The following is a 57152-nucleotide window of genomic DNA, read 5'->3' on the forward strand; positions in this document are numbered from 1 at the left end:
AGTTTTGGATGGAAATCCTCGGGCTCAGTGGGTCAGTTCTGGATGGAAATCAACAGGCTGGGTGGTGGCTCCTTGCCCAAGTACTGCCACCGGTACCTCCCGCATGCCGATATCACCGTGGTGGAGATCAACCCCCACGTGATCGAGTTGCGCGACGCCTTCGCCGTGCCCGCGGACGATCACCGGTTTCGCGTCGTGTGTGACGACGGGGCAAGGTTCGTGGCCACCCTCGATCGCCGCTATGACGTCATCATGGTCGACGGCTTTACTTACGACGGGCAGCCTGAGCAGCTGTGCACGCAGGCCTTCTACGATTCGTGCCGAATGGCGCTCACTGACGCCGGTGTCATGGTTGTCAATCTGCAGGGGGAGACACCCGAGTGCGACCTTCTACGGGACCGAATTGCCAGCACGTTCGGAGGGGCTGCACTCGCGGTCCCGGCGGATGGCGGAAGCAACCTGATCGTGCTGGCCGGAGCGGCTCCCGGATTTCGAGAGGTCACAGCGGATCTTGATGGTCGCTTGGACGGCTTGGCCGCCGTTCACCGGCAGACGCTGCGATTGACCTTGGGGCGCATCGAGCGAGCGATGCGATTTCTCTGCTGAGTCGCGGAGCCTGACTGTCTTCCGAATGTCGCGAGCCATTGTTCGGAGCTGAGCCCAACGGCGGTTTGTCAGCTTGGATCGCCAGGGCTACCACCGATCGCGGTCGTTGCATTCGAGATTGGGAGCTTTTGATCACGGACCGTAAGGAATTCGCTGATCAATGACCGTTCTGGCTGGCGCCAGCGAGTGGCACGAACCAGAACTGCAGACGCGATGCGTAGCGGCACATTGGCCGCGACGCCGAGGCTCGTATGAGCGTACTCCGATTGGGTTGAGTCGGGGCCTTGGCCTACAAGGACGGCGCATGTTGACGCCGGGAAGTCCAGGCGTGCCTCCGACGCGGGCATTCAAAACCGTGGCGCATCCTGAGCCCCACGTGATACGGATCAGGGCGCAATCATGTCAAACCAGCGGTACTCCAGCTACAGAGGTTGTTCAATCACCACGCATTGGGCGGAGGTCAGCCCCCCGTCAGACTGGATCGAAACGGATCCGTTGGGTCAGGAGCCGGCGAAACGCTTCACATCCAGTTTCTCAGTCGCGGCCAACGCCGCCTGCGACGAGTCGTGGCAGCAGTTTCCAACGGCTGAATTCGAGTCCTCTGCCGGTGCGTTGGCGGGCGCGACGACTGCGGCGAGGCAGATGATCGACGCGAAGCTGGCCGAAATCTCTGCCCAGGTGAGGCATTGACCCGCCGGAGAGCGAGCAAGTGGACAGATCACCGCGGGGTCTATGCCACCGCGCGCGGGAACCCGACACTCCGGTAACAGGCACATGACACCGCCTCCAGGCCGGCGCGATCGAGGATCCTGATCGTGCCGCGGACGTACGTGATGAGCTCGCGCGACCGCAAAGAGGTGCATGCCATGGTCACGGATACACGCCTGACGTTCAGGATGGTGGCCAGGTACTCGTGTGTCAGGAACAGGTCCTCCGACCTCGATCGGTCACTGGCCATCAGCAGCCAACAGGCAAGGCGCTGCTCGAAGTGGTGGGAAGCGATGCAGGCGGCGGTTTGCCTCGCCTGGGCCAGCTTCGCCGAGGCGCAGCGATAGAGCTCATGCTGCAAGCACGGGGACCGCCGGAAGTCCCGGCTAAAGCGCGCAGCCGACATTCGCATGGCAGACCCTGCAGTCTGCACTACTGCCCGAACGGATGCGACGTCCACGCCGAGGCCCAGGGACACGCCGACGATTCCTTCGTAGCCGACCATCCCGGTTTCCACCCTTCGCTCAGGGTCGGTTGTGGTCAACAGGCAGACGACGCAATCAAGCGGGAAATAGACATACGGAATCGGCGCGCCGGCTTCGTGAAGCACCGCGCCAAACCCGAGCGTGACGAACTCGAGCGCGGGCAGAAGGCGCAGATACTCCTCGCGCGGCAGGGCGGCGAGAACGGCGTTGGCGCGCGGTATTTCAAGCGCCGCTTTCCGTCTTGCAGCAGAAGCCCTGCTGGCAGCGGCGCGCAACGCACGCCGCGCCATGGGAAACATGATGACGTTGGCGCCGCGGTAGTCGATGACGGCGTCGATCTCGCCTGCCTCGATGGCGCGTTGCTCGGCACCGTCACGGGGCAGCTCCTGCAGCGCCCTGCGCAGCCGCACGGAACCCGGCAACGGCCGGATGTCCCGGAGGGCGTCGTCACTCGCCATGGGGCTTCAGCCCCAGCGCCAGCATGACCTGCCGCTTGTCGCTGAGGTTTCCGATCACCTGCGCCACCGGTTGCGGCGACAGCTTGCTGAGGCTGGGCGTGACGAGCACGCCTTCGGCCATCGCGCGCCGCGGATTTTCGAGCACGTCGACCACCTCCAGCTTGTGCCCGTCCTTCAAGTACTCGGCACAGATGGCCTCGAGGTTGGCAATGGCCTGCATCGAGTTGGGCGCTCCACCGGCGACGTACAGGCGCAGCACGACGACCGTCGTGAACTCGGCGGCTTGTGGCTTGGGTTTGACTGTGCGGCGGGTCATCTTGCGGCCCCGTTTCCGCTCTTCCTCGCCGGGCCCTCGGCGGGGTCCGCGCCGCGCCTTCTGCGCAACTCACTCTCGCGCTGGCTCGACGAGGCGGTATGGACGTCGTCCTCCCCGGCGTACAGGCTCAACTCGGCGCGCTGCCTTTCGAGGTTCAGTTGCAGCGCCTTGATCTGGGCACTGGTGTTGGCCTCGGCGAACTGCAGCTCGCGGCGCTTGTGATCGACCTCTGCGCGATACCGGATCTTCTTGGCGCTCTCCTCGGCCTCCTTCTCCCAGCGCAGCGTGCCCATCAGCACCTCGCCGCCGGCGGTGTAGACATCGGACAGCGAAGGCCCGGCGTTGCTCAGCACGAGTTCGCGCACCTGGTTGGAGTGCGATGTGCCGCGCGACTTGATGATCGTGAGGGCGCGGTTGCGTTCGCCGCTTCGCACCAGGTACGACAAGTGGATCCAGGTGTCGGCGATGGTCGAGATCTGCAGGTCGGTGGCTTCGCCGCCCGGGCCTTCGGTCTCGCTCAGGGCCGTCACCAGCAAGGTGATCCCGTCGTCCTTGATCATGTAGATGAGCCGGTTCGCGACGGTGCGGGCCGCGCCCAGTGCGCCCGACTTGGCGATGGCCGTCAGCGGGTCGATCACCATGCACTGCGGCCGGTACTCGCGGATCAGCGCGCCGATCTTCAGCAGGTGCTCTTCCGCGCTGATGCCTTCGGTGCGGGCGGAATGCATCCGCAGCAGGTCGGACTTGACGTGCGCCTTGAGTTGGATGCCGACCGACGAGAGATTGCGCATGATCTGGTCCGCGCTCTCATCGAAGCTGACGAACAGCGCTCGCTCGCCGCGCTGGCAAGCGGCCTCGACGAACTTGCCGGCCAGCGTGGTCTTGGACGTGCCCGGCACCCCTGTGATCAGGGTGCTGCTGCCGCGGAACACGCCGCCGCCCAGCATCACGTCGAGCCGCTCGAACCCGGCACTCAAACGCTCCGTCGAGGCCTTGTGTCCGATGTCGGGCGGCTTGGTGGCGCCCACCTCGATGCCGGAGGGGCCGAAGCTCAGCGGGAACTCGGCTGCCTCATAGCCCGATCCGCGGTATTTCGTGATCTGCAGGGTCGATGCCGAGATGCGGTCTTCCTGGCGCCGGTCGAGCCGCACCACGCAGTCGACCATGAACTGCAGGAAGCCGTAGTGTCCGGCCTCGGCGGAGCGACCCTCTGCCTTGGCCGTCACGATGGCGGTCAACGCGTTGTCCGCGAGCCAATCGCGCAGCCGATAGAGCTCGCGCATCTCTGCCGCCGGATCCTGGAGCAGGGTCAGCAGGACGTCGATGCCGTCGAACGCGATCCACTGCGCGCCCATCTCCTGCTTCTTGGCCGCGAGCATGGCCAGCATGCCCACCAGGTCGAAGTCGCCCGCCTTCACCAGCGTGGGCGACAGGTGGGCATCCATGAAGAACAGCTTCTTGGCCGCCAAGCCTGGAAGCCCCCAGTCGAAGGTGGCGCCGTTCGCGATGACTTGGCGCGGGCTTTCCTCGAAAGCCACGAATATGCCGGGCGCCCGGTGTCGGCGCGCGCCGTTTACGAGGCATTGCAGCGCGAACACCGTCTTGCCCGCCCCGGGGCCGCCGATGATCAGGCTCGTGCGGTGCCGCGGGAATCCACCGTGGCTGAGTTGATCGAATCCGTCGATGCCCGTGGGCAGCTTGGCCAGCGGATGGACGGATGTTTTTGCGGTTGCGATGTCGGGTCTCCGGTTCGAGGGAGCCACAGTTCCATCGCAGGTGCCGAGCTTCCCAACCTGCCGATCGCGACCCCGGAAATGTGTATACACCGGCCGCATGGCCGCGTATGTGTGCTATCGCACATAGCGGGGTGGAGGGCAGGTGTGCGTTGCTTGCCTAGTCTTTGCCCGGTACTTGAGCCGATGACGTCCACCTGTGCAGGCGTGTCATCGGCATTCGATGGCTTCACAAGCGAGAACGGATCGATTCGGGTCCGAAGAGGTCGTGGTGTGCCGATCCGCAGTGCCGAGCCTCGCCGGCACTTCACGTGGTGCTTGCGGTGGAGGAGCTTGGAGCGGCTTGGCGCCAAACAGCCAAATCGTTTGATGCCCTTTGCTCGCACCAGAGGCTGCGGTTCAGGGTTCAGTGAGGCCCCCGAACTACTGGATATTCGCAAGCTGCGAATTGCTGGCGAATATCCCGTCCCAACGACAAGGGGTCAACATCGCTGCGGGCTCCGTCAATATTGGCTCCTCGACCTGGGCTCGAACCAGGGACCTACGGGTTAACAGTCCGGCGCCGGGATCATCCAGAGGCCTCCTTGCGGCCGTGGTTGCGGCTGGCCAGCGCCGATGTCCTGCATGGCGTACGGCAGTCACTTCAATCTGCCTCAGGGATGGGGCACAGTCGCATTCGCTGGAGCAAGACGCGCACACGGAGCGGCTGGAGACTTGTGGAGGGCTTGTGAATGTCGAGCCATCCTCCTACAGCTTCAGTGCCGCGCTGCGGGCATCATTTGTGCAGGCAACAATGGATCGCACGCGATGTGGATCAGGGAGACTGCGACGATACGAGGCCACCGAGTCACCGCTTGGTCGACGGCCGTCTCCGACGGTCAATTTCTAGCTCTGTTCACGGTCTTTCCGCCAGTTGGCGCGCGAGTGTTCTTCGAACGCCTTCCGTCGTCGTTGTTCGATTCGCCCCACGCGGCACGTCAGGACGTCTTTCGGCTCGCCGAAGACGTGCTCAGTTCCGATCGAGACTCTGTTGGTCAGCACTGTTGCCCAAGGGAGACGAGCGACTTACCGGTACAGACTGAGCAAGGATCCCTGCCGAGCCGCAGTTGTGCGAGCGAAACGTGAAGGTCCGCTAGCCCCGACGGCTCCCTCTTAGCGCAAATCCGTCGCTAGGTAGCAGAATGGCAGGCCGCGGCTGGCCGCTTGCCGCAGTTGATGGAGCTAGCACGAAGGAGCACCGATGAGCGTGTTGATCAGCGGGGAGCATCGCCATGCTGGATCAGGTAAAGAGCTGTCCTTCCTTGCAGAGTGGCACCGAAAGGCTAGCAACGAGATTCACTACGAGCTCACTGTGCACGGGAATGGGCCGCCAATTCTCATTGATGGCCTTGTGTTCGTATCTGCGGACGAGATGCCAGAGGCAGCGGTGCGTCAGAAAATTGCCAATGTCTTGGATGCGATGCCGATCCTGTAGGGCGCATCGGCATCGAAAGAGGCACTGGTCCGATCTTTGGAATTCGATTGCCAATGGCGGGCTGGACCGGAGCAAAAGGCGCTCTCTTTGAAAGAGACGATTGGCCGTCAAGCCGCGCCAATGCTCACCTCAGTCATCGGCCTGTCACGCCTGTATTCGTTAGATCTGGATGGCACCTTGTCCAGTGGGCGAGGTCTCGCTGGCGCTGCAGTGCTTGATCCCCGTGTCGTCGCCAAGTCCTCGGCGTGCAGTAGCAGCGGGGACATTGGCCTTCAGGCTCGTGCGGCGACTGGTTCCGATCGACCTTGTCAGGCATTCAAGAAATCAAATGGTGCACCGCAAAGCCGACGTTGACACCATCCGCTGACCTCCGCGGCAATCGTTCGGTGCCTGCGAGAGGATGAAAGCCTTTCGGTGCAGGTGGCGCAAGCGCTTGGGGCAGCCATCGGCATCATCAATTCTGATGACGGATATACGACAATGGTGCGGGCAACTGAGCTCTTGGAGCCATGCGGCCTCAATCGCCCACGCCTTGCGCGCGGTCGACGATCAGATGATGTACGACTTTTGGTCGCGCGCAGTCTTGCATTGCCAGCGGATTGGGCCAAGATGCGTGCGCGCCCCGATCCTCGAGAACAGAGGCGCGAGAGAGGAGGACCGTGGTCAAGGACGATCAAACCGAGTGGGCAGCACGCAGCGAGTCCATCGCTCGGCTGAGCGGTGCGCTCGCTGCAGCCATCGGACTCTTCGTAGCCTGCGGCTGGTTGCTCGACATTGCAGCGCTCCGTACCCTCATCCCTGGTTTCCCGGAGATGAAGTTCAACGCGGCGCTCTGCTTCATGCTTAGCGGCACTTCGCTGTGGGCGCTCGCGAGCCGCCCAAGCCGTGCCGTCTGGGGCCGAGCCTGCGCGAGCCTGGTCGTGCTCGTCGGCGGGCTCACGCTTGGCGAATATCTTGTCGGCCATGACCTAGGCATAGACCAGTTGGTCATTGTCGAACGCTCAATGGACGGCCCTCACCCCGGGCGCATCCCAATGGCCGGGGCGTTCAACTTCACGCTGCTGGGGTTGGCGCTGCTTGCCATCGACGTACACTGGCCCGCCGCTCGATGGCCGGCACAATCGCTAGCCCTGACCGTGGCATCTGTCTCTTTCATCGTAGTCATCGGCTATGCCTACGAGGTCTCATCCCTCTATAGACCCAGCAGCAGCAGCCCGGTGGCCTTGCACGGCGTTATTGCGTTTCTCCTGCTATCGGTGGGTCTGCTCCTCGCTCGACCCGATCGCGGCCTCGTGGCCGCTACCGCGGCGCCAGACGCGGGCGGACTCCTGATACGGCGACTGCTGCCGGCCGCGTTGCTTCTTCCGCCGGTGCTGGGCTGGGTCCGATTGCAGGGCGAGCAAGCTGGGCTGTACGGCACGGAGTCCGGTCTTGCGATATACGTCACCGCCACAGTCGGCGTGTTGTCCTTGCTCATCTGGAGCACGGCGGCGTCCGTCAGACGAACCGACGCCGAGCGGCGCAGCGCCGAAATCAAAGTCACTGCGCAGTTGGCGCGGCTGAATCTTCTGAGCCACATCACGCGCGCCATTGGTCAGCGGCAGGATCTGCACAGCATCTTCCAGGTGGTGGTGCGAAGTCTGGAAGACCATCTACCGATCGACTTCGGCTGTGTCCTGCTCTACGATGCCGCGGCGGGTGCGCTGACGGTTGATGCGGTGGGCGTGCACGGAGTCGCGCTCGCCGAGGAGCTCGCTCTGTCGGAACGCGCCCGGCTCCAGGTGAACGGCAATGGTTTGGCGCGATGCGTGCGCGGCGAGCTGGTGCACGAACCCGATCTCAACGAAATTCACCTGGCCTTCGCGCAGCGTCTTGCGCGCAGCGGCTTGCGTGCGCTCGTCATGGCACCGCTCATCGTGGAAGGCAGCGTGATCGGCGTGCTGGCTTGCGCCCGGCGTGCACCGTACAGCTTCAGCAGCGGCGATTGCGAGTTCCTGAAGCAGCTCAGCGAGCATGTGGCACTGGCCACACACCAGGCGCAGTTGCACAGCGCGCTGCAACGCGCCTACGATGAACTGCGCCAGTCACAACTGGCCGCGATGCAGCAAGAGCGCCTGCGCGCCATCGGCCAGATGGCGAGTGGCATCGCTCACGACATCAACAACGCAATTTCGCCCATTACGCTCTACACCGAATACCTGCTGGAACATGAATCCGGACTGACGCCTCGGGGACGCCAGGCCCTGGCCACCATTGCGCGTTCCATTGACGACGTGGCGGCCACGGTCGCGCGCATGCGCGACTTTTATCGGCAGCGCGAAGGAGCGTTGCCGATGACTTCAATGAACATCAACGGTTTGGTGCAACAAGTGGTCGACCTGACGCGTGCGCGTTGGAGCGACATGCCGCAGCAACGCGGCATCGTGATCCAGGTGCGCACTGATCTCGTCCAAGATTTGCCGCTGGCGTTGGGCGTTGAAAGCGAGATCCGCGAAGCGCTGATCAACCTGATGTTCAACGCTGTGGACGCGATGCCCGCGGGTGGTGTGCTGACCCTGCGCACCGGTGCCGCGCTGACTGGGGGCGCTCAAATCGAGGTCGCGGACACGGGCTCGGGCATGGACGAGGACACGTTGCGGCGCTGCCTCGAACCCTTCTTCACGACCAAAGGGGAACGTGGAACGGGACTGGGCTTGGCGATGGTATATGGCACGATGCAGCGGCACGGCGGTGATATCGACGTCCGGAGCGAGCCTGGTCAGGGCACAACGCTTGTCCTGCGCTTCCCATTGGTGCAGGACAAACCGAGTTCCGTGATCGACGATAGGTCCATCGATGTGCAAACGCCCAAGCCCATGCGCATCCTGCTGGTGGATGACGACCCCGTCGTACTAATGACGGTGCAGGCCATGCTGGAAGCCGACGGCCATCTGGTCGTCGCAGCGAACGCCGGACAGGACGGTATCGATGCGTTCAAGGCCGAACTGAGCCGAGGCGCGCACATATCGGTCGTGCTCACCGACCTCGGAATGCCGTACGTCGACGGCCACAAGGTCGCGCGCGCCGTGAAGCAGTTGTCGCCCTCCACGCCCGTGATCTTGCTCACCGGTTGGGGACAGGGGCTCAATGACGACGCGGATGGCCCCGAGCACGTGGACGAGGTGATGAGCAAACCGCCCAAGCTGCAGGATCTGCGTCAGGCACTACTTCGCCACGGAGGCGCTGATTTTATGCAGTCCACCGTGTGAGCGCCCGGCCGCCAGCATCAAACCAAGGCCGGTCAATCCGGTCGAACCGGGGCTATTTAAATCGCCCCGGATTCCGTGGAGGCCGGTTGGTTTAAGTCAGGTCGGTATGACGGCCTGCTCGGCGAGTTCCCTATAGTAGTTTGCCTCAGGCTCGGTGGGCGGGATGTAGCCGATGGGCTCCAGCAGCCGGTAGTTGTTGACCGCTCACCATGATGCACCTGGATTGCGGGTTTGCCTGCACCTTCCAGCGGATGGTGCGCTCGCCCGCTAAGCGCGCCCCCCTTCGACAAGGCGGAGCGCCACCTGGACGTTGTTGCGGCCCGCGCCTTTGGCCTGGTAGAGCATCACATCCGCCTGCCTGACGAGCGCCTCGACGGTCGTGGCTTCACCCTGGTAGAACGCCAGGCCGATGCTGGTGGTGACATCGATCGTCTGCTGGTCGATCACGAATGGTGCCCTCATGGCCTGGACGATCTTGGCGGCGACGGTGGAGGCCATATCGGGCGCTGGCAGGCCTTCCATGATCACCGTGAACTCATCGCCACCCAGGCGGGCGACGGCGTCGCTGGAGCGCAAGGTCCGCGACAGCCGGCCCGCGAACTCCCGCAGTAGTGCGTCTCCCGCGTTGTGTCCGTATCGGTCATTGATCTGCTTGAACCGGTCAATGTCTAGGTACATGAGCGCCATCAGTGCACCCGTGGTGCGGCAGCGCTCCATCGCCTCGGCGACGCCCAACTCGAAACCGGCGCGATTGACAAGGCCCGTCAACGGGTCCACGCGCGCCAGCTCGATCAGCCGCTTCTCTTCGAGCTTCTGGCGGGTGATATCGCTGACCACGGCATGGAAGCCAAGCACCGTACTGCCGTCGGCGGCAAACTGCGGGATGTACTGGGCCTCGTAGCAGACATGGCTGCCGTTGGTCATCTCGCTCTGGAACGTGACAGCCTCTCCCCGCAACGCGGCGCGAATGTGCGGTTCGATCATGCCGTACGCCGCATCGCCCAGCAGCGCGCGCACGGTCTGCCCGTGAAGTTCGTCGCGCGGCCGGCCGAACCCTCGCTCGTAGGCCAGGTTGTTGAATCGATAGCGCTCGTCGGCGTCGATGTAGGCCACGCGCATCGGCAACGCATCGGCCACCGTGCGCAGACGGGCCTCGCTCTCCTGGAGAGCTCGTTGCGCTTCGCGGTACGAGGTGACGTCGGCGACGAGGGTATACAGGCCGACGATCACGCCCCGCTCGTCGCGATCAGGAACCGCCGTGATCTGCACATGGCGACGGCCCTCGGGGCGCACCATTTCCCGGTCGTACGCAACCTCCTGGCCCTCCAGGGCCGCCCGCAGCCAGGGTTCGATCTCCACCCAGGCATGCTCGCCATAGAACTCCCGCACGCTCGCCCCGATCTGCGGCGCCGCTGCATCGCCAAACCATTGCTGGTACGTCCGGTTGACGAAGCGAAAGCGCAGGTCGCAGTCGAGGTAGGAGATCAGCGCCGGCAGGTGATCGGTCACCATGCGCAGCCGATGCTCGCTCGCACGGACCGCCTGTTCTGCGGCCTTGGCGGCCGAGATATCGCGCATGAGGGACGAGAAGTACTCGACCTTGCCCTGTTTGTCGCGGTGGCAGATGACGATGTGGCTGACCGGGAACTCCCGCCGCTCTGCATCCCAGGCTAGCGACTCGCCCACCCACACGCCGCTGGCCACCGCCGCGGGCCATACCTCCGACATGAACCGATCGAGGGTTTGCGGCGGGGTGAGGTCGGCCAGCGTCAGGTGTTCGATCGACGCGTCGAGCGCCACCCCGGTGCGGCCTCGTGCTGCCGGGTTCATGTAGGTGACCCGGCCCTTCGGGTCTAGCTGCACGACGTAGTCGGTCGTTGCGTCGAAAACGGCACTCAGCGTGCGAAGCGCTCGCTCGGCCGTTACATCGCGACCGACCGAATGAAGCATCGGCCGCCCCGACGGGTCGAGCTGAAGGCTGTCGGTCCGCGAAATCCAGCGCTCGGCTCCGTCGGCAGTCTTGATGCGGCTCTCGCTGGTTGCAGTCTTGCCCGTCGACAGCACGTCCGACATGACCAGTCGAACGGTCGCGTGTTCCGCCGGCTCAACGTAGTCGAACAGATTCCTGCCCACCATCTGTGCAGGTGTCAGTCCGAACTGCCGCGCATAGGCCGGGTTGGCGTAGCTCAATTCGCCGTCGGGCTGGACGAGCGAGACGAGTTCGGACTGGTCGTCGAGGATGGCTTTCACCATCTGTTGGCTCGCGACCAATTGCCTGAGCACCGGCCTCACCTCGCTGTGCTGGACATAGATGGCCAGCGCGACGATGCCGACAAGCGCCAGCACAAGAAGGTTCAGGCGTGACCTCATCGGCGCATAAAGCGTCTCGACATCGGTGCGCACCGCGAACCCGAGCCCGAAATCCTTGATCGGCGCGAAGGCCGAGAGGACAGGGTTGCCGCGCCGATCATCGAGGAACTGCACGCCCTGTTCGCCGAGCACGGCCCTCGCCACCGGAAGGGCGGGGCTGCCGGCCGCGTCGAACATCGGCAGCTCGAATCCGGACGGCCTGAACCGGTTCGGCGCACAGACCAGCTTGTCCTGGTCGCGGCCGCAGATCGCCACGTCGGATGTGTCGCGGGACGCCCGGATGTCCTCCAACAGGCGATCGAACAGCGGCATGCGCTGCTCGGTGTGCACTCGTCCGATGGTGCGCTCCCCGACGAGGACATCGGTTTCCGTGAGGAGCAGGTAGCCGTCCTTCCAGGCCAGGATGGTCGTCGACCCGGTATTCGACAGGCGCTGGATGACTTGCATCTTCGCGGATGTCATGGCTCCCGCCTGCGCCACGCGCGTGGCATTCGCGGTGTAGAACTCCACACCCGTCAGGTCGGTGGTTAGGATGCTGTCGGCAACCCTCTGCAGGAACTCCTTGGCCACCGCGTCGTCGGGTGCCGTGCTCAGCCTGTCCAGGGCTTGGCGTGCGGCCGGCCGAGTGGCAACGGCCCTCGGAAACCACAGGCTCACATCGATGGTGTGGGCCAGCGAAGTCGCGTTCGTCCTGGCGATGAGAAGCATGTCCTTCGCGACCGAGCGCTCGAAGGTATCGCGCATCACGCCGAAACCCGCAACGCCACCCGCCAGGGCGACAAGCGTGATGACCGCGATCGAACGCCGCTTGATGCGCTGCTCGGTCCTTTGCAACGCCTTGGGTTCAATCGCCTGGCCTGCTTCATGGAGCATCCACAGGCCGGCACCGACGACCGAGAGCCCGAACGCGGTGACCGGCAGAATCCGGTTGAAGCTCGCCACCCGGTACAGCGTTTCCAGGCCCACGAAGTGACCGACGAGTCCGGCCAGGCCGATGAGGGAAACGACCAGGGCCAGCGTCAGGAAGATGAGCTGGCGGGGGCGGGTGGAGCGTTGCCTGTTCAGCCAGAAGCCGATACCGGCGAGCAGGAATCCCAGGCTCGCGTTCGCGGACAGCCGGCCGGGGTGGGGATGGGTCGCTGTGGAGACGGTGCCGGCACGGACGATGTCGATGCCCAGGCCGATGCCTGTCACGCCCTCGAACAGGTAGGCCAGGGGCAGCGCGATAAGGGCGGCGATGCAGATGGCAGAGAGACGGGTGAGCCAGGCGGCCGGGCTGAAGGGGTGCGAGGCGTTGAACAGGCAGATGCTCGCCGCGACGAAGAGCAGCGAGTCGACGATGCCTGCGTGCTCGGAGCCGGGGATGAGGTGCGCGATGGCGTCCGCCTGAAACACCCAGCGCACGGCCATGGTCGCGCCGAGCAGCCCGACGGCGAGGCCTGCCACTCGCGTGGTTGAAAGGGCCGATTTCTGCATGGTGTCTTCGTTCCGGTGTTGTCGCCTGACGATGTTGCGGCGCACAACCTCTCGTCGGGCAAGCGACACCGGAGCAAGCGCTACGCCGCAGAGTACGCCTCGGCGGGGAGAGTTGAAGGCCGGAAGTGGACACGCGCGGAATGCCAATTCGACTTTCGAAACCGTGAACGATGGCCGCTGTCACCCACCTCTGCCCCGCAAGCTCATGCTCCCACTCGTACCAGACCATCCCCACCGCGAACCCTTCCATGGGAAATGGCTGCTCAACGAGCTGCAGTCTGTCCCCTCGGTCTCGCACCAGAACCTCCGTTACCAGGGCCACGAAGTCCGACCCCGCCACGATCTCCGGCACGAACAGGAACGAAGCCGCCGACAGCACCACATGGCGCTTGTGCCCCAGCCGCCAGGGCGTCGTCAACTGGCGTGACGAAGTCGACTCCGCGCAGCGAGACGGTCACATGCTCCAACTGCGCAAACTGCACGACGGAGATCTTGCGCCGCAGCCGTGGATGGTTCCCCAACCGGTCCGACCGGGATCGACAAGCAATCCCAATGAACTCTGGCTGCGCCATGAGTGACGAAATTCGTTCGACAACACAGAGTGGCGGCCCTGCGTTGAACACTTTTTGAACGAAGTGGCGGTTCGTGGGCACTAAGTCGTCGCAATCCCGCCGACGCCGTTCGAACGAGGCGAAGATTTTTTGGAGATTTAGTATTTGCTGGACGAAACGCGAGCAACTTTCTCGTCGGACCTTCTGCCTTCTCTGATCACTATCACCACGGTAGATCAGAGTGTCCTTCGTAGCGTCTGGAACGTCATCGGCGACAAGATCGGTTGGAGAGACTGACGGTCAACGTCGAGCGGCTGCTATCGGGCGCTGGAACGCACTCTGTCGATTGCCCACAACGGGTCGATTGTGTGAGCTCGCGGGCGCGCGGAGCGGACGTCCAGCCGTGCCAGGTCGAGGCGGAGACGAACCTCCGCTCATCCAGCGTTGCCGAGGGCGCCTCTCAGCGTCTGCATTGCCGCGGTCAGCGGACTTTCGGAGGCCCCCGCCGACTGGCAGCAACTGCTGCAGAGCTGACTGACCTGCAGCTGAAGCACATCGCCTTCCTTCGAGGAGTCGATCATAGGCGCAGGCGCGACACTCACTTTGCATGTTCGCGTCGCAACCTGTTTACTATCGATCGCTAAGTTGTTGATTCGTCGCGCGGAAAGTCGCTGCTCTTTGGTCTGAATCTTGGCGGCGGAAAGTGAGCTAAGTTATTGAATTCAAACAAGATTACCAAGGTGCTTTTCGTCTGCATGGGCAACATCTGCCGCTCGCCGACCGCCGAGGCGGTGCTGCGCCACAAGCTGCGCGAGGCCGGCTTGGCCGAGCGCGTGCAGGTCGATTCGGCCGGCACGCACTCGTGGCACGGCGGGCAGCCCCCGGACCGGCGGGCGATCAAGCATGCGGCGCGGCGCGGCTACGACCTGGAGAATCTTCGGGCGCGTGTCGTCACGCCTGCTGATTTCGAGCGCTTCGACCTCATCTTGGCCATGGATTGGGACAACCTGTCCGAACTCGAAGACCGCTGTCCGCCCGAGCACCGCACCAAACTGGGTCGTCTGACACAGCATGCGAGGCAATTCGCCAGTCCGGTGGTGCCCGATCCGTACCAGGGCGGGCCCGAAGGCTTCGATCACGTGCTCGACCTGGTCGAGGACGCCTGTGCCGGGCTGGTCGAGCATCTGGCCCGGCAAGACAACGAATAACCCCACGGAACTTTCAGGCTCAATGCCGACCAAAAAGGTCGGTTTCATCTATACTTGAGTAAACCTCTCGGGATCAACCGAGGGTTCCCCCGGACAGGGACCCGGGGCACTCGACAAGCGTGAAATCGCCCTCATCTGCTTCGTTGACATGTTGGCCGCCATCGGCTTCAGGAGAATTTCATGCGTCTGACCACCAAAGGCCGTTTTGCCGTGACCGCGATGATCGACCTGGCTCTGCGTGAGCACTCGGGCCCGGTTGCACTGGCAGCCATCAGTGCCCGCCAGCAGATTTCGCTGTCCTACCTCGAGCAGCTGTTCGGCAAGCTGCGCCGCCATGGGCTCGTCGAGAGCACCCGCGGCCCCGGCGGTGGTTATTCGCTGGGTCGCAAGTCCGAAGAGGTCACCGTCGCAGACATCATCGTCGCGGTCGACGAACCGATCGACGCCACCGGCTGCGGCGGCAAGGAAAACTGCATGGGCGAGGACACCGGCCGCTGCATGACGCACGACCTGTGGGCCAGCCTCAATTCCAAGATGATCGAGTACCTCGATTCGATCTCGCTGCGCAAGCTGGTCGACGAACAGCTCGCCAAGGGCGTGTCGATCGAAGAGCAGCCGATCAAGCGGGCCATCTCGACCCAACCGGTCGTCAAGCCCATCAAGATCACGGCCCCGAACTCGGTGTTCGCGCTCGGCGGGGCCACGTTCTCGAAGTAACCAGTCCTCCGACGTATTCAGCCTCTATTGCCATGGACATGACGCCCCATTTCCCGATCTACATGGACTACGGTGCCACCACGCCGGTGGACCAGCGCGTGGTCGACGCGATGATCCCGTGGTTGCGCGAGCACTTCGGCAACCCGGCGTCGCGCAGCCACGCGTGGGGGTGGGAGGCCGAGGCGGCCGTCGAGAAGGCGCGCGAGCACGTGGCGGCGCTGATCGGTGCCGACCCGCGCGAGATCGTCTGGACATCCGGCGCGACCGAATCCAACAACCTGGCGCTGAAGGGCGCGGCGCAGTTCTACAAGACGCGCGGCAAGCACCTGATCACCGTCAAGACCGAGCACAAGGCGGTGCTCGACACGATGCGCGAGCTGGAGCGCCAGGGCTTCGAGGTGAGCTACCTCGACGTCCAGGAAGACGGCATGCTCGACCTCGACAAGCTGAAGGCGACGATGCGCGCCGACACCATCCTGGTGTCGGTGATGTTCGTCAACAACGAGATCGGCGTGATCCAGGACATCGCGGCCATCGGCGCGATGTGCCGCGAGCGCGGCATCATCTTCCACGTCGACGCGGCCCAGGCCACCGGCAAGGTGCAGATCGACCTGGCGACGCTGCCGGTCGACCTGATGAGCCTGGCCTCGCACAAGACCTATGGGCCGAAGGGCATCGGCGCGCTGTACGTGCGCCGCAAGCCGCGCGTGCGCATCGAGGCACAGATGCACGGCGGTGGCCACGAGCGCGGCATGCGCTCGGGGACGCTTCCGACGCACCAGATCGTCGGCATGGGCGAGGCCTTCCGCATCGCCCGCGAGGAGATGGGCGTCGAGAGCGAGCGCGTGCGCATGCTGCAGCAGCGCCTGATCAACGGCCTGAAGGACATCGAGCAGACCTTCCTGAACGGCCACGCCGACAAGCGCGTGCCGCACAACGTCAACATGTCCTTCAACTTCGTCGAGGGCGAGTCCTTGATCATGGGCATCAAGGGCATCGCGGTGTCGTCGGGCTCGGCCTGCACGTCGGCGAGCCTGGAGCCGAGCTACGTGTTGCGCGCCCTGGGCCGCAGCGACGAACTCGCGCATTCGAGCCTGCGCATGACGATCGGCCGCTTCACGACGACCGAAGAGATCGACTACGTCGTCACGACGCTGAAGGAACGCGTAGCCAAGCTGCGCGAACTGTCGCCGTTGTGGGAGATGTACAAGGACGGGATCGACATCAGCACCATTCAATGGTCGGCCCACTGAAGAAGCAGCAGTACCTGGAGAACTGAGATGGCTTACAGCGAAAAAGTGGTTGAGCACTACGAGAACCCGCGCAATGTCGGCTCCTTCGAGAAGGGCGACGACACCGTGGGCACCGGCATGGTYGGCGCRCCGGCCTGYGGCGACGTSATGAAGCTGCAGATCAAGGTGAACCCGGTGACGGGCCTGATCGAGGACGCGAAGTTCAAGACSTACGGCTGCGGYTCGGCSATCGCRTCGAGCTCGCTGRTSACCGAATGGGTCAAGGGCAAGTCGCTGGACGAGGCGCTGTCGATCAAGAACACGCASATCGCCGARGARCTGGCRCTGCCGCCGGTCAAGATCCACTGCTCGATCCTGGCCGAGGACGCGATCAAGGCGGCGGTCAACGACTACAAGGCGAAAGCCTCGCAAACCGCCCACTGACATCATGGCCGTCACGCTGACCGAAGCCGCGGCACGCCACGTGTCGCGCTACATCACCAAGCGCGGCAAGGGCGTGGGCGTCCGGCTGGGCGTCAAGACGACCGGCTGCTCGGGCCTGGCCTACAAGCTGGAATACGCCGATGACGTGGCACCGGAAGACGCGGTGTTCGAAGACCATGGCGTCAAGGTGCTGGTCGATCCGAAGAGCCTGCCCTACATCGACGGCACGCAGCTCGATTTCGTGCGCGAAGGCCTGAACGAAGGGTTCAAGTTCCGCAACCCGCGCGAGAAAGACCGTTGCGGCTGCGGCGAGTCGTTCCGCGTCTAGACGCAGGTGCATGTGAAGCAGGGCGCGGCCGCAAGCCGCGCCTTTTTGTTGTCCGAGACCGATGAAGCTCGATAGCGACGATTTCGAACTGTTCGGCCTGCCGCGGCGCTTTGCGCTCGACCGCGACGAGCTGGACGCGCGCTGGCGCGCACTGCAGGCCGAGGTGCACCCGGACCGCTTCGCATCCGAGGGCGGCTCGGCGCAGCGCGTCGCGATGCAATGGGCGGTGCGGGTCAACGAGGCCTACCAGCGCCTGAAGAGCCCGCTGAAGCGCGCGGCCTACCTCTGCGAGCTGAACGGTGCGGCCATCGACGCCGAGAACAACACCGCGATGCCGGGCAGCTTCCTGATGCAGCAGATGGAATGGCGCGAGGCGCTCGACGACGCGACCGACCTGGCCCAGGTGGAAGACCTCGCCGACGACGTGGCCGCGCACCGCCAGCAGGCCATCGCCGCGCTGCAGGCCACGCTCGACGAGCGCCGCGACTTCACCGCGGCGGCCCAGCAGGTCAGAGCCCTCATGTTCGTAGAGCGCTTTGCCGACGACGTCGATCACCGGCTGGAAGCGCTGGGACAATAGAACCATGGCCCTGCTGCAAATCTCCGAACCGGGTGGCGCACCCGACCCGCACCAGCGTCGCATCGCGGTCGGCATCGACCTCGGGACGACGCACTCCCTCGTCGCCGCCGTGCGCAACGGCGTGTCCGAATGCCTGCCGGATGCGGCCGGCCACGTGATCCTGCCGTCCGCCGTGCGCTACCTGCCCGAAGGGCGGCGCGAGATCGGCCAGGCGGCGCTCGCGCAGGCGGCACTCGACCCGGCCAACACCATCGTTTCGGTCAAGCGCTTCATGGGGCGCGGCCTCGGCGACGTGGCCCATGCCGACAAGCTGCCGTACGACTTCGTCGACGCACCGGGCATGCTGCAGCTGCGCACCGTCGACGGCGTGAAGTCGCCGGTCGAGGTGTCGGCCGAAATCCTCGCGACGCTGCGCTACCGCGCCGAGGACACCTTCGCCGACGACCTGTTCGGCGCGGTGATCACCGTGCCCGCCTACTTCGACGACGCGCAGCGCCAGGCCACGAAGGATGCGGCGCAGCTCGCCGGCCTGAACGTGCTGCGCCTGATCAACGAGCCGACCGCAGCCGCCATCGCCTACGGGCTGGAGAACGGCTCGGAAGGCCTGTATGCGGTCTACGACCTGGGCGGCGGCACCTTCGACATCTCGCTGCTGAAGCTGTCCAAGGGCGTGTTCGAGGTGGTCGCGACCGGCGGCGACTCGGCGCTGGGCGGCGACGATTTCGACCGCGCGCTGGCCGACTGGGCGCTGGCGCAGGCCGGGCTCGGCGCCGACACGCCGCAGGACAAGCGAGCCGTGCTGGTGGCCGCGCGCGCCGCGAAGGAGAAGCTGTCGGCGGCCGACCATGCCACGCTCGCCAGCCCGCTGTTGGCCGGCGAGCTGTCGGTGCGCGTGACGCGTGCGCAGTTCGAGACGCTCGGTGCCGCGCTGGTCGCACGCACGCTGTCGGCGGTGCGCAAGACCTTGCGCGATGCGCAGGCCGCGAAGGACGAGGTGCAGGGCGTCGTGATGGTCGGCGGTTCGACCCGCATGCCGATGGTGCAGGCGGCGGTCGCCGGGTTCTTCGGCAAGACGCCGCTGACCAACCTGAACCCGGACGAGGTGGTCGCGCTCGGCGCCGCGATCCAGGCCAATGCGCTGGCGGGCAACGCCGGTGCCGACGAGTTGCTGCTGCTCGACGTGATCCCGCTGTCGCTGGGCCTCGAGACGATGGGCGGGCTGGTCGAGCGCATCATCCCGCGCAACAGCACCATCCCGACCGCGCGCGCCCAGGAGTTCACCACCTTCAAGGACGGCCAGACCGCGATGGCGCTGCACGTGGTGCAGGGCGAGCGCGAACTGGTCAGCGATTGCCGGTCGCTGGCGCGCTTCGAGCTGCGCGGCATGCCGCCGATGGTGGCCGGTGCGGCGCGCATCCGCGTCAGCTTCCAGGTCGATGCCGACGGGCTGCTGAGCGTCAGCGCGCGCGAAGAGGTGTCGGGCGTCGAGGCCGCGATCACCGTGAAGCCGAGCTACGGCCTGTCGGACGACGAGGTCGCGCGCATGCTGACCGAAAGCTTCAGCACCGCCGAATCCGACATGCGGGCGCGCAGCCTGCGCGAATCGCGCGTCGAGGCCGAGCGCATGCTGCTGGCCACGCGCTCGGCGCTGGACGCCGACGGCGACTTGCTGGGCGCCGACGAGCAGGCCGCGATCGCGCAATTGCTCGCGGCGCTCGAAGCGAGCCGCGATTCCGAAGATCACCACCAGATCGACGCCGCCGTCGAAGCGCTGGCCAAGGGCACCGAAGCCTTTGCGGCCGAGCGCATGAACCGCGGCATCCGGCAGGCCCTGGCCGGCCGGCGCGTCGAGGAAGTCTGAGCACCATGCCTGTCATCAAGATCCTGCCGCACCCGGAGTACTGCCCGGCCGGTACCGAAATCTCCGCCCCGCCGGGCACCTCGGTCTGCGAGGCGCTGCTCGAGAACGGCATCGAGATCGAGCACGCCTGCGAGCTGAGCTGCGCGTGCACCACGTGCCACGTCGTGGTGCGCGAGGGCTTCTCGTCGCTGGGCGAGATGGACGAGAGCGAGGAAGACCTGCTCGACCGCGCCTGGGGCCTGGAGCCGCAGTCGCGCCTGTCGTGCCAGGCCATCCTGTCGCAGCAGGACGTGACGATCGAGATCCCGAAGTACACGATCAACCACGCCAAGGAAAAGCACTGAAGCGGCGCATAAAAAAACCGCCTGATCCACGCGGATCAGGCGGTCCGGAAAGGGCTGGGCCCTACTGAGGAGATAGACGACAAGCGCTTCGCTCTTGCCGCAAGGGTATGAGCAAGGGGCGTGCCAGCTTTCCTCAGGCGGCTTGCTCGACGTGCCCGTGGCGGGTGTAGAGGAAGTCCAGCACCTCCTTGCGGTAGTGCACGTACTTGGCGTCTTCCGCCAGTTCCACCCGGTTGCGTGGCCGCGCCAGCTCGATCGCCAGGACCTCGCCGATCGTTGCCGCCGGCCCGTTGGTCATCATCACGATGCGGTCCGACAGCAGCACCGCCTCGTCGACGTCGTGCGTCACCATCACCACCGTGCTGTGCGTGCGGGCGACGATTTTCAGCAGCTCGTCCTGCAGATGGGCGCGCGTCAGCGCATCCAGCGCGCCGAACGGCTCGTCGAGCAGCAGCACCTTGGGCTCCATCGCCAGCGCGCGTGCAATGCCCACGCGTTGCTTCATGCCGCCCGAGATCTCGTGCGGCCGCTTGGCCGCCGCGTGCGCCATGTTGACCAGCGCCAGCGCGGCCAGCGAACGCTCCTTCAGCTGCGCCTTGGTCTCGCGAGCCCCGAACACCCGCTCGACCGCCAGGTGCACGTTCTCCAGGCAGGTCAGCCACGGCAGCAGCGAGTGGTTCTGGAACACCACCGCGCGTTCCGGGCCCGGCGCCGCGATCTCGCGCGCATCGCAGATCAGCGAGCCGCCGGTCGGCAGCGTCAGCCCGGCGATCAGGTTCAGCAGCGTCGACTTGCCGCAGCCCGAATGCCCGATCAGCGTGACGAACTCGCCCTTCGCGACCGACAGGTTGATCTCGCGCAGCGCGTGGAAGCGCCCCTTCTTCGTGCTGAACACCATCTCGGCATCGCGCACTTCGATGAAACTGGCTGTGCTCACGGTCAGACCTCCTCGTAGGTGAAGCGCTTGGCCACCGCGACCAGCGCCGCTTCGAGCAGCAGCCCGACGATGCCGATCACGAAGATCGCGATCAGGATGTGGGTCACGTTCAGGTTGTTCCACTCGTCCCAGACCCAGAAGCCGATGCCCACGCCGCCGGTCAGCATCTCGGCCGCGACGATCACCAGCCAGGCCGTGCCCACGCTCAGCCGCACGCCGGTCAGCATGTAGGGCAGCACGGCGGGGAACAGGATGCGCGTGATGACCTTCCATTCCGACAGGTTCAGCACCCGCGCCACGTTCAGGTAGTCGGCCGGCACGCGCTGCACGCCGACGGCGGTGTTGATCACCATCGGCCAGATCGAGCAGATGAAGATGGTCCAGATCGCGGCCGGGTTCGCGGCCTTGAACACCAGCAGCCCGATCGGCAGCCACGCGAGCGGCGACACCGGGCGCAGCAGGCTGATCAGCGGCGAGGCCATGTGGTTCAGGAAGCTGAAGCGCCCGATCAGGAAGCCCGCGGGGATGCCCACCAGCGCCGCCAGCCCGAAGCCCACCGCGACGCGCTGCAGCGAGAACAGGATGTTCCAGCCGATGCCCTGGTCGTTCGGGCCCTTGCTGTAGAACGGGTCGGAGAACACCTTCACCGCCTCGGTGAAGGTGGCGGCCGGCGTCGGGAAGCTGCCGCCCTTCATCGTCAGCAGCGCCCACACGCCGACCAGCAGCGCGATGCCGATGACCGGTGGCAGCACCTTCAGCAGCAGCGCGTTCCAGTCGAACGCGCGCCGCGGCGCCTTGGGCAGCACCGGGGCCGGTGCGGCAGGCACCGGCTTGGCGGCGACAGGCGCGGGCGCCTCGCTGCCCGAGCCGGCGGGGGAATGGAAGACGGCACTCACCATGGCGTACTCCTTGTCGCTTGGATGGGGGCCCGTTCAGGCCTTGAGCTTGAAACTGTCGGCATACTTGGCCGGCTCCTTGCCGTCCCACACCACGCCGTCGATCAGCTTGCTGCTGCGCATCGGGTCCTTCGGCACGTTCACCTTCATGGCCGAGGCCGCCTGCTTGTAGAGCTCGACCTGGTTGATCTGCTTCGCGACGGCCAGGTAGTCCGGATGCTCCTTCAGCAGGCCCCAGCGCTTGTGCTGCGTCAGGAACCACATGCCGTCGCTCAGGTACGGGAAGTTCACCGCGCCGTCGTTGAAGAACTTCATGTGGTTCGGGTCGTCCCAGGTCTTGCCCAGGCCGTTCTGGTAGCGGCCCAGGATGCGCTGGTTGATCGCGTCGACGCCGGTGTTGACGTAGGCCTTGTCGGCCACCGTCTCGGCCATCTTCAGCTTGTTCTGCAGGCTGGCGTCGATCCAGCGCCCGGCCTCGATCACGGCCATCATCACGGCGCGCGTGGTGTTGGGATATTTCTTGACGAAGTCGCCGGTGGTGCCGAGCACCTTCTCGGGGTGGTCCTTCCAGATGTCCTGCGTGGTCACCGCGGTGATGCCGATGCCGTCCATGATCGCGCGATGGCCCCAGGGCTCGCCGACGCAGTAGCCGTCCATGTTGCCCACGCGCATGTTGGCCACCATCTGCGGCGGCGGCACGGTGATCACCTTGGCGTCCTTCATCGGGTTGATGCCGACGCTGGCCAGCCAGTAGTACAGCCACATCGCGTGCGTGCCGGTCGGGAAGGTCTGCGCGAAGGTGTACTCGCGCTTGTCGGCGGCCATCACCTTGGCCAGCGAGGCGCCGTCGACCGCACCCTTGTCGGCCAGCTTCTTCGACAGCGTGATGGCCTGGCCGTTGTTGTTCAGCGTCATCAGCACGGCCATGTCCTTCTTCGGGCCGCTGATGCCCAGGTGCACGCCGTAGACCAGGCCGTACAGCACATGTGCCATGTCGAGTTCGCCGTTGACCAGCTTGTCGCGCACGCCGGCCCACGAGGCCTCCTTGGTCGCGACGATCTTGACGCCGTACTTCCTGTCGAAGCCCAGCACCGAGGCCATCACCACCGACGCGCAATCGGTCAGCGGGATGAAGCCGATGCGCACTTCCTCCTTCTCGGGCTTGTCGGAGCCTTGCGCGTACACCGCGCTCTGCAGGCCCGGCACGAGGCCGGCGGCACCGCCGGCGGCGGCGGCTTTGATCAGGGTTCGGCGGCTCATCAGGTTCTTTCGCGTGAGGGGGCTTGTCATGGCGTGGCTCAGGTTCCCGGAAAGCAGAAAACAAAAAGGCGTCCGCACGAAGCCGGGTTGAACCCGACCAGTGGGGACGCCATCGTCCGATCCGCCACGTCCCAACCTTGGTGCGCGCGGATGCTGTGGAAGATCGCCGTTGACCTTCCGAGGGAGGTCAAAGCAAGCCGTGTGCCAAGTCAACCCAGGAGGTCGGAGACGTCGAGCATGCGTTGCGCCACGTCGACCAGCCGCAGCCCCTTGTCCATCGCCGCCTTGCGCAGTCGCGCATAGGCGGCGTCCTCGCTGAGCCCCTGGCGCGTCATCAGCAGGCCCTTGGCGCGGTCGATCACCTTGCGGTCGGACAGCTCGGTGCGGGCATCGGCCAGCTCGCGGCGCAGCGCCTCTTCGTGGCGGAAGCGTGCCATCGCGACGTCGAGCACCGGTTTGACGCGCTCCGGCGCGAGCCCGGCGACGACGTAGGCGGTCACCCCCGCGGCGATCGCATCGGGCACGTGCGTGGTGTCGTCGTCGTCGGTGAACAGCACGATCGGGCGCCGCGCATCGCGCGTGGCCATCACGACGTGCTCCAGCGTGTCGCGCGCCTGGCTCTCGGCGTCGATGATGATCATGTCGGGCTGGATCTGCGCCAGCCGGTCGGGCAGGAAGACGTCGGCCGGCAGCACCGCGACGATGTTGTACCCGTTCTCCAGCAGCCCGATGCGCAGCGTGCGCGAGCGTTCCGCCTCGATCGGGTCGGGCGCACCCTCGCTGCCGTCCGGGGCCAGCGAGTCAGGGGCGACGATGACGATGCGCAGGACCGGTGCGCGCGGCGGTTTCATGGACGAAGCCGCAGCAACATCCGCGCCACGCGCGGGGGGCGGGACGGGTCAGTCGTGCGGGGTGGTGTGCAATGCGCGGCGGATCCAGCCGCCGATCGGGCGCAGCGAGTCGAACACCGAATCCGACGGCGGTTCGTCGAACTCGCGCTGCTCCAGCAGGCCCTGCGCCTCCAGCGCGTCGAGGAAGACACGCACGTCCTGCCGTTTCAGCCCGGCCACGGCGGCCAGCTGGTCGACCGACATGTGCCGGTGCGACATGTCGCTCAGCATGCGGCGGTAGGCAGTGCGATGGAACGGAGCCGGCAGCTCCGTCCATGCCATCAGGCGGTATTCCTTCATGGGGGTTCCCTAACGACGTTGTTGTTGGCAGGTGCTTCGTGGCACTGCTCCGGTGCGAGAGTAGTCGTACGACGTCGTTCATGGAAGGGGGTCGGATAGAAATCTAGGGTAAACCCTTGGTTTTGGCTGTGGTGGATTTGCCGCCCTGGCTACACTGGCCGGATGAAGGTCCTGGGCGTGGAATCATCGTGCGACGAAACAGGGGTGGCGTTGGTGGAGGCGGGGGCGGGCGGCGTACCGACGCTGATCGCGCACGCGCTGCACAGCCAAGTCGAGATGCACCAGGCTTATGGCGGCGTGGTGCCGGAGCTGGCCTCGCGTGACCACATCCGGCGCGTGCTGCCGCTGACCGAGCAGGTGATGCGCGAGGCCGGTGCGTCGCTGGCCGACGTCGACGTGGTGGCCTTCACGCGCGGGCCGGGTCTGGCCGGGGCCTTGCTGGTCGGTGCCGGCGTCGCGTGCGCGCTCGCGGCGGCACTCGGCAAGCCGGTGCTGGGCGTGCACCACCTCGAAGGGCACCTGCTGTCGCCGTTCCTGGCCACCGATCCGCCCGAGTTTCCATTCGTCGCGCTGCTGGTCTCCGGCGGGCACACGCAGCTGATGCGGGTCGACGACGTCGGCCGCTACGAGCTGCTGGGCGAGAGCATCGACGATGCCGCCGGCGAGGCCTTCGACAAGTCGGCCAAGCTGCTCGGCCTGGGCTACCCGGGCGGGCCGGCGCTGGCGCGGCTCGCGGAGCAGGGCCGCGCCGATGCGTACGCTCTGCCGCGGCCACTGCTGCACAGCGGCGACCTCGACTTCTCGTTCGCGGGGCTCAAGACCGCCGTGATGACGCAGCTGCGCAAGCTCGGGCCGCACCCGGACGACGTGCAGCGGGCCGACGTCGCGGCATCGACGCAGGCCGCGATCGTCGAGGTGCTGTTGAAGAAGTCGCTCGCGGCGCTGAAGCAGACCGGCCTGAAGCGCCTGGTCGTCGCCGGCGGCGTCGGCGCCAACACGCAGTTGCGCCGCCAGTTGAACGCCGAATGTGCGAAGCGCCAGGTGAGGGTGCATTACCCCGAGCTGGCGCTGTGCACCGACAACGGCGCGATGATCGCGTTGGCCGCCGCGATGCGCCTGCAGCGCGGCGAGGCGGCCGGTCGCGACTACGGCTTCGACGTGCGGCCGCGCTGGCCGCTGGCGTCGCTGTCGGCGGCGATCAGCTGATGCTGATCTGCGTCGCGCCGGTCGGCACGCGCTTGGCGAGCGTCAGCGTCAGCACGCCGTTCTCGAACTTCGCGTTCGAGTTCGCCTGGTCCACCTCGGCCGGCAGCGCGATGGTGCGCGCGTAGTGGGCGGCGCTGCGCTCGCGGTACAGCACGCGCTGGCCGTCGGTGGCGTCCTTGGCGTCGGCACCCTTCGCCTCGCCCGCTTCGAGCGTGACGCGGCGGCCTTCGACGGTCACCTTCAGCTGCTCCTTGGTGAGGCCGGGCAGGTCCAGTGTCAGCGTGTAGGCGGTGTCGCTCTCCAGCACGTCGAGCGCGGGCACGCGGGCCTGGGCCGGCGTGTTGCGCAGCGTTTCGGCAAACAGGTGGTCGACGGCACGCGACAGCGTGGTGGCGTGGCGCGACGACAGGGTGGTCGGGGTCAGGACGAACATGATGGCTCCTACAATTCAGTCAATCGCTGCAACCGCGCAGCAACTCATGCCGCTGAACTTGATAGCGGCATTTTTGTTTTCAAGTGGGTTGAAAAATGCACATCGTGGCTTGGGTGAAGCGGTGCGGCGTGCTGGCGGGCCTGCTGTCGGGCATGTCGATGGCGCTGGCCGCGGCGCCGGCCGAGCCGGTGCGCATCGCGCTGATCGAGGGCCTGTCGGGCTCGTTCGCGAACGCCGGCGAGGCGGTGCACCGCAACCTGCTGTGGGCGGTGGAGCGCGTCAACCAGCGCGGCGGCGTCAGCTTGCCGGATGGTCGCCACCCGCTGGAGCTGGTGCGCTTCGACAGCAAGGGCAGCAACGAAGAGGCGCTGTCATTGCTGCGCGCGGCCATCGACCAGCACATCGGCTTCGTGATGCAGGGCAACAGCTCGGCCACCGCGGCGGCGCTGGTCGACGCGCTGAACAAGCACAACCAGCGCGAGCCGTCGCGGCGCGCGATCTTCCTGAACTACTCGGCCGTCGACCCGGCGCTGACGAACGAGAAGTGCAGCTTCTGGCACTTCCGCTTCGATGCGCATGCCGACATGCGGCTGCAGGCGCTGACCGACGTGCTGGCCGCCGATGCGAAGCTGAAGAAGGTGTACCTGATCGGCCAGGACTACAGCTTCGGGCAGAGCGTGCTGAAGCAGGCGCGCGCGATGATCGCGGCCAAGCGGCCCGACATCGAGATCGTCGGCGATGAGCTGCACCCGCTCGGACGCATCAAGGACTTCCTGCCCTACGCGTCGAAGATCAAGGCGAGCGGCGCGCAGGCGGTGCTCACCGGCAACTGGGGCAACGACCTGACCTTGCTGATCCGCGCGGCGCGCGAGGTCGGGCTCGATGCGCGCTTCTACACCTTCTACGGCAATGCGCTGGGCGTGCCGGCGGCCCTCGGCGAGGCCGGTGTCGATCGCGTGCTGGCGGTGGCCGAGTGGCACCCCAACCTGGGCACGCCGGCTTCCGACAAGTTCTACGCGGGCTTTCGCGAGCGCTTCCCGAAGCCCGAGGACGACTACGTGCACATGCGCATGCAGGCGATGGTCGAGACGCTGGCCGCGGCGATCGAGAAAGCCGGCAGCATCGATCCGCTGGCGGTGGCACGTGCGCTCGAAGGAGCCAGGCTCGACCCGAAATACCTCGGCGGTTTCCACCGCGGCACGATGCGCGCGGCCGACCACCAGTTCGAGCAGCCGCTGGTCGTCAGCGTGATGCAGCGCGCCGGCACCCCGGGCGTGCGCTTCGACAACGAGGGCTCGGGCTACGGTTTCAAGACCGTGCTGCAGCTCACCGAATCCCAGACCGAGATGCCGCACCGCTGTGCGATGGAGCGACCATGAGAGACATCATTGCCAGGCTGCCTGCGTCGAAGATCCGCGAGGTCGCGAATGCGGCGATGGGGCGCGACGACGTGCTGCCGTTCTGGTTCGGCGAGAGCGACGAGCCGACGCCGGATTTCGTCACCGAAGCCGCGGTCGAGTCGCTGCGTCGCGGCGAGACCGCGTACGCCCACAACCTGGGCCTGCCCGAGTTGCGCGATGCATTGGCGCAGTACGCGACAAGGCTGCACCGCCCGGTCGGTGCCGACCGCATCGCCGTCACCTCGTCCGGCGTCAACGCGCTGATGATCGCGACGCAGGCGCTGGTGGGGGCCGGCGACGAGGTGGTCGCTGTCGTTCCGGTGTGGCCCAACATCACCGCGCAGCCGGCCATCCTGGGGGCCGACGTGAAGCGCGTCGCTTTGCAGGTGCGCGACGGCGCCTGGCAGCTCGACCTGGATCGCCTGCTGGCAGCCATCACCGGCAAGACCCGGCTGCTGCTGGTCAATGCGCCGAACAACCCGACCGGCTGGACGATGACGCGTGCCGAGCAGCAGGCGGTGCTGGACCACTGCCGCCGCACCGGCACCTGGATCGTCGCCGACGAGGTCTACGAGCGGCTGTATTACGAGCCGGGGCCTGTCTCTGAGTCAAGCCTGGCCGCGCCCAGCTTCCTCGACATCGCCGGGCCCGACGACCGGCTGGTCGTCGCGCACAGCTTCTCGAAGAGCTTCCTGATGACCGGCTGGCGCCTGGGCTCGCTGGTCGTGCCGGCGGCGCTGACGGCCGACATCGGCAAGCTGATCGAGTTCAACACCTCGTGCGCGCCGGTCTTCGTGCAGCGCGCCGGCGTCGCCGCGCTGGCCGGTGCCGACGGCTTCGTGCCGGGCCTGGTCGGCCGGCTGAAAGCCTGCCGCGACACGCTGGTGCCGCGCCTGCAGGCGCTGCCGGGCGTCACGCTGGCGATGCCGTCCGGCGGCATGTACGCCTTCTTCCGCATCGAGGGCGAGGACGATTCGCTGGCGCTGGCCAAGCGCCTGGTCACCGGCGTCGGCCTGGGCCTGGCGCCCGGCGCGGCCTTCGGCGACGAGGCCGAAGGCTGGCTGCGCTGGTGCTTCGCCTCGCGCGACCCGTCCCGGTTGGTCGAAGGGGTGGAGCGGCTGAAGCGCGCCCGTGGGCTATAATCGACGGGCTTTGCCTTCACAGGCCCAGCAAATTCGCACGGCGCGGGTCAGTTTCACCCGCGACCGCAAGTAGCAACCTTCCGGATGCATGAAAAGGCACCGGGAATCCCAGGAAACTGACATGTCCGTCGCAGATCTGAACAAGTCCGAGATCGTCAAGGCCAATGCCCGCAGTGCCAACGACACCGGGTCGCCCGAAGTGCAGGTGGCCCTGCTGACCGCCCGCATCAACGAGCTGACCCCCCACTTCAAGCTTCACCTGAAAGACCACCATGGCCGCCGTGGCCTGCTGAAGATGGTCAACACGCGCAAGAGCCTGCTGGCCTACCTGCGCAAGACGGACGCAGACCGTTACACCGCGCTGATCCAGAAGCTGGGTCTGCGCAAGTAATCTGCGCATGAAGAGCGAGAGCCTGTCTGGACCGTCCAGCACAGGCTCTTTGCGCTTCTGAAGTCGCGATTGGAGCTGAGCACCCACAGATGACGATGTGTCATTCCACCAGCGTTCGAACCCCCGAACGCCGCTGGAATGGCATCGCGCCAGGTTGCTGCAGTTCCGGGCCCAAAGGCGTCGCCCACCCCAGGCGCTGACAACGAACCGGAGAAAAAGCATGAGCATGTTCAACAAAGTCACCAAGACGTTCCAATGGGGCCAGCACACCGTCGTGCTGGAAACCGGCGAGATCGCCCGCCAGTCGAGCGGCGCCGTCATCGTCAACATCGAGGACACCGTGATCCTGGCCACCGTGGTCGGTGCCAAGAACGCGAAGCCGGGGCAGGATTTCTTCCCGCTGACCGTCGACTACATCGAGAAGACCTACGCCGCCGGCAAGATCCCCGGCAGCTTCTTCAAGCGCGAAGGCCGCCCGAGCGAACTCGAGACGCTCACGTCCCGCCTGATCGACCGGCCGCTGCGTCCGCTGTTCCCCGAAGGCTTCTACAACGAAGTCCAGGTCGTCATCCACGTGCTGTCGCTGAACCCCGAGGTGTCGGCCGACATCGCCGCGCTGATCGGCTCGAGCGCCGCGCTCGCGATCTCCGGCATCCCGTTCAACGGCCCGATCGGCGCCGCCCGCGTGGGCTACGTCAACGGCCAGTACGTGCTGAACCCGGGCAAGACCCAGCTGCTCGACTCGCAGATGGACCTGGTCGTCGCCGGCACCGAAGCCGCCGTGCTGATGGTCGAATCCGAAGCCCAGCAGCTGAGCGAAGAGATCATGCTCGGTGGCGTGGTCTATGGCCACGACCAGAGCAAGATCGCGATCGCCGCGATCAACGACCTGGTGCGCGATGCCGGCAAGCCGGCCTGGGACTGGGCCGCCCCGGCCAAGGACGAGCCTTTCATCGCCAAGATCACCGCGCTGGCCGAAGACAAGCTGCGCGCCGCCTACCAGATCCGCTCGAAGCAGGCCCGCACGCAGGCCACCCGCGAAGCCACGGCGTCGGTGGTTGCCGCGCTGACGGCCGAAGGCGTCGAGTTCGACAAGGTCAAGGTCGACAACGTGCTGTTCGACATCGAGGCGCGCATCGTGCGCAGCCAGATCCTGTCGGGCGAGCCGCGCATCGACGGCCGCGACACCCGCACCGTGCGCGCCATCGAGATCCGCAATGGCGTGCTGCCGCGCGTGCACGGCTCGGCGCTGTTCACCCGCGGCGAGACGCAGGCGCTGGTGGCCGCGACGCTGGGCACCGAGCGCGATTCGCAGAAGATCGACGCGCTGGCCGGCGAGTTCAGCGAGCACTTCATGCTGCACTACAACATGCCCCCGTTCGCCACCGGCGAAACCGGCCGTGTCGGCACCCCGAAACGCCGCGAGATCGGCCACGGTCGCCTGGCCAAGCGCGCGCTGGTCGCGGTGCTGCCGGACCGCGTCGAGTTCCCGTACTCGATGCGCGTGGTCTCGGAGATCACCGAATCGAACGGTTCGTCGTCGATGGCCTCGGTGTGCGGCGGCTGCCTCGCGCTGATGGACGCCGGCGTGCCGCTGAAGGCGCACGTCGCAGGCATCGCGATGGGCCTGATCAAGGACGGCAACCGCTTCGCGGTGCTGACCGACATCCTCGGCGATGAAGATCACCTGGGCGACATGGACTTCAAGGTGGCCGGCACGACCTCGGGCGTGACCGCGCTGCAGATGGACATCAAGATCCAGGGCATCACGAAGGAAATCATGCAGGTCGCGCTGGCGCAGGCCAAGGAAGCCCGCCTGCACATCCTCGGCAAGATGACCGAGGCGATGGGCGAAGCCAAGACCGAGGTGTCGCAGTTCGCCCCGCGCCTGTACACGATGAAGATCAACCCGGAGAAGATCCGCGACGTGATCGGCAAGGGCGGCGCGACCATCCGTGCGCTGACCGAGGAAACCGGCACCACGATCGACATCGGCGAAGACGGCACCATCACGATCGCCTCGGCCGATGCCGACAAGGCGGCCTACGCCAAGAAGCGCATCGAAGAGATCACCGCCGAGGTCGAGGTGGGCAAGGTCTACGAAGGCCCGATCACCAAGCTGCTCGAGTTCGGTGCGCTGGTCAACCTGCTGCCGGGCAAGGACGGCCTGCTGCACATCAGCCAGATCGCTCACCAGCGGGTCGAGAAGGTCACCGACTTCCTGAAGGAAGGCCAGATCGTCAAGGTCAAGGTGCTCGAGACCGACGAGAAGGGCCGCGTCAAGCTGTCGATGAAGGCCTTGCTCGACCGCGATCAGGCGCCGGCATCGGCTCCTTCGGCCCCTGCCACGCAGGAGTGAGCGCCCTGGGTCGCCGCGAGGCGGCCCGGTGCCATCTTTTGTGAGTCCACGATGAAGGCGATCGCGATCACCTCCCACGGCGCGCCCGACGTGCTGCGCGCCATCGAGCGCGCGGCACCGGTGCCTGCGGCCGGCGAACTGCTGATCCGCGTCGGCGCGTCCGGCATCAACCGGCCGGACGTGCTGCAGCGCAAGGGCCACTACCCGGTGCCGCCGGGGGCGTCCGACCTGCCGGGGCTGGAGGTCGCGGGCGAGGTCATCGCCGGCGATGCGGCGGCGATGGCGGCGGCGGGCATCGCGCTCGGCGACCGCGTCTGCGCGCTGGTGGCCGGCGGCGGCTACGCCGAGCTGTGCGTCGCGCCGGTCGGCCAGTGCCTGCCGGTGCCGGCGGGCTTCAGCGACGTCGAGGCCGCCAGCCTGCCCGAGACCTTCTTCACCGTCTGGTCCAACGTGTTCGAGCGCGCCCACCTGCAGCCGGGCGAAAGCCTGCTGGTGCAGGGCGGCACCAGCGGCATCGGCGTCACCGCGATCCAGCTGGGCAAGGCCTTCGGCGCGCGCGTGATCGCGACCGCCGGCAGCGACGACAAGTGCGCAGCCTGCGTCGCCCTCGGTGCCGACGCGGCGATCAACTACCGCACGCAGGATTTCGTCGACGAGGTGAAGCGGGTGACCGATGGTCGCGGCGCCGACGTCATCCTCGACATGGTGGCCGGCGACTACATCGCGCGCGAACTGAAATGCCTGGCCGACGACGGCCGGCTGGTGCTGATCGCGGTGCAGGGCGGCACCGCCGCGCAGATCGATGCCGGCGCCGTGCTGCGCCGCCGCCTCACCATCACCGGCTCGACGCTGCRCCCGCGTTCGGTCGCCTTCAAGACCGCCATTGCGCAGTCGCTGCGCCGGCAGGCCTGGCCGTGGCTCGCGTCGGGCCAGGTGAAGCCGGTGATCCACCAGGTGTTCCCGGCCGAGCAGGCCGCCGCGGCGCATGCGCTGATGGAAACGAACCAGCACATCGGCAAGCTGGTGCTCACATGGTGACCACCGTCCCAGGAGATCGAAGCATGCGTCGCAAGCTCGTCGTCGGCAACTGGAAGATGAACGGCAGCCGCGTCGCGAATGCCGAGCTGCTGGCCGGGCTGGGCGCAGCGGGTCCGTTCGATGCGGCGGTGGCGGTGTGCGCACCGTTCCCGTACCTGGGCGAGGTGGCGCTGTCGCTGCAAGGCCAGCGCTTCGCCTGGGGTGCACAGGATTGTTCGGCGCACGACAGCGGGGCCTTCACCGGCGAGGTGTCGGCCGCGATGCTGGCCGAGTTCGGCTGCCAGTACGTGATCGTCGGCCATTCCGAGCGCCGCGCGCTGCACGGCGAATCCGACCAGCTGGTCGCGGACAAGGCGAAGGCTGCGCTTGCGCACAAGCTGACGCCCATCGTCTGCGTCGGCGAGACGCTGGCCGAACGCGAGGCCGGCCAGACCGATGCGGTCGTCAAGCGCCAGCTGTCGGCGGTGATCCACACGCTGGCGCACTGCATCTCGCAGGTCGTCGTGGCCTACGAGCCGGTGTGGGCCATCGGCACCGGCAAGACCGCATCGCCCGAGCAGGCGCAGGCGGTGCATGCGCTGCTGCGCGCGCAGCTGCACGCGGCGACGCAGAAATCGGATGAGATGTTGTTGTTGTACGGCGGGAGTGTGAAAGCCGACAACGCCGCCAGCCTGTTTGCCCAAGCCGACATCGACGGCGGGCTGATCGGCGGGGCGTCCCTGAAGGTTGCGGATTTCGCGGCCATATGCAAAGCGGCGGCCTGACCGCAGCCAATGATTTTCCTGGAGCAAGAACAATGCAAGTGCTGTTGAATTTCATCGTCGCCATCCAGATGCTGGCGGCCCTGATCATGATCGGGCTGGTGCTGGTGCAGCACGGCAAGGGCGCCGACATGGGCGCCTCCTTCGGCAGCGGTTCGTCGGGCAGCCTGTTCGGCGCCACCGGCAGCGCCAACTTCCTGTCGCGTTCGACGGCGGTGTGCGCGGCGATCTTCTTCGTCTGCACGCTGGCGCTGGCCTACTTCTCGCACGAGCGCGCCAGCGTCGCGCCGGACACCGGCTCGACCATCCTCGACCGTGCCCCGAGCCCGGTGGCTGCCAGCGCGCCGGCCGGCCTGGCCTCGGCCCCGGCGGTTGCCGCCTCAAGCATCGCCGCCCCGGTGCAGGCCGCTTCGGGCGCCGGCGCGATCCCGACCAAGTAAGGCGCCGGCCAAGGCCCGCGGGGTACCCGACTGTCGTGCTGCACCGCGGTGCACAGCGCGTAAACCCCAGGTCTTTGCGGTTAGAATTTACGGCTGTTCGGTAAGCCAGTCCTCATGCCAACCGAACAGCAGTTTTGATGGGTTCTTGCTAGGCCGTCGTGGTGAAATTGGTAGACACGCTATCTTGAGGGGGTAGTGGCGMAAGCTGTGCGAGTTCGAGTCTCGCCGWCGGCACCAGATCTTTGAACGAGGCACTTACCCAGTGCCTCGTTTGTTTCAAGACGGCTCAAACCACACCATGAACCTGGCCCCCTACCTCCCCGTCATCCTGTTCATCCTGGTCGGCGTGGGGGTTGGCGTAGCGCCCCAGGTGCTGGGTTTCCTGCTGGGTCCGCACAAGCCGGACACCGCGAAGAATTCCCCCTACGAATGCGGCTTCGAGGCCTTCGAAGACGCGCGCATGAAGTTCGACGTGCGCTATTACCTCGTCGCCATCCTCTTCATCCTGTTCGACCTCGAGATCGCGTTTCTCTTCCCGTGGGCGGTCTCGCTCAAGGAAATCGGTCCGGCAGGGTTCTGGGCCATGATGGTCTTCCTCGGCATCCTCGTCGTCGGCTTCGCCTACGAGTGGAAAAAGGGCGCCCTCGATTGGGAGTAAGCAATGAGCATTGAAGGCGTTCTCAAAGAAGGCTTCGTCACGACCAGCGTCGACACGCTGATCAACTGGTCGAAGACCGGCTCGCTGTGGCCGATGACCTTCGGCCTCGCCTGCTGCGCGGTCGAGATGATGCATGCGGGCGCGGCCCGCTACGACATCGACCGCTTCGGCATGCTGTTCCGCCCCAGCCCGCGCCAGAGCGACCTGATGATCGTCGCCGGCACGCTGTGCAACAAGATGGCACCGGCGCTGCGCAAGGTCTACGACCAGATGGCCGAGCCGCGCTGGGTGCTGTCGATGGGGTCGTGCGCCAACGGCGGCGGCTACTACCACTACAGCTACTCGGTGGTGCGCGGCTGCGACCGCATCGTGCCGGTCGACGTCTACGTGCCGGGCTGCCCGCCGACGGCCGAGGCGCTGCTGTACGGTGTGCTGCAGCTGCAGACCAAGATCCGCCGCGAAAACACGATCGCCCGCTGAGGCCGCGAATGAGCAAACTCGACACCCTCCAGGCGGCGCTCGAAGCGGCCTTCGTCGGCAAGATCAAGCGCTTGGTGCGCGACCGCGGCGAGCTCACGCTCACCGTCGGCGCCGGCGACTACGCCGCCATTGCGCTCGCGCTGCGCGACGACCCCACGCTGCGCTTCGAGCAGCTGATCGACCTGTGCGGCCTCGACTATTCGTCGTACAAGGACCAGCCGCACGAAGGCCTGCGCTACTGCGTGGTCTCGCACCTGCTCTCGGTCACGCACAACTGGCGCCTGCGCCTGAAGGTGTTCGCGCCCGACGACGACCTGCCGCTGGTCGCATCGGTCAACGACACCTGGAACGCCGCCAACTGGTTCGAGCGCGAGGCCTTCGACCTGTACGGCATCCTGTTCGACGGCCACGTCGACCTGCGCCGCATCCTGACCGACTACGGCTTCATCGGCCACCCGTTCCGCAAGGACTTCCCGACCTCGGGCCATGTCGAGATGCGCTACGACCCCGAGCAGAAGCGCGTGATCTACCAGCCGGTGACGATCGAGCCGCGCGAGATCACGCCGCGCATCATTCGCGAAGACAACTACGGCGGACTGCACTAGAGGCTCGCGCCTCGAGGCGATGACATGGCTGAAATCAAGAACTACACGCTCAATTTCGGACCGCAGCACCCGGCAGCCCACGGCGTGCTGCGACTCGTGCTGGAGCTCGACGGCGAAGTGATCCAGCGCGCCGACCCGCACATCGGCCTGCTGCACCGCGCCACCGAGAAGCTGGCCGAAAGCAAGACCTACATCCAGTCGCTGCCCTACATGGACCGCCTCGACTACGTGTCGATGATGTCCAACGAGCACGCGTACTGCCTGGCCATCGAGCGCCTGCTGGGCGTCGACGTGCCGCTGCGCGCGCAGTACATCCGCGTGATGTTCGCCGAGCTGACGCGGCTGCTGAACCACCTGCTGTGGCTGGGCGCGCACGGGCTCGACTGCGGTGCAATGAACATCCTCATCTACTGCTTCCGCGAGCGCGAAGACCTGTTCGACATGTACGAGGCGGTGTCGGGCGCGCGCATGCACGCGGCCTATTTCCGCCCGGGCGGCGTCTACCGCGACCTGCCCGACGCGATGCCGCAGTACAAGGCCTCGAAGGTGCGCAACGCGAAGACCATCGCGCGCCTGAACGAGAACCGCCAGGGCTCGCTGCTCGACTTCATCGAGGATTTCTGCAAGCGCTTCCCGAAGAACGTCGACGACTACGAGACGCTGCTCACCGACAACCGCATCTGGAAGCAGCGCACCGTGGGCATCGGCGTCGTCAGCCCCGAGCGCGCGCTGAACCTGGGCTTCACCGGCSCSATGCTGCGCGGCTCGGGCATCGCCTGGGACCTGCGCAAGAMGCAGCCCTACGACGTCTATTCGCAGATGGACTTCGACGTGCCGGTCGGCGTCAACGGCGACACCTACGACCGCTACCTGGTGCGCGTCGAGGAGATGCGCCAGGCCAACCGCATCATCCAGCAGTGCGTCGCCTGGCTGCGCGCCAACCCGGGGCCGGTGATCACCGACAACCACAAGGTGGCACCGCCGACGCGCGTCGAGATGAAGTCGAGCATGGAAGAGCTGATCCACCACTTCAAGCTCTTCACCGAAGGTTTCCACGTGCCCGAAGGCGAGGCCTATGCGGCGGTGGAGCACCCGAAGGGCGAGTTCGGCATCTACCTGGTCAGCGACGGCGCCAACAAGCCCTACCGCCTGAAGATCCGCGCCCCCGGCTTCGCCCACCTGGCAGCCCTTGACGAGATGGCCCGTGGCCACATGATCGCCGACGCCGTCGCGGTCATCGGCACGATGGACATCGTGTTCGGAGAGATCGACCGATGAGTTCGCTGATTTCGGACAGCACACGCGCGCGCTTCGACCGCGAAGTGGCCAAGTACCCCGCCGAGCAGAAGCAGTCGGCCGTGATGGCGCTGCTGGCCATCGTGCAGCAGGAGCAGGGCTTCGTCTCGGCCGAGAGCGAGAAGCTCGTCGCCGACTACCTCGGCATGCCGCCGATCGCGGTGCACGAGGTGACGACCTTCTACAACATGTACAACCAGCAGCCGCTGGGCAAGTTCAAGCTGAACGTCTGCACCAACCTGCCGTGCCAGCTGCGCGACGGCCAGACCGCGCTCGAGCACCTGTGCTCGCGCCTGGGCGTCGAAGAAGGCGGCACCACCGCCGATGGCGTGTTCACCGTGCAGAAGAGCGAATGCCTGGGCGCCTGCGCCGACGCGCCGGTGATGCTGGTGAACGACCGCCAGATGTGCAGCTTCATGAACGAGCAGCGCCTCGACGAGCTCGTCGACACGCTGCGCGCGGCCAAGTGAAACGGGAACGATCCATGTCGCAACCCTTGTTGGACCTCTCCAAGTTCCAGGCCACCGGCACCGAGACCTGCTTCCACGGCCGCCACATCGGCGCGCAGATCTATGCCGACCTCGATGGCCGCAACTGGTCGCTGAAGGACTACGTCGCGCGCGGCGGCTACCAGGCGCTGCGCAAGATCCTGACCGGCGAGTTCCAGGGCAGCACCGGCGAACCGATGACGCCCGAGCAGGTGATCGCCGAGGTCAAGACCTCGGGCCTGCGCGGCCGCGGCGGCGCGGGTTTCCCCACCGGCCTGAAGTGGAGCTTCATGCCGCGCCAGTTCCCGGGGCAGAAGTACCTGGTGTGCAACTCGGACGAAGGCGAGCCCGGCACCTGCAAGGACCGCGACATCCTGATGTTCAACCCGCACATCGTCATCGAAGGCATGGCGATCGCGGCCTTCGCGATGGGCATCAGCGTCGGCTACAACTACATCCACGGCGAGATCTTCGAGGTGTACGAGCGCTTCGAAGCCGCCCTCGAAGAAGCACGTGCGGCCGGATTCCTCGGCGACAAGATCCTCGGTTCGAACTTCAGCTTCCAGCTGCATGCCTCGCACGGCTTCGGCGCCTACATCTGCGGCGAAGAGACGGCGCTGCTCGAATCGCTGGAAGGCAAGAAGGGCCAGCCGCGCTTCAAGCCGCCGTTCCCGGCCAGCTACGGCCTGTACGGCAAGCCGACGACGATCAACAACACAGAGACCTTCGCCGCGGTGCCGTGGATCATCCGCAATGGCGGCCAGCCCTACCTCGAGATGGGCAAGCCCAACAACGGCGGCACCAAGATCTTCTCGGTGGTCGGTGACGTCGAGCGTCCCGGCAACTTCGAGGTTCCGCTGGGCACGCCGTTCTCGAAGCTGCTCGAACTCGCCGGCGGCGTGCGCAAGGGCCGCACGCTGAAGGCGGTGATCCCGGGCGGCTCGTCGGCCCCGGTGCTGCCGGCGTCCATCATGATGGACACGACGATGGACTACGACGCCATCGCCAAGGCCGGCTCGATGCTGGGCTCGGGCGCAGTCATCGTGATGGACGACACCCGCTGCATGGTCAAGAGCCTGCTGCGCCTGTCGTACTTCTACATGCACGAGAGCTGCGGCCAGTGCACGCCGTGCCGCGAAGGCACCGGCTGGCTGTTCCGCATGGTCGATCGCATCGAGCACGGCCAGGGCCGCATGGAAGACATCGACCTGCTGAACTCGGTGGCCGACAACATCCAGGGCCGCACCATCTGCGCGCTCGGCGACGCCGCGGCGATGCCGGTGCGCGCGATGATCAAGCACTTCCGTGATGAGTTCATCCATCACATCGAACACAAGACCTGCGCAGTCAAGGCTCACGCATGATTGAAATCGAACTCGACGGCCAGAAGGTGCAGGTCACCGAAGGCAGCATGGTGATGCATGCCGCCGACAAGGCCGGCACCTACATCCCGCACTTCTGCTACCACAAGAAGCTGTCGATCGCGGCCAACTGCCGCATGTGCCTGGTCGACGTCGAGAAGGCGCCGAAGCCGATGCCGGCCTGCGCCACGCCGGTGACGCAGGGCATGATCGTGCGCACCAAGAGCGACAAGGCGCTGAAGGCGCAGCAGGGCGTGATGGAGTTCCTGCTGATCAACCACCCGCTCGACTGCCCGATCTGCGACCAGGGCGGCGAATGCCAGCTGCAGGACCTGGCCGTCGGCTACGGAGGCTCGTCGTCGCGCTACACCGAAGAGAAGCGCGTCGTCTTCCACAAGGACGTCGGCTCGCTGATCTCGATGGAGGAGATGAGCCGCTGCATCCACTGCACGCGCTGCGTGCGCTTCGGCCAGGAAGTGGCGGGCGTGATGGAGCTCGGCATGATCCACCGCGGCGAGCACTCCGAGATCACCACCGTGGCCGGCGACACCGTCGACTCCGAGCTGTCGGGCAACATGATCGACATCTGCCCGGTCGGCGCGCTGACCAGCAAGCCGTTCCGCTACAGCGCCCGTACCTGGGAGCTGTCGCGCCGCAAGAGCGTGAGCCCGCACGACGGCACCGGCGCCAACCTGATCGTGCAGGTCAAGAGCAACAAGGTGATGCGCGTCGTTCCGCTGGAGAACGAGGACGTCAACGAGTGCTGGCTGGCCGACCGCGACCGCTTCTCGTACGAGGCCGTCAACAGCGACCAGCGCCTGACCGCGCCGATGATCAAGCAGGGCGGCGAGTGGAAGACCGTCGACTGGACCACCGCGCTCGAGTACGTGGCCAAGGGCCTGACGCAGATCAAGGCCGACCACGGTGCCAAGAGCATCGGCGCGGTCGGCTCGGCGCACAGCACGGTCGAAGAGCTGCACCTGCTGGCCAGGCTGGTGCGCGGGCTGGGCAGCGAGAACATCGACTTCCGCGCGCGCCATGCCGATTTCCGCGCCGCCGATGGCGTGCGCTGGCTGGGCACCACGGTGGCCTCGCTGTCGACGCTGCAGCGCGTGCTGGTGGTGGGCTCGTTCCTGCGCAAGGACCATCCGCTGTTCGCGCAGCGCATCCGCCAGGCCGCCCGCAAGGGCGCCAAGGTGCACAGCCTGCATGCGCTGGCCGATGACTGGCTGATGCCGATGGCAGGCCAGCAGGCGGTGGCGCCGAGCGGCTGGGTGCAGGCGCTGGCCGAGATCGCTGCTGCGGTTGCCGCCGCGAAGGGCGGGGCCGCCCCGTTGGCCGCCACCGCGACCGACGCCGCGAAGGCCGTCGCCGCCTCGCTGCTGGGCGGCGAGCGCAAGGCCGTGCTGCTGGGCAATGCTGCCGCGCAGCACCCGCAGGCCGGCGAGCTGCTGGCGCTGGCGAACTGGATCGGTGCCGAGACCGGCGCCACCGTCGGCTACCTGACCGAAGCCGCCAACACCGTCGGCGCGCAGCTCGTCAACGCGCTGCCGGGTGCCGGCGGCCTGAATGCCGGGCAGATGCTCAGCGGTTCGCTGCGCGCCTGCGTGCTGCTGAACGTCGAGCCCGAGTTCGATGCCGCCAACCCGGTGGTCGCGAAGACCGCGCTGCAGTCGGCCGACATGGTGGTGGCCCTCACGCCGTTCAAGGACGCCGCGCTCGACGTCGCCGACGTGCTGCTGCCGATCGCGCCGTTCACCGAGACCTCGGGCACCTTCGTCAATGCAGAAGGCCGCGTGCAGGGCTTCCACGGTGTCGTGAAGCCGCTGGGCGATGCACGGCCCGCCTGGAAGGTGCTGCGCGTGCTGGGCAACGTGCTGGGCCTGAAGGGCTTCGAGCACGAGACGTCCGAAGAGGTGCGCGCCGAGGCGCTGGGCGACGTCAGCACCATCGTCGCGCGGCTGAGCAACGCGACGTCGCAGGCCGTCGCGGCGACCGCGCCGGGTACCGGCCTGGAGCGCATCGCCGACGTGCCGATCTACTCGGCCGACGCGCTGGTGCGCCGCGCCACCTCGCTGCAGCTGACCGCCGATGCGCGGCCGCCGGTCGCCTCCGTCGGCTCGGCGCAATGGTCGCAGCTCGGCCTGAAGGACGGCGACACCGTGCGCCTGTCGCAGGGCAGCGCCGCGATCACGCTGCCGGCGCGCCTGGATGAAAGCCTGGCCGCCCACACGGTGCGCGTGCCGGCCGGCCATGCGCTGACCGCCGCCCTGGGCGCGATGTTCGGTCCGCTGTCGATCGAGAAGGCCTGAAGGACCCCCCATGATCGATTCCTTCAACAACCTCGGCACGCAGTACCTGGGCGTCGCCTGGCCGGTGATCTGGACGCTGATCAAGATCATCGTCGTCGTCGCACCGCTGATGGGCTGCGTCGCCTACCTGACGCTGTGGGAGCGCAAGGCCATCGGCTGGACGCAGATCCGCCCGGGCCCGAACCGCGTCGGCCCGTGGGGCCTGCTGACGCCGATCGCCGATGCGGTCAAGCTGATCTTCAAGGAGATCATCCTGCCGACGGCCGCCAACCGGCCGCTGTTCCTGCTCGGCCCGGTGATGACCATCATGCCGGCGCTGGCCGCGTGGGCCGTGGTGCCGTTCGGCCCCGAGGTGGCGCTGGCCAACATCAACGCCGGCCTGCTGTTCCTGATGGCGATCACCTCGCTCGAGGTGTATGGCGTGATCATCGCCGGCTGGGCCTCGAACTCGAAGTACGCCTTCCTCGGCGCGCTGCGCGCCTCGGCGCAGATGGTCAGCTACGAGATCGCGATGGGCTTCGCGCTGGTCGTCGTGCTGATGGTCAGCGGCAGCCTCAACATGACCGACATCGTGCTGGGGCAGGGCAAGGGCTTCGCGGCCAGCCACGGCTTCTCGCTCTTCTCGTGGAACTGGCTGCCGCTGCTGCCGATCTTCGTCGTCTATTTCATCTCGGGCCTGGCGGAGACCAACCGCCACCCGTTCGACGTGGTCGAAGGCGAATCCGAGATCGTGGCCGGCCACATGGTCGAGTACTCGGGCATGGCGTTCGCGATGTTCTTCCTCGCCGAATACGCCAACATGATCCTGGTCTCGATCCTGTGCGTGACGCTGTTCCTCGGCGGCTGGCTGTCGCCGCTCGACTTCGCGCCGTTCACCTGGATCCCGGGCTGGATCTGGCTGGGCCTGAAGACCTTCGTCGTCGTCACCATGTTCCTGTGGGTGCGTTCCACCTTCCCGCGCTTCCGCTACGACCAGATCATGCGTCTGGGCTGGAAGATCTTCATCCCGGTCACGCTGGTGTGGCTGGTGGTGGTGGGGCTGTGGTTGCAGTCGCCGCTGAGTCTCTGGAAATAAGGGAAGAAGACCATGTCTGCTGTGGCTTCCATCAAGGACCTGTTCTCGAGCTTCATGCTCACCGAGCTGTTCAAGGGCCTGGCCCTGACCGGCCGGCACTTCCTGTCGCCGCACATCACCGTGCAGTTCCCGGAGGAGAAGACGCCGGCCTCGCCGCGCTTTCGCGGCCTGCACGCGCTGCGCCGGTATGAAAACGGCGAAGAGCGCTGCATCGCCTGCAAGCTGTGCGAAGCGGTGTGCCCGGCGCTGGCGATCACGATCGAATCCGAGGTGCGCGACGACGGTTCGCGCCGCACCACGCGCTACGACATCGACCTGACCAAGTGCATCTTCTGCGGCTTCTGCGAAGAGAGCTGCCCGGTCGACTCGATCGTCGAGACGCACATCTTCGAATACCACGGCGAAAAGCGCGGCGACCTGTACTTCACCAAGGACATGCTGCTGGCCGTGGGCGACCGCTACGAGGCCGAGATCGCCGCCAACAAGGAGGCTGACGCCCGCTACCGCTGACCGTCCCCGGACGGTCGGCGCACGGTGCTCGACAAGAATATGGACATCCCGACCGCGCTTTTCTACATCTTCTCGGCCGTGCTGCTGGGAGCTTCCTTCCGCGTCATCACCGCGCGCAGCCCGGTGCATGCCGCGCTGTTCCTGGTGCTCGCGTTCTTCTCGGCGTCCTGCGTGTGGATGCTGCTGCAGGCCGAGTTCCTCGCGATCTCGCTGGTGCTGGTCTACGTCGGCGCCGTGATGGTGCTGTTCCTGTTCGTCGTGATGATGCTCGACATCAACGTCGACTCGCTGCGCCAGGGCTTCTGGAAGCACTTCCCGGTGGCTGGCCTGGTCGGCGCGATCATCGTGCTCGAGATGGCTGCGGTGCTGATCCCCGGCTTCGACGTGCGCAGCGCTCCGGTGACCGATGCGGCCTCGCTGCAGCTGGGCAACACCAAGCTGCTGGGCATCCAGATCTACACCCACTACCTGTACCCGCTGCAGATCGCGGCCGTGCTGCTGCTGGTGGCCATCGTCGCCGCCATCGCGCTGACGCTTCGCAAGCGCAAGGATTCGAAGGCGATGGACGCCTCGCAGCAGGTGCGTGCGAAGAAGGCCGACCGCGTGCGCATCATCAAGATGGCCGCCGAGGTCGAAGCCCCCCCCGAAGCCTCCGCAACAGCGCCGGCCGCCCCCGCAGCTGGAGACGTCAAGCCATGAGCCCCGTGACGCTGAGCCACTACCTGACGCTGGGCGCGATCCTGTTCGCGCTGTCGGTGATCGGCATCTTCCTGAACCGCAAGAACCTGATCGTGCTGCTGATGGCCATCGAGCTGATGCTGCTGGCGGTCAACCTGAACTTCGTCGCGTTCTCGCACTACCTGGGCGACATGGCGGGGCAGGTGTTCGTGTTCTTCATCCTGACCGTCGCTGCCGCGGAATCCGCGATCGGCCTCGCGATCCTGGTCGTGCTGTTCCGCAACCGCGCCACGATCAACGTCGACGAGCTGGACTCCCTCAAGGGCTGAGCACAACAACATGTCAGCAACACTCTCCCAGAACATGCTGCTCGCGGTGCCGCTGGCGCCGCTGGTCGGTGCCGTCGTCGCCGGCCTGTTCGGCAAGCAGGTGGGCCGCCGCGGCGCGCACACCGTCACCATCCTCGGCGTGCTGATCGCCTTCATCATCTCGGCGATGACGCTGAAGGCGGTGGCCGTCGACGGCGCGCGCTTCAACGCCACCGTCTACGAGTGGATGACGCTCGGCTCGCTGAAGATGGAGATCGGCTTCCTGGTCGACGGCCTCACCGCGATGATGATGTGCGTCGTCACCTTCGTGTCGCTGATGGTGCACATCTACACCATCGGCTACATGGAGGAAGACCCGGGTTACCAGCGCTTCTTCTCGTACATCTCGCTGTTCACCTTCTCGATGCTGATGCTCGTGATGAGCAACAACATGCTGCAGCTGTTCTTCGGCTGGGAGGCGGTGGGCCTGGTGTCGTACCTGCTGATCGGCTTCTGGTTCACGCGGCCGACGGCGGTGTTCGCCAACATGAAGGCCTTCATCGTCAACCGCGTCGGCGACTTCGGCTTCATCCTCGGCATCGGCCTGCTGCTGGCCTTCGGCAACACGCTGAACTACAGCGAGATCTTCGCCAAGGCGCCCGAGCTGGCCAAGGCGGTGTTCCCCGGCACCGAATGGATGCTGCTGACGGTGGCCTGCATCTGCCTCTTCATCGGTGCGATGGGCAAGAGCGCGCAGTTCCCGCTGCACGTGTGGCTGCCCGACTCGATGGAAGGCCCGACCCCGATCTCGGCACTGATCCACGCGGCGACCATGGTGACGGCCGGCATCTTCATGGTGGCGCGCATGTCGCCGCTGTTCGAGCTGTCCGACGTGGCGCTGAGCTTCGTGCTGGTGATCGGCGCGATCACCGCGCTGTTCATGGGCTTCCTGGGCATCATCCAGAACGACATCAAGCGCGTGGTCGCGTACTCGACGCTGTCGCAGCTGGGCTACATGACGGTGGCGCTGGGCGCCTCGGCCTACTCGGTGGCGGTGTTCCACCTGATGACGCACGCGTTCTTCAAGGCGCTGCTGTTCCTGGCCGCCGGCTCGGTGATCATCGGCATGCACCACGACCAGGACATCCGCAACATGGGCGGCCTGCGCAAGTACATGCCCATCACCTGGATCACCTCGCTGCTGGGTTCGCTGGCGCTGATCGGCACGCCGCTGTTCGCGGGCTTCTACTCGAAGGACAGCATCATCGAGGCGGTGCACGCGAGCCACCTGCCGGGCGCCGGCTTCGCGTACTTCGCGGTCATCGTCGGCGTGTTCGTGACGGCCTTCTATTCCTTCCGGATGTATTTCCTGGTCTTCCACGGCAAGGAGAACTTCCGCCACAAGCCGTTCCCGGGCGAGCATGATCATCACGACGACGATCATGGCCACCACGAGCCGCACGTGCCGCACGAATCGCCGTGGGTCGTCACCGCGCCGCTGCTGTTGCTGGCGATCCCGTCGGTCGTGATCGGCTTCATGACCATCCAGGGCATGCTGTACGGCGGTTTCTTCGAGGATGCGATCTTCATCAACCCGGAGAAGCACCCGGCGATGGAGGAGATGAAGAACGAGTTCCACGGCGCGGTCGCGATGGCGCTGCACGGGCTGATGTCGCTGCCGTTCTGGCTCGCACTGGCCGGCGTGGTCACGGCCTACGTGTTCTACATGGTCAAGCCGGCGATCCCGGCGTGGTTCAAGTCGAAGTTCGGCTTCGTCTACACCATCCTCGAGAACAAGTACTACTTCGACTGGTTCAACGAGAACGTGCTGGCCGCCGGCTCGCGCCTGCTCGGCCGCGGCCTGTGGAAGGGCGGCGACGTCGGCATCATCGACAACATCGTCATCGACGGCTCGGCCAAGGCGGTCGGCGCGTTCGCGTCGGTGGTGCGCGTGGTGCAGACCGGCTACCTCTACTGGTATGCGCTGGTGATGATCCTCGGCGTGATCCTCCTGATGACCTGGCAGCTGTGGGGGCCGCTGATGAGCGCGGCCGGCAGCCTGCTGGGCAAGTAAAAGCGGCACCGGAGAACAAGAACATGGGTTTGTTGAGCCTTGCCATCTGGCTGCCGATCGTCGCGGGCGTCGTCCTGCTGCTGGTCGGCCGCGACGAGCATGCGAACGCGGTGCGCTGGATCGCGCTGGTCGCGGCGATCGCGAGCTTCGTCGTCACGATTCCGCTGATCACCGGCTTCGACGCCGGCACCGCGGCGATGCAGTTCCAGGAGAACCTGGCCTGGATCGAGCGCCTGAACGTGCACTACCACCTGGGCGTGGACGGCATCTCGGTGTGGTTCGTGCTGCTGACCGCCTTCATCACCGTCATCGTCGTGATCGCCGCATGGCAGGTGATCACCGAGCGCGTCAACCAGTACATGGGCGCGTTCCTGATCCTGTCGGGCATCATGGTCGGCGTGTTCAGCGCGCTCGACGGCCTGCTGTTCTACGTATTCTTCGAGGCCACGCTGATCCCGATGTACATCATCATCGGCGTCTGGGGCGGCCCGCGGCGCGTCTACGCGGCCTTCAAGTTCTTCCTGTACACGCTGGCCGGCTCGCTGCTGATGCTGATCGCGCTGATCTTCCTGTACTTCAAGTCGGGCGGCAGCTTCGAGATCCTGACCTGGCACAAGCTGCCGCTGGGCATGTCGGCGCAGACACTGCTCTTCTTCGCGTTCTTCGCGGCCTTTGCCGTCAAGGTGCCGATGTGGCCGGTGCACACCTGGCTGCCCGATGCCCACGTCGAGGCGCCCACCGGCGGTTCGGTGGTGCTGGCCGCCATCATGCTGAAGCTGGGTGCCTACGGCTTCCTGCGCTTCTCGCTGCCCATCCTGCCGGACGCGAGCCACAAGTGGGCCTGGTTCATCATCGCGCTGTCGCTGATCGCCGTGGTCTACATCGGCCTGGTCGCGCTGGTGCAGCAGGACATGAAGAAGCTGGTGGCCTATTCGTCGATCGCCCACATGGGCTTCGCGACGCTCGGCTTCTTCATCTTCAGCGAGCTGGGCATCTCGGGCGCATTGGTGCAGATGATCTCGCACGGCTTCGTGTCGGGCGCGATGTTCCTGTGCATCGGCGTGCTGTACGACCGGGTGCACTCGCGCGAGATCGCCAGCTACGGCGGTGTCGTCAACACCATGCCCAAGTTTGCCGCCTTTGCGGTGCTGTTCGCGATGGCCAACTGCGGCCTGCCGGGCACCGGCGGCTTCGTCGGCGAGTGGATGGTGATCCTGGGCGCGGTGAAGGCCAACTTCTGGCTCGGCGCGCTGGCCGCCACCACGCTGGTGTTCGGCGCCGCGTACACGCTGTGGATGGTCAAGCGCGTCTACTTCGGCCCGGTGGCCAACGAGGACGTGCGCGCGCTGCAGGACCTGAACGCCCGCGAGTTCGGCATGCTGGCCGTGCTGGCCATCGCCGTGCTGTGGATGGGCGTGTACCCGAAGCCCTTTACCGACACCATGCACGTCAGCGTGACCGAACTGCTGAAGCACGTGGCCGTCTCGAAACTGAATTGATGCGGCGGCAATGATGATCAAAGACATGAACTGGCTGGCCGTCTACCCGGAACTGGTGCTGCTCGCGATGGCCTGCGTCGTGGCCATGGTTGACCTGTGGGTCACCGATCCGAAGCGCACGCCGACCTACTGGCTGACGCAGGCGACGCTGGCCGTCGTCGCGGCGATGCACCTGGTCTACTTCGACCAGGGCTTCACCGTCTACGGCATGCAGCGCATGATGGTGACCGACCCGCTGGGCCACCTGCTGGGCTTCTTCGCGGCGCTGGCGGTGATGGTGACGCTGGTGTATGCGCGGCCCTACGCCGAGAGCCGCGAGATGCTGAAGGGCGAGCTCTTCACGCTGTCGCTGTTCTCGCTGCTGGGCATCTCGGTGATGCTGGCGGCCAACAACTTCCTGGTGGTCTACCTGGGCCTGGAGCTGATGTCGCTGTCGCTGTATGCGCTGACCGCGATGCGCCGCGACCACGCCCAGTCGACCGAAGCCGCGATGAAGTACTTCGTGCTGGGCGCGCTGGCCAGCGGCTTCCTGCTGTACGGCCTGTCGATGATGTACGGCGCGACCGGCTCGCTCGACATCCCGAACGTCTTCAACGCGATCTCCACCGGCCAGATCAACCCGACCGTGCTGGTGTTCGGCGTGGTGTTCATCGTCGCCGGCCTCGCGTTCAAGCTCGGTGCCGTGCCCTTCCACATGTGGCTGCCCGACGTCTACCACGGTGCGCCGACGGCGGTCACGGTGCTGATCGCCGGTGCGCCCAAGCTGGCGGCCTTCGCGATGACCTTCCGGCTGCTGGTCGAGGGCCTGTCCGGCGTGGCCGGCGACTGGCAGCAGATGATGATGGTGCTGGCCGTTGCGTCGATGTTCCTCGGCAACCTGGCGGCCATCGCGCAGAGCAACCTGAAGCGGATGCTGGCGTACTCGACGATCGCTCAGATGGGCTTCATGCTGCTCGGCTTCACGACCACCGTGATCACCGGCAACACGCTGTCGGCCTCGAACGGCTACAGCTCGGCGCTGTTCTACATGGTGACCTACGTCTTCACGACGCTGGGCACCTTCGGCATCGTGATGCTGCTGTCGCGGCCGGGCTTCGAGTCGGAGAACATCGACGACCTGAAGGGCCTGGGCAAGCGCAACCCGTGGTTTGCCGGCGTGATGGCGATCTTCATGTTCTCGCTGGCCGGCATCCCGCCGACGGTGGGCTTCTACGCCAAGCTGGCGGTGCTGCAGGCGCTGGTCACCACCAACGTCACCGGCTACATCGTGATCGCGGTGCTGGCGGTGCTGCTGTCGCTGGTCGGCGCGTTCTACTACCTGCGCCTGGTGAAGGTGATGTACTTCGACGAGCCGGTCGACACGCAGCCCATCGTGGCCGGCAGCGACGTGCGCATGGTGCTGTCGCTGAACGGTGCCGCGGTGCTGTTCTTCGGCATCCTGCCGGGCGGGCTGATGGCCTTGTGCTCGCAGGCCATCGTCAAGGCACTGGCCACCTGACGCGATGGGCGCGCCGCACGGACCGTCCGCCGGCGATCCGCGGCTGCGCCCCGATTGCGTGCAGTCGGAGCAAGCCTGGCAAGGCCAGTTCCTTGACGTGCGCTGCGATCAGGCCCGACTGCCCGATGGCAGTCTCGGCCGGCGCGAATACCTGGTGCATCCCGGTGCGGTGATGGTGGTGCCGCTGCTGGACGACGGGCGCGTCGTGATCGAGCGCCAGTACCGCTACCCGATGGGGCGCGAGATGATCGAGTTCCCGGCCGGCAAGCTGGACGCGGGCGAATCGACCTGGACCTGCGCGCGCCGCGAGCTGGCCGAGGAAACCGGCTACACCGCCGCCGAATGGGCACGCGCCGGCGTGCTGCACAACGCGATCGCCTACTCGACCGAAGGCATCGAGGTCTGGTTCGCACGCGGGCTGACGCCCGGTGCGCGGCAGCTCGACCATGGCGAGTTCCTGGAGGTCGAGGTCGCGAGCGTCGACGCGCTGGAGCAGCTGGCGCGCGAGGGGGCGCTGACCGACGCGAAGACCCTGATCGGCCTGATGTGGTTGCAGAATTGGCGCGCCGGCCGTTGGGACATCGCGTGGCAGGCTGCGCCTTGAGCCGCGGCTGACCATAATGCGGGCATGAAAGTGCTCAACCTGTGCTGCGCGCACGACCATCGCTTCGAAGGCTGGTTCGGCTCGGAGGCCGATTTCCAGTCGCAGTTCGACGGCGGCCTGGTCGAATGCCCGCTGTGCGGCGACAAGGCGGTGAAGCGGCTGCCGAGCGCGCCGCGGCTCAACGTGTCGGGCGCGCGCGAGATCCGCACCCTGCCGGCCGCCGAGCGCGAGCAGCCGGCCACGCCCGAGGCGGTCACGATGCAGGCGATGTGGCTGAAGGCGGTGCAGCACGTGATGGCCCACACCGACGACGTCGGCGAGCGCTTTGCCGAAGAGGCGCGGCGCATCCACTACGGCGAGACCACCGAGCGGGCGATCCGAGGGCAGGCGACGCGCGAGGATGCGCAGGCCCTGGCCGACGAGGGCATCGACGTGATGTCGTTGCCGATGCCCGCCGCCGCGAAAGGGCGCCTGCAGTAGCCCGGATGCCAATCCGGGACATGTCGGACAAACCCTGGATTGGTCGCCGGGCTACGTGACCCGCCCGGGGTTCATCGTGCCGCGCGGATCCAGCGCCGCCTTGATCGCCCGCATCAACCCCAGCGCCACCGGCGACTTGCGCAAGGCCAGTTCCTCGCGCTTCAAGGCCCCGATGCCATGTTCGGCCGAGATCGAGCCCCCGCAGGCGCCGACCGCGTCGTACACCAGCGTGTTGACCTCGGGCTCGCGCAGGTGCAGGAACTCCTTCGCATCCACCCCTTCCGGGGCCTGCACGTTGTAGTGGAGGTTGCCGTCCCCCAGGTGCCCGAAGTTGACCAGCCGCACGCCCGGCACCGCCGCGCGCAGCGCCGCATCGGTGGAAGCGACGAAATCCGGGATGCGCGACACCGGCAGCGAGATGTCGTGCTTGATGTTCAGGCCTTCCTCCGACTGCGCCAGCGGGATCGATTCGCGCAGGTGCCACAGCCCGTTCGACTGGTCGATGCTCTCGGCCACCGCCGCGTCGCTGATCAGCCCGCGCTCCAGCGCCGTCTCCAGCAGACCCTCGAACAGCCCGCGCGCATGGGACTCTCCCTCGGTGTCCGACTGCTCCAGCAGCACGGTCCACGGCGACGGCGGCAGCGGTTGCCGCAGCTGCGGGAAGTGCCTGCGCACCAGCCCGAGCGCGAACTCGCCCATCACCTCGAAGCCGGTCAAGCCGGCCCCGAGCCGCGCCTGCGCCAGTTGCAGCAGCTCGACCGCCGCCGCCAGCGAGGGCAGGGCGGCCAGCGCCGTCAGCGTCGCGGCCGGTTGCGGGTAGAGCTTCAGCGTGGCCGCGGTGATGATGCCCAGCGTGCCCTCGCTGCCGACGAAGATGCGCGTCAGGTCGTAGCCCGCCGACGACTTCTTCGCGCGGCGCGCCGTGCGCACGATCTTGCCTTCGGCCGTGACGACGGTCAGCGCCAGCACGTTCTCGCGCATCGAGCCATAGCGCACCGCATTGGCCCCCGACGCGCGCGTCGCCGCCATGCCGCCGATCGACGCCTCGGAGCCCGGCTCGACCGGGAAGAACAGGCCCGTGTCCTTCACCTCGGCATTCAGCTGCGAGCGGCTGACGCCCGCCTGCACCGTCGCCGTCATGTCCTGCGAGTTGATCGTCAGCACCTCGTTCATCTCGGACAGGTCGATCGCGATGCCGCCTTGGTCGGCCAGGATGTGCCGCTCGATCGACGTGGTCGCACCGAACGCGCTCACCGCCACCCGGTGCATCGCGCACAGCCGCACGATCTCGGCCACCTCTTCCGTCGTGTGGGCGAAGACCACGCCCTCCAGTGCGACCGGCTCGCCCGGCGGCGCATTCCAGCCCTGCCGCTCGCGCACGGCCATGCCGGGCGAGAAACGCAGGCCGAAGCGCTGGCGCAGCGCATCGAGCAGCGACGCCGGCGCACGCGGCGCGGCGACGGGAACGGGGGAAGGAACGGCAAGGTCGATCATGGGGTCCTCTCTGAGATCAACGGATCGCGCCTGTGAACCGGCGCTTGGCATGTTCGAAAGCCTAAGAGCAAATCGCGCGGGATCCGAGCGCCGAGCCATACAACATCCAGAAGGCGCCTTCTCGATTTCAGATGGCTGGCGGCAAACCTTCGCGACCAGATGCAATGCCTTGCATCCGGCGGTTCAGCCGTTCGCGCTCGGGCTGCGCACGCCACGCCACGGCGAGTTGCGCACGACGTGTCGGATGGCTGCCACGGCGGCCGTCAGCACGCAGTCGGTGGCACGCATGCGCGGTGCGTTCGAGGTGCAGCAGACGGCCGCCACGCGCGTGATCGCCGGCCGCGTGATCTCGACGACGGCGAGCTTCTTCTGCTGCACCTCGGTTTCGATGCTGGGCCACGGCAGCACGGTGGAGCCGAGGTCGGCCGCCACCGCCTGCTTCATCAGCGTCAGCGAGTTCATCTCGGCCACGATGACCGGCGGCGACAGCCCGGCGCGCAGCATGGCGCGTTCGACGCGCTGGCGCACGCCCTGCTCCAGCTCGGGCAGCACCAGCTCGACGCCCTGCAGTTCGCGCAGCGTGATGAGCTTTCGCCGTGCCAGCCGCGACCGGGGGTGCACGACGAGGAACAGCCGCTCCTCCATCACGCGCACGGTCTCCAGCCCTTCGAGGTTGCCATCGTCGAAGACCACGCCGAGCATCAAGCGGCCGCTCTTTACCCATTCGAGGATGGTGCCGCTCAGCTCTTCGTAGACCTGCAGCCGGATCGACGGGTGCCGCGTCCGAACCTCGTTGAAGATGGGCAGCGCCAGCGGCGCGGCCAGGCTCAGCGGAATGCCGACGCTGACCTGTCCGCCCGGCTCGGCGGAACAGCCTGACACCGCCTCGTGCGCGTCGTCGGCTTGCTTCAGGATGGTCCGCGCATAGCGGTACAGGTGCAGCCCCGACTCGGTCGGCGACACGCCGCGCGCATTGCGATGCAGCAGCATGATCTTGAACTCGTCTTCGAGCGCGGCCACCTGGTGGCTCAGCGCGGACTGCGCGACGTGCAGCACCCCCGCGGCGCGGGACAGGCTTCCCAGATCGACGATGCGCACGAAATAGCGAAGCTGTCTCAGCTCGATGGTGACCCCCGCTTTCGCTTCATGGGTGGCGCGCGTGGCGTCAGCGCTGGTGGGCCAGCGCCGGCAGCGGCTCGGCCGCCGTCCCGGTGCGCAGCGGATCGGCCAGCGACGGGTCGACCTGCAACAGGTACGGCTCGTCGCAGTCGAGCAGCTCGCGCACCGCGCGCTCGATGCCGGCGGCCGATTTGAGGCGATGGATGCGCCAGCCGAAGGCGCGCGCGATGGCCGCCACGTCGGGCCGCTGCATCATCACCGCCGGTGCGGCACCGCAGGCCGCCGTGCTGCGCCGCAGGTCGGCGACCGGCGACGGGAAGACCACCAGTTTCAGCGGCCAGCCATGGTCGGCCACGGATTGCAATTCGTGCAGGGTCGGCAGCAAGGCATTGGCGTCGCTCAGGCAGACCACCGGCCGCTGCGGCTGCGCCGCCAGCGCGCCGATGGCCGCCGGCAGCGCGAAGCCCGGCATGCCGGCGCCGCCGGACACCAGCCAGCGCCCCGGGTGCTCGTGGCGCAGTTGGTGGGCGGCGGCCACCTGCTGCACACCATCGTCGACCGCCACCACCGCGCCGCGCAGCGCCAGCTCGTCGCGCAGCGCGCCGAGCACCTGCTCGCCGATCGGCGCCCGCGCGGCCGGGTCGGGCGCGCACTGCAGCCGCCACTGCGCGATCTGGGCCCACCAGTCGTCCAGCCGGCCGGGCGCATCGGCTGCGGCTGCGAAGCCCGGCAGCTGCAGCAGGCAGCGGCCGACGCCTTTCAGCACCTCGGCGCAATCGCCGACCAGCGGCGTGGCGGATGCACAGACCTTGTTGATGCTGGTGGGGTCGATGTCGACGTGGACCAGCTCGCCCGGTATCGCGGGACCGCCCGGCGCATCGTTCGCGCACGCCGGCGGGCGCGAACGCTCATCGAGGCGCGCGCCGACGCAGACAACCAGGTCGGCATGCAGCAATGCCAGGTTCGCGACCGGGCTGCCCCCGGTGCCCAGCCACCCGAGCAGGCTGCGCGCGCCCGACGGCAAGGCACCGAGCGCCGTCATCGTCAGCGCGCAGGGGATGTCGGTGAAGCGCACGAACTCGGCCAGTGCCGCGCAGGCGTGCGGCCCGGACCGGACCAGCCCGCCGCCGGCATAGAGCAGCGGCCGGCGCGCGGCGTGGATCTGGCTCGCGGCGTGTGCCAGGCGGCGATCGGGCGGCAGCCTCGGCAAGCCGCCGGACTTGTGCGAGCCGCCGGCCGCGTGGCCGATGCGCTGGTATGGCGTGACGTCGCGCTGMACGTCGATCGGCACCTCGACCAGCACCGGCCCGTGGCGGCCGTCGCGGGCGACGCGGGCGGCCCGCTCGACGATGCCGGCGGCCTCGTGCACCGCCGCGATGCGCCGGTTCCACTTGGTGACCGGCCGCGTGATGCCGAGCGCGTCGCATTCGCGGAACGCGTCGGTGCCGATCAGCTCGGAGCTGACCTGCCCGGCGATGCACAGCAGCGGCACCGAATCGGCCAGCGCGCTCATCAGCCCCGGCACCGCCGCCGCGATGCCCGGCCCGCCGCACACCAGCACCGCCGCCATGCGCCCCGTCGCCTTCGCGTGGCCCTCGGCCGCGTGCACCGCCGCGCGCTCCTGCGACAGCCGCACGACGCGTGCACCGACGTGTGCGCTGATCGCCTCGCACAGCGGCGCGATCAGGGCCCCGCCGCTGCACAGGAAGAACATGTCGACGTCGACGTCGACCAGGGCCTGGATCACGGCCTGCGCACCGCTGAGCCGGGCGGGCCCGGCACGCCGCGCGTCGATGCGCCGTGCCTCGATGAACGAGGAGGTTGAAGGAGTCTGCTCCATGCTGTCTCTCTGCGCTGAAAGGATCGGCCGACCGCGCGCTGCGGTGGCCGTCGAGCCCCGGACGGAACAACACCTGGGGGGCCTAGCTTGCGTCGCAATTGCGGGGAAAAAGTGCAGGCCGTTGGGCCCGTGTCCCCTGCAGGCAGCGGAATCGTGTTCCGGCGACGTCTTCGGATGCAGTCGATGCTAGTGAGCTTTGGGGCGCCTGGGCGTTGGCAGCCATATGCCCTGTCGATACCGCCATCTGCAAAACAGATGGCAGCGGCCGGCCGGCTGCAAAGTGCTGCATCCAAGGCAGCAGCCCCGGGGCCAGTGAACTGGCGCCCGGGGCTGCGAAGAAGGCGTGGAACGCGGAAGGGACGCGGGCGTCAGCCCATGTGCAGGCCGCCGTTGACCGAGAAGTCGGCCCCGGTCGCGAAGCCGGATTCGTCGGACGCGACCCAGGACACGATGGACGCGATGTCGTCCGGCGTGCCCAGGCGCTTGACCGGGATGCCGGCGACGATCTTGTCGAGCACGTCCTGGCGGATCGCCTTGACCATGTCGGTGGCGATGTAGCCCGGCGACACGGTGTTGACCGTCACGCCCTTGTTGGCCACTTCCTGTGCCAGTGCCATCGTGAAGCCGTGCATGCCGGCCTTGGCGGCCGAGTAGTTGGTCTGGCCGAACTGGCCCTTCTCGCCGTTGACCGAGCTGATGTTGATGATGCGGCCCCAGCCCTTCTCGAGCATGTCGTCGATCACCTGCTTGGTGACGTTGAACAGGCTGGTCAGGTTGGTCTCGATCACCGCATCCCAGTCGGCGCGGCTCATCTTGCGGAACATGCCGTCGCGCGTGATGCCGGCGTTGTTGACCAGCACGTCGATCGGGCCGATCTCGGCCTTGGTCTTCTGGAACGCGGCGACGGTGGAATCCCAGTCGCCGACGTTGCCGACCGAGGCGTGGAAGGTGTAGCCGAGTGCCTTCTGCTCGTTCAGCCACTTCGTGAAATCGCGGCTCGGCCCGCAGCCGGCCACCACGGTGAAGCCGTCCTTGTGCAGGCGCTGGCACATCGTGGTTCCGATGCCGCCCATGCCTCCGGTCACGTAGGCGATCTTCTGTGTCATTTGTTTTCTCCTGGGAATGAGTGCAGACACCCGAGCGTCGTCGCGCCCGGGTGCCGCGTCAACCGGGGTTCGCCCGAGGCTAATACCGGCTTAACGTTCGACGGTCAGTGCAACGCCCATGCCACCACCGATGCACAGGCTGGCGATGCCCTTCTTCGCGTCGCGCCGCTGCATCTCGTGCAGCAGCGTCACCAGGATGCGGCAGCCGGATGCACCGATGGGGTGCCCGATCGCGATCGCACCGCCGTTGACGTTGACCTTGCTGACGTCCCAACCCATCTCGTTGTTCACCGCGCAGGCCTGGGCCGCGAAGGCTTCGTTGATCTCGAGCAGGTCGAGGTCACCGGGCTTCCAGCCGGCGCGCTGCAGCGCCTTCTGCGAGGCCGGCACCGGGCCGATGCCCATGAAGGCCGGGTCGAGCGCGACGGTGGCATAGCTCTTGATGCGCGCGAGCGGCGTCAGGCCCAGCTGGTCGGCCTTCTTCGCGGTCATCACCACCACGCCGGCGGCACCGTCGTTCAGCCCCGAGGCATTGCCGGCCGTCACGCCGCCGGCCTTGTCGAAGGCCGGCCGCAGCCCGGCCAGCGCGTCGGCATTGGTCTTGCGGTTGATGAACTCGTCGGCCGCGAAGACGATCGGATCGCCCTTCTTCTGCACGATGCTGAACGGCACGATCTCGTCCTTGAACCTGCCGGCATCCTGCGCCGCCGCCGCCTTCTGCTGCGAGGCCAGCGCCAGCGCGTCCTGCGCCTCGCGGCTCACGCTGAACTTCTTCGCGACGTTCTCGGCCGTGATGCCCATGTGGTACTGGTTGTAGACGTCCCACAGCCCGTCGACGATCATCGAATCGACCAGCTTCCAGTCGCCCATGCGCTGACCTTCGCGCGAGTTCGGCAGCACGTGCGGGGCGAGGCTCATGCTCTCCTGGCCGCCGGCGATGACGATCTCGGAGTCGCCGTCGCGGATGGCTTGCGCCGCCAGCATCACCGCCTTCAGGCCCGAGCCGCACACCGCGTTGATGGTCAGCGCCGGCACCGACTGCGGCAGCCCGCTCTTGATGACCGCCTGGCGCGCCGGGTTCTGGCCCGAGCCCGCGGCCAGCACCTGGCCGAGGATGACCTCGTTGACCTGGTCGCCGGTGAGTCTTGCGCGCTTCAGGAGCTCGGCGATGACGGCTGCGCCCAGCTCGGGCGCCGGGGTCTTGGCGAGCGTGCCGCCGAACTTGCCGACGGCGGTGCGGGTGGCGGCGACGATGACGATGTCTGACATGGGAATCTCCTCGGACGGGACAAGTTGGATGGAATGTGGGCCGGTGGGCGGCGCGGGTCAAGCGTTCAGACCCTGATCACGCCGGGATCACGCCTTCTGCCGGACGTAGCGGCCCGGCGCCGGTTCGATGGGCTTGTGCCTGCGGCTGCCAGGGTTTTTCGGTGCCGGAACCTGCTTGCCGGCATGGCCGGCCAGCCAGGCGTCCCAGTCGGTCCACCAGCTGCCGGCGTGCTCGTGCGCATTTGCCAGCCAGGCCTCGGCGCCGGGGGCCTTGGCCGACGCGGCCGTGCCGATCCAGTGGCTGCGCTTCTTCTTGGCCGGCGGGTTGATGACGCCGGCGATGTGGCCGGACGCGCCCAGCACGAAGCGCGTCTTCGCGCGCTTGAGCACCTGCGTGTTCAGCCACGCGGCGTCCCACGGCACGATGTGGTCCTCGCGCGAGCCGTAGACGTAGGTCGGCGCATCGACCTGCGCCAGGTCGAGCTTCTCGCCGCACACCGTCAGCCGGCCCGGCTTGACCAGGTTGTTCTCGAGGTAGGTGTTGCGCAGGTACCAGCAGTACATCGGCCCCGGCAGGTTGGTGCTGTCGCTGTTCCAGTACAGCAGGTCGAACGGCGGCGGCGTCTCGCCCTTCAGGTAGTTGCCGACGACGTAGTTCCAGACCAGGTCGTTGGGGCGCAGCGCGCTGAAGGTCGACGCCAGCTCCTGGCCCTTCAGCAGGCTGCCGCCGCCGGGGCTGGCCGGGCCGAGCGTCATCTCGCGCAATTGCACCATCGCCTCGTCGACGAACAGGTCGAGCACGCCGG

General features: G+C 66.7%; 51 protein-coding genes and 1 tRNA gene (1 of these 52 running past the window's edge). 36 read left to right on the plus strand and 16 right to left on the minus strand.

Annotation, left to right across the window (positions count from 1 at the left end):
* On the plus strand, positions 1-606 hold a 606-nt coding region (locus tag AC1DYN_RS11820; protein WP_477959598.1), incomplete at its 5' end, for a fused MFS/spermidine synthase.
* A gap of 730 nt (positions 607-1336) precedes the next feature.
* On the opposite strand, the gene AC1DYN_RS11825 is transcribed toward AC1DYN_RS11820, so the two are convergent.
* From AC1DYN_RS11825 to kaiC, 3 genes are read right to left on the minus strand one after another with little or no spacing between them, the layout of a single operon-like run.
* Positions 1337-2257, minus strand: a complete 921-nt coding sequence (locus AC1DYN_RS11825) for a Crp/Fnr family transcriptional regulator (protein ID WP_477959600.1) — start codon at positions 2255-2257, stop codon at positions 1337-1339.
* Positions 2247-2573 carry a circadian clock KaiB family protein gene (locus tag AC1DYN_RS11830; protein ID WP_477959602.1) on the minus strand — a complete coding sequence of 109 codons (327 nt, stop codon included), beginning with the start codon at positions 2571-2573 and terminating at the stop codon, positions 2247-2249. The genes AC1DYN_RS11825 and AC1DYN_RS11830 overlap by 11 nt, the downstream gene beginning before the upstream one ends.
* On the minus strand, positions 2570-4336 hold the full coding sequence (gene kaiC, locus AC1DYN_RS11835; RefSeq protein WP_477959604.1) for a circadian clock protein KaiC: 1767 nt from the start codon (positions 4334-4336) through the stop codon (positions 2570-2572). The genes AC1DYN_RS11830 and kaiC overlap by 4 nt, the downstream gene beginning before the upstream one ends.
* Positions 4337-5546: 1210 nt before the next feature.
* On the opposite strand from kaiC, the gene AC1DYN_RS11840 reads away from it, so the two are divergent.
* Both AC1DYN_RS11840 and AC1DYN_RS11845 read left to right on the plus strand, forming a co-directional pair.
* Entirely contained in the window at positions 5547-5780 is a 234-nt protein-coding gene (locus tag AC1DYN_RS11840; RefSeq protein ID WP_477959606.1) for a hypothetical protein, read from the plus strand.
* 659 nt (positions 5781-6439) lie between these two features.
* Positions 6440-9028: a hybrid sensor histidine kinase/response regulator gene (locus AC1DYN_RS11845; protein ID WP_477959608.1), complete on the plus strand. Its 2589-nt coding sequence runs from the start codon at positions 6440-6442 to the stop codon at positions 9026-9028.
* A 267-nt stretch (positions 9029-9295) separates the two neighbouring features.
* Here AC1DYN_RS11845 and AC1DYN_RS11850 read toward each other — a convergent pair whose 3' ends face one another.
* Positions 9296-12874, minus strand: a complete 3579-nt coding sequence (locus AC1DYN_RS11850) for a PAS domain-containing protein (RefSeq protein ID WP_477959610.1) — start codon at positions 12872-12874, stop codon at positions 9296-9298.
* Between the two features lie 1282 nt (positions 12875-14156).
* Here AC1DYN_RS11850 and AC1DYN_RS11855 point away from each other — a divergent pair.
* The 8 genes from AC1DYN_RS11855 to fdx all read left to right on the plus strand — a co-directional run bounded on the left by AC1DYN_RS11855 (position 14157) and on the right by fdx (position 20139).
* On the plus strand, positions 14157-14633 hold the full coding sequence (locus AC1DYN_RS11855) for a low molecular weight protein-tyrosine-phosphatase (protein WP_477959701.1): 477 nt from the start codon (positions 14157-14159) through the stop codon (positions 14631-14633).
* Positions 14634-14813: 180 nt separating this feature from the next.
* Positions 14814-15350 carry a Fe-S cluster assembly transcription factor gene (locus AC1DYN_RS11860; protein ID WP_477959612.1) on the plus strand — a complete coding sequence of 179 codons (537 nt, stop codon included), beginning with the start codon at positions 14814-14816 and terminating at the stop codon, positions 15348-15350.
* Positions 15351-15382: 32 nt separating this feature from the next.
* On the plus strand, positions 15383-16603 hold the full coding sequence (locus AC1DYN_RS11865) for an IscS subfamily cysteine desulfurase (protein WP_477959615.1): 1221 nt from the start codon (positions 15383-15385) through the stop codon (positions 16601-16603).
* 27 nt (positions 16604-16630) lie between these two features.
* Positions 16631-17026, plus strand: coding sequence for a Fe-S cluster assembly scaffold IscU (gene iscU, locus AC1DYN_RS11870; RefSeq protein ID WP_477959617.1), 396 nt, complete (start codon positions 16631-16633; stop codon positions 17024-17026).
* Between the two features lie 4 nt (positions 17027-17030).
* Positions 17031-17354 carry an iron-sulfur cluster assembly protein IscA gene (iscA, locus tag AC1DYN_RS11875; RefSeq protein WP_477959619.1) on the plus strand — a complete coding sequence of 108 codons (324 nt, stop codon included), beginning with the start codon at positions 17031-17033 and terminating at the stop codon, positions 17352-17354.
* 61 nt (positions 17355-17415) lie between these two features.
* Positions 17416-17934 (plus strand): Fe-S protein assembly co-chaperone HscB, encoded by a 519-nt coding sequence (hscB, locus tag AC1DYN_RS11880; protein WP_477959621.1) that lies wholly within the window; start codon positions 17416-17418, stop codon positions 17932-17934.
* A gap of 4 nt (positions 17935-17938) precedes the next feature.
* Positions 17939-19795 carry a Fe-S protein assembly chaperone HscA gene (hscA, locus tag AC1DYN_RS11885; RefSeq protein WP_477959623.1) on the plus strand — a complete coding sequence of 619 codons (1857 nt, stop codon included), beginning with the start codon at positions 17939-17941 and terminating at the stop codon, positions 19793-19795.
* A gap of 5 nt (positions 19796-19800) precedes the next feature.
* The gene (gene fdx / locus AC1DYN_RS11890; RefSeq protein WP_477959626.1) at positions 19801-20139 is read left to right on the plus strand and encodes an ISC system 2Fe-2S type ferredoxin; all 339 of its coding nucleotides are present in this window, start codon (positions 19801-19803) and stop codon (positions 20137-20139) included.
* 133 nt (positions 20140-20272) lie between these two features.
* Here the strand turns inward: fdx and AC1DYN_RS11895 are convergent, their stop codons facing one another.
* The 5 genes from AC1DYN_RS11895 to AC1DYN_RS11915 all read right to left on the minus strand — a co-directional run bounded on the left by AC1DYN_RS11895 (position 20273) and on the right by AC1DYN_RS11915 (position 24422).
* Positions 20273-21037: an ABC transporter ATP-binding protein gene (locus tag AC1DYN_RS11895; RefSeq protein WP_477959703.1), complete on the minus strand. Its 765-nt coding sequence runs from the start codon at positions 21035-21037 to the stop codon at positions 20273-20275.
* A 41-nt stretch (positions 21038-21078) separates the two neighbouring features.
* On the minus strand, positions 21079-21975 hold the full coding sequence (ntrB, locus tag AC1DYN_RS11900) for a nitrate ABC transporter permease (protein ID WP_477959628.1): 897 nt from the start codon (positions 21973-21975) through the stop codon (positions 21079-21081).
* A 33-nt stretch (positions 21976-22008) separates the two neighbouring features.
* Positions 22009-23232 carry a CmpA/NrtA family ABC transporter substrate-binding protein gene (locus tag AC1DYN_RS11905; RefSeq protein ID WP_477959630.1) on the minus strand — a complete coding sequence of 408 codons (1224 nt, stop codon included), beginning with the start codon at positions 23230-23232 and terminating at the stop codon, positions 22009-22011.
* 209 nt (positions 23233-23441) lie between these two features.
* Complete coding sequence (locus AC1DYN_RS11910) at positions 23442-24083, minus strand: ANTAR domain-containing response regulator (RefSeq protein WP_477959632.1); 642 nt, start codon at positions 24081-24083, stop codon at positions 23442-23444.
* A gap of 48 nt (positions 24084-24131) precedes the next feature.
* Positions 24132-24422 carry a hypothetical protein gene (locus AC1DYN_RS11915; RefSeq protein WP_477959634.1) on the minus strand — a complete coding sequence of 97 codons (291 nt, stop codon included), beginning with the start codon at positions 24420-24422 and terminating at the stop codon, positions 24132-24134.
* A gap of 162 nt (positions 24423-24584) precedes the next feature.
* On the opposite strand from AC1DYN_RS11915, the gene tsaD reads away from it, so the two are divergent.
* On the plus strand, positions 24585-25628 hold the full coding sequence (gene tsaD, locus AC1DYN_RS11920) for a tRNA (adenosine(37)-N6)-threonylcarbamoyltransferase complex transferase subunit TsaD (protein WP_477959636.1): 1044 nt from the start codon (positions 24585-24587) through the stop codon (positions 25626-25628).
* Here the strand turns inward: tsaD and AC1DYN_RS11925 are convergent.
* A complete protein-coding gene (locus tag AC1DYN_RS11925) occupies positions 25621-26061 on the minus strand; it encodes an Hsp20/alpha crystallin family protein (RefSeq protein WP_477959638.1) in 441 nt (146 codons plus the stop codon). The genes tsaD and AC1DYN_RS11925 overlap by 8 nt on opposite strands.
* Positions 26062-26156: 95 nt before the next feature.
* Here AC1DYN_RS11925 and AC1DYN_RS11930 point away from each other — a divergent pair, with 95 nt between their 5' ends.
* From AC1DYN_RS11930 to AC1DYN_RS12045, 24 genes are all read left to right on the plus strand, one after another.
* On the plus strand, positions 26157-27440 hold the full coding sequence (locus AC1DYN_RS11930; protein WP_477959640.1) for a branched-chain amino acid ABC transporter substrate-binding protein: 1284 nt from the start codon (positions 26157-26159) through the stop codon (positions 27438-27440).
* Entirely contained in the window at positions 27437-28603 is a 1167-nt protein-coding gene (locus AC1DYN_RS11935; RefSeq protein ID WP_477959642.1) for a pyridoxal phosphate-dependent aminotransferase, read from the plus strand. Before AC1DYN_RS11930 ends, AC1DYN_RS11935 begins: the two co-directional genes overlap by 4 nt.
* 121 nt (positions 28604-28724) lie before the next feature.
* Positions 28725-28994: a 30S ribosomal protein S15 gene (rpsO, locus tag AC1DYN_RS11940; protein ID WP_477959644.1), complete on the plus strand. Its 270-nt coding sequence runs from the start codon at positions 28725-28727 to the stop codon at positions 28992-28994.
* Between the two features lie 220 nt (positions 28995-29214).
* Entirely contained in the window at positions 29215-31353 is a 2139-nt protein-coding gene (gene pnp / locus AC1DYN_RS11945; protein WP_477959646.1) for a polyribonucleotide nucleotidyltransferase, read from the plus strand.
* 51 nt (positions 31354-31404) lie between these two features.
* Positions 31405-32391 carry an NAD(P)H-quinone oxidoreductase gene (locus AC1DYN_RS11950; RefSeq protein ID WP_477959648.1) on the plus strand — a complete coding sequence of 329 codons (987 nt, stop codon included), beginning with the start codon at positions 31405-31407 and terminating at the stop codon, positions 32389-32391.
* Positions 32392-32414: 23 nt separating this feature from the next.
* On the plus strand, positions 32415-33155 hold the full coding sequence (gene tpiA, locus AC1DYN_RS11955; RefSeq protein ID WP_477959650.1) for a triose-phosphate isomerase: 741 nt from the start codon (positions 32415-32417) through the stop codon (positions 33153-33155).
* A 32-nt stretch (positions 33156-33187) separates the two neighbouring features.
* Positions 33188-33592 carry a preprotein translocase subunit SecG gene (gene secG, locus AC1DYN_RS11960; protein ID WP_477959652.1) on the plus strand — a complete coding sequence of 135 codons (405 nt, stop codon included), beginning with the start codon at positions 33188-33190 and terminating at the stop codon, positions 33590-33592.
* A gap of 152 nt (positions 33593-33744) precedes the next feature.
* Positions 33745-33829, plus strand: a tRNA-Leu gene (locus AC1DYN_RS11965).
* Between the two features lie 61 nt (positions 33830-33890).
* Positions 33891-34250, plus strand: coding sequence for an NADH-quinone oxidoreductase subunit A (locus AC1DYN_RS11970; RefSeq protein ID WP_477959654.1), 360 nt, complete (start codon positions 33891-33893; stop codon positions 34248-34250).
* A 3-nt stretch (positions 34251-34253) separates the two neighbouring features.
* Complete coding sequence (locus AC1DYN_RS11975; RefSeq protein ID WP_056807940.1) at positions 34254-34730, plus strand: NuoB/complex I 20 kDa subunit family protein; 477 nt, start codon at positions 34254-34256, stop codon at positions 34728-34730.
* Between the two features lie 8 nt (positions 34731-34738).
* Positions 34739-35335 carry an NADH-quinone oxidoreductase subunit C gene (locus AC1DYN_RS11980; RefSeq protein ID WP_477959656.1) on the plus strand — a complete coding sequence of 199 codons (597 nt, stop codon included), beginning with the start codon at positions 34739-34741 and terminating at the stop codon, positions 35333-35335.
* A 24-nt stretch (positions 35336-35359) separates the two neighbouring features.
* Positions 35360-36613 (plus strand): NADH-quinone oxidoreductase subunit D, encoded by a 1254-nt coding sequence (locus AC1DYN_RS11985; protein ID WP_477959658.1) that lies wholly within the window; start codon positions 35360-35362, stop codon positions 36611-36613.
* Positions 36610-37101 (plus strand): NADH-quinone oxidoreductase subunit NuoE, encoded by a 492-nt coding sequence (nuoE, locus tag AC1DYN_RS11990; RefSeq protein WP_477959660.1) that lies wholly within the window; start codon positions 36610-36612, stop codon positions 37099-37101. The genes AC1DYN_RS11985 and nuoE overlap by 4 nt, the downstream gene beginning before the upstream one ends.
* Positions 37102-37115: 14 nt before the next feature.
* Positions 37116-38483, plus strand: coding sequence for an NADH-quinone oxidoreductase subunit NuoF (nuoF, locus tag AC1DYN_RS11995; protein ID WP_477959662.1), 1368 nt, complete (start codon positions 37116-37118; stop codon positions 38481-38483).
* On the plus strand, positions 38480-40792 hold the full coding sequence (nuoG, locus tag AC1DYN_RS12000) for an NADH-quinone oxidoreductase subunit NuoG (protein WP_477959664.1): 2313 nt from the start codon (positions 38480-38482) through the stop codon (positions 40790-40792). The genes nuoF and nuoG overlap by 4 nt, the downstream gene beginning before the upstream one ends.
* A gap of 10 nt (positions 40793-40802) precedes the next feature.
* Positions 40803-41867 carry an NADH-quinone oxidoreductase subunit NuoH gene (gene nuoH / locus AC1DYN_RS12005; protein WP_477959666.1) on the plus strand — a complete coding sequence of 355 codons (1065 nt, stop codon included), beginning with the start codon at positions 40803-40805 and terminating at the stop codon, positions 41865-41867.
* A gap of 12 nt (positions 41868-41879) precedes the next feature.
* Positions 41880-42377, plus strand: coding sequence for an NADH-quinone oxidoreductase subunit NuoI (gene nuoI / locus AC1DYN_RS12010; RefSeq protein WP_477959668.1), 498 nt, complete (start codon positions 41880-41882; stop codon positions 42375-42377).
* A gap of 39 nt (positions 42378-42416) precedes the next feature.
* Positions 42417-43076: an NADH-quinone oxidoreductase subunit J gene (locus AC1DYN_RS12015; RefSeq protein ID WP_477959670.1), complete on the plus strand. Its 660-nt coding sequence runs from the start codon at positions 42417-42419 to the stop codon at positions 43074-43076.
* On the plus strand, positions 43073-43384 hold the full coding sequence (gene nuoK, locus AC1DYN_RS12020; RefSeq protein ID WP_477959672.1) for an NADH-quinone oxidoreductase subunit NuoK: 312 nt from the start codon (positions 43073-43075) through the stop codon (positions 43382-43384). Before AC1DYN_RS12015 ends, nuoK begins: the two co-directional genes overlap by 4 nt.
* Before the next feature lie 10 nt (positions 43385-43394).
* Positions 43395-45437, plus strand: coding sequence for an NADH-quinone oxidoreductase subunit L (nuoL, locus tag AC1DYN_RS12025; RefSeq protein WP_477959674.1), 2043 nt, complete (start codon positions 43395-43397; stop codon positions 45435-45437).
* A gap of 23 nt (positions 45438-45460) precedes the next feature.
* Positions 45461-46936, plus strand: coding sequence for an NADH-quinone oxidoreductase subunit M (locus AC1DYN_RS12030; RefSeq protein WP_477959676.1), 1476 nt, complete (start codon positions 45461-45463; stop codon positions 46934-46936).
* A 13-nt stretch (positions 46937-46949) separates the two neighbouring features.
* Entirely contained in the window at positions 46950-48434 is a 1485-nt protein-coding gene (gene nuoN / locus AC1DYN_RS12035) for an NADH-quinone oxidoreductase subunit NuoN (protein ID WP_477959678.1), read from the plus strand.
* A gap of 4 nt (positions 48435-48438) precedes the next feature.
* Positions 48439-49038, plus strand: a complete 600-nt coding sequence (locus AC1DYN_RS12040; protein WP_477959680.1) for an NUDIX domain-containing protein — start codon at positions 48439-48441, stop codon at positions 49036-49038.
* Between the two features lie 24 nt (positions 49039-49062).
* Positions 49063-49518: a DUF1178 family protein gene (locus AC1DYN_RS12045; protein ID WP_477959682.1), complete on the plus strand. Its 456-nt coding sequence runs from the start codon at positions 49063-49065 to the stop codon at positions 49516-49518.
* A 51-nt stretch (positions 49519-49569) separates the two neighbouring features.
* Here the strand turns inward: AC1DYN_RS12045 and AC1DYN_RS12050 are convergent, their stop codons facing one another.
* The 6 genes from AC1DYN_RS12050 to phaC form a co-directional block, all read right to left on the minus strand.
* The gene (locus tag AC1DYN_RS12050; protein ID WP_477959684.1) at positions 49570-51012 is read right to left on the minus strand and encodes an FAD-binding oxidoreductase; all 1443 of its coding nucleotides are present in this window, start codon (positions 51010-51012) and stop codon (positions 49570-49572) included.
* Positions 51013-51195: 183 nt separating this feature from the next.
* A complete protein-coding gene (locus tag AC1DYN_RS12055) occupies positions 51196-52236 on the minus strand; it encodes a LysR substrate-binding domain-containing protein (protein ID WP_477959705.1) in 1041 nt (346 codons plus the stop codon).
* Entirely contained in the window at positions 52178-53971 is a 1794-nt protein-coding gene (locus AC1DYN_RS12060) for a thiamine pyrophosphate-binding protein (protein ID WP_477959686.1), read from the minus strand. Before AC1DYN_RS12060 ends, AC1DYN_RS12055 begins: the two co-directional genes overlap by 59 nt.
* A 368-nt stretch (positions 53972-54339) precedes the next feature.
* A complete protein-coding gene (gene phbB, locus AC1DYN_RS12065) occupies positions 54340-55077 on the minus strand; it encodes an acetoacetyl-CoA reductase (RefSeq protein WP_477959688.1) in 738 nt (245 codons plus the stop codon).
* A 90-nt stretch (positions 55078-55167) separates the two neighbouring features.
* Positions 55168-56346, minus strand: a complete 1179-nt coding sequence (locus AC1DYN_RS12070) for an acetyl-CoA C-acetyltransferase (RefSeq protein WP_477959690.1) — start codon at positions 56344-56346, stop codon at positions 55168-55170.
* Between the two features lie 87 nt (positions 56347-56433).
* Positions 56434-57152 carry the final stretch of a class I poly(R)-hydroxyalkanoic acid synthase gene (gene phaC, locus AC1DYN_RS12075; RefSeq protein WP_477959707.1) on the minus strand. The gene runs 973 nt beyond the window's last position, so only the last 719 of its 1692 coding nucleotides appear in the window; its start codon lies beyond the right edge, outside the window — the gene reads right to left on this strand; it ends in the stop codon at positions 56434-56436.

It is taken from the genome of Rhizobacter sp. P2_D12 (assembly GCF_056404395.1).

Excerpts from the sequence above, each read along its gene's own strand:
- ntrB (WP_477959628.1), bottom strand. The coding sequence starts at position 21,975 with ATGGTGAGTGCCGTCTTCCATTCCCCCGCCGGCTCGGGCAGCGAGGCG.
- fdx (WP_477959626.1), top strand. The coding sequence starts at position 19,801 with ATGCCTGTCATCAAGATCCTGCCGCACCCGGAGTACTGCCCGGCCGGT.
- tsaD (WP_477959636.1), top strand. The coding sequence starts at position 24,585 with ATGAAGGTCCTGGGCGTGGAATCATCGTGCGACGAAACAGGGGTGGCG.
- AC1DYN_RS11910 (WP_477959632.1), bottom strand. The coding sequence starts at position 24,083 with ATGAAACCGCCGCGCGCACCGGTCCTGCGCATCGTCATCGTCGCCCCT.
- AC1DYN_RS11915 (WP_477959634.1), bottom strand. The coding sequence starts at position 24,422 with ATGAAGGAATACCGCCTGATGGCATGGACGGAGCTGCCGGCTCCGTTC.
- nuoN (WP_477959678.1), top strand. The coding sequence starts at position 46,950 with ATGATCAAAGACATGAACTGGCTGGCCGTCTACCCGGAACTGGTGCTG.
- AC1DYN_RS11840 (WP_477959606.1), top strand. The coding sequence starts at position 5,547 with ATGAGCGTGTTGATCAGCGGGGAGCATCGCCATGCTGGATCAGGTAAA.
- nuoF (WP_477959662.1), top strand. The coding sequence starts at position 37,116 with ATGTCGCAACCCTTGTTGGACCTCTCCAAGTTCCAGGCCACCGGCACC.
- hscB (WP_477959621.1), top strand. The coding sequence starts at position 17,416 with ATGAAGCTCGATAGCGACGATTTCGAACTGTTCGGCCTGCCGCGGCGC.
- pnp (WP_477959646.1), top strand. The coding sequence starts at position 29,215 with ATGAGCATGTTCAACAAAGTCACCAAGACGTTCCAATGGGGCCAGCAC.
- AC1DYN_RS12015 (WP_477959670.1), top strand. The coding sequence starts at position 42,417 with ATGGACATCCCGACCGCGCTTTTCTACATCTTCTCGGCCGTGCTGCTG.
- AC1DYN_RS11865 (WP_477959615.1), top strand. The coding sequence starts at position 15,383 with ATGGACATGACGCCCCATTTCCCGATCTACATGGACTACGGTGCCACC.
- AC1DYN_RS11975 (WP_056807940.1), top strand. The coding sequence starts at position 34,254 with ATGAGCATTGAAGGCGTTCTCAAAGAAGGCTTCGTCACGACCAGCGTC.
- AC1DYN_RS12045 (WP_477959682.1), top strand. The coding sequence starts at position 49,063 with ATGAAAGTGCTCAACCTGTGCTGCGCGCACGACCATCGCTTCGAAGGC.
- AC1DYN_RS12070 (WP_477959690.1), bottom strand. The coding sequence starts at position 56,346 with ATGTCAGACATCGTCATCGTCGCCGCCACCCGCACCGCCGTCGGCAAG.
- AC1DYN_RS11860 (WP_477959612.1), top strand. The coding sequence starts at position 14,814 with ATGCGTCTGACCACCAAAGGCCGTTTTGCCGTGACCGCGATGATCGAC.
- AC1DYN_RS11825 (WP_477959600.1), bottom strand. The coding sequence starts at position 2,257 with ATGGCGAGTGACGACGCCCTCCGGGACATCCGGCCGTTGCCGGGTTCC.
- nuoK (WP_477959672.1), top strand. The coding sequence starts at position 43,073 with ATGAGCCCCGTGACGCTGAGCCACTACCTGACGCTGGGCGCGATCCTG.
- AC1DYN_RS11970 (WP_477959654.1), top strand. The coding sequence starts at position 33,891 with ATGAACCTGGCCCCCTACCTCCCCGTCATCCTGTTCATCCTGGTCGGC.
- AC1DYN_RS11850 (WP_477959610.1), bottom strand. The coding sequence starts at position 12,874 with ATGCAGAAATCGGCCCTTTCAACCACGCGAGTGGCAGGCCTCGCCGTC.
- AC1DYN_RS11895 (WP_477959703.1), bottom strand. The coding sequence starts at position 21,037 with ATGGTGTTCAGCACGAAGAAGGGGCGCTTCCACGCGCTGCGCGAGATC.
- AC1DYN_RS11980 (WP_477959656.1), top strand. The coding sequence starts at position 34,739 with ATGAGCAAACTCGACACCCTCCAGGCGGCGCTCGAAGCGGCCTTCGTC.
- nuoE (WP_477959660.1), top strand. The coding sequence starts at position 36,610 with ATGAGTTCGCTGATTTCGGACAGCACACGCGCGCGCTTCGACCGCGAA.
- secG (WP_477959652.1), top strand. The coding sequence starts at position 33,188 with ATGCAAGTGCTGTTGAATTTCATCGTCGCCATCCAGATGCTGGCGGCC.
- nuoL (WP_477959674.1), top strand. The coding sequence starts at position 43,395 with ATGTCAGCAACACTCTCCCAGAACATGCTGCTCGCGGTGCCGCTGGCG.
- phbB (WP_477959688.1), bottom strand. The coding sequence starts at position 55,077 with ATGACACAGAAGATCGCCTACGTGACCGGAGGCATGGGCGGCATCGGA.
- AC1DYN_RS11930 (WP_477959640.1), top strand. The coding sequence starts at position 26,157 with ATGCACATCGTGGCTTGGGTGAAGCGGTGCGGCGTGCTGGCGGGCCTG.
- rpsO (WP_477959644.1), top strand. The coding sequence starts at position 28,725 with ATGTCCGTCGCAGATCTGAACAAGTCCGAGATCGTCAAGGCCAATGCC.
- AC1DYN_RS11925 (WP_477959638.1), bottom strand. The coding sequence starts at position 26,061 with ATGTTCGTCCTGACCCCGACCACCCTGTCGTCGCGCCACGCCACCACG.
- tpiA (WP_477959650.1), top strand. The coding sequence starts at position 32,415 with ATGCGTCGCAAGCTCGTCGTCGGCAACTGGAAGATGAACGGCAGCCGC.
- AC1DYN_RS12050 (WP_477959684.1), bottom strand. The coding sequence starts at position 51,012 with ATGATCGACCTTGCCGTTCCTTCCCCCGTTCCCGTCGCCGCGCCGCGT.
- AC1DYN_RS12030 (WP_477959676.1), top strand. The coding sequence starts at position 45,461 with ATGGGTTTGTTGAGCCTTGCCATCTGGCTGCCGATCGTCGCGGGCGTC.
- nuoI (WP_477959668.1), top strand. The coding sequence starts at position 41,880 with ATGTCTGCTGTGGCTTCCATCAAGGACCTGTTCTCGAGCTTCATGCTC.
- AC1DYN_RS11830 (WP_477959602.1), bottom strand. The coding sequence starts at position 2,573 with ATGACCCGCCGCACAGTCAAACCCAAGCCACAAGCCGCCGAGTTCACG.
- AC1DYN_RS11935 (WP_477959642.1), top strand. The coding sequence starts at position 27,437 with ATGAGAGACATCATTGCCAGGCTGCCTGCGTCGAAGATCCGCGAGGTC.
- nuoH (WP_477959666.1), top strand. The coding sequence starts at position 40,803 with ATGATCGATTCCTTCAACAACCTCGGCACGCAGTACCTGGGCGTCGCC.
- AC1DYN_RS11905 (WP_477959630.1), bottom strand. The coding sequence starts at position 23,232 with ATGAGCCGCCGAACCCTGATCAAAGCCGCCGCCGCCGGCGGTGCCGCC.
- AC1DYN_RS12040 (WP_477959680.1), top strand. The coding sequence starts at position 48,439 with ATGGGCGCGCCGCACGGACCGTCCGCCGGCGATCCGCGGCTGCGCCCC.
- iscA (WP_477959619.1), top strand. The coding sequence starts at position 17,031 with ATGGCCGTCACGCTGACCGAAGCCGCGGCACGCCACGTGTCGCGCTAC.
- nuoG (WP_477959664.1), top strand. The coding sequence starts at position 38,480 with ATGATTGAAATCGAACTCGACGGCCAGAAGGTGCAGGTCACCGAAGGC.
- hscA (WP_477959623.1), top strand. The coding sequence starts at position 17,939 with ATGGCCCTGCTGCAAATCTCCGAACCGGGTGGCGCACCCGACCCGCAC.